Source organism: Roseibium sp. MMSF_3412 (assembly GCF_030733265.1).
GTDB lineage: Bacteria > Pseudomonadota > Alphaproteobacteria > Rhizobiales > Stappiaceae > Roseibium.
In genome coordinates this window covers 511,206-551,996 of record NZ_JASHJI010000003.1, presented here as the reverse complement: position 1 = coordinate 551,996, position 40,791 = coordinate 511,206, and the positions used below count along the sequence as shown (strand labels likewise).

General features: G+C 58.7%; 40 protein-coding genes and 1 pseudogene (1 of these 41 cut by a window edge). 20 read left to right on the top strand and 21 right to left on the bottom strand.

Translation table 11 applies throughout. The features are described 5' to 3' along the window. Positions 1–12: 12 nt before the first annotated feature. The 6 genes from RBB49_RS08890 to RBB49_RS08865 all read right to left on the bottom strand — a co-directional run bounded on the left by RBB49_RS08890 (position 13) and on the right by RBB49_RS08865 (position 5,453). Entirely contained in the window at positions 13–375 is a 363-nt protein-coding gene (locus RBB49_RS08890; protein ID WP_306142376.1) for an endonuclease domain-containing protein, read from the bottom strand. A gap of 13 nt (positions 376–388) precedes the next feature. Beyond that, positions 389–1,651, bottom strand: coding sequence for a hypothetical protein (locus RBB49_RS08885; RefSeq protein ID WP_306142375.1), 1,263 nt, complete (start codon positions 1,649–1,651; stop codon positions 389–391). A gap of 33 nt (positions 1,652–1,684) precedes the next feature. Continuing rightward, positions 1,685–2,926, bottom strand: a complete 1,242-nt coding sequence (locus RBB49_RS08880) for a folylpolyglutamate synthase/dihydrofolate synthase family protein (RefSeq protein WP_306142392.1) — start codon at positions 2,924–2,926, stop codon at positions 1,685–1,687. 227 nt (positions 2,927–3,153) lie between these two features. Beyond that, on the bottom strand, positions 3,154–4,128 hold the full coding sequence (gene accD / locus RBB49_RS08875; RefSeq protein WP_306142374.1) for an acetyl-CoA carboxylase, carboxyltransferase subunit beta: 975 nt from the start codon (positions 4,126–4,128) through the stop codon (positions 3,154–3,156). Positions 4,129–4,280: 152 nt separating this feature from the next. Then, positions 4,281–5,114 (bottom strand): tryptophan synthase subunit alpha, encoded by an 834-nt coding sequence (gene trpA / locus RBB49_RS08870; protein WP_306142373.1) that lies wholly within the window; start codon positions 5,112–5,114, stop codon positions 4,281–4,283. A 171-nt stretch (positions 5,115–5,285) separates the two neighbouring features. Continuing rightward, positions 5,286–5,453, bottom strand: a complete 168-nt coding sequence (locus RBB49_RS08865; protein WP_306142371.1) for a hypothetical protein — start codon at positions 5,451–5,453, stop codon at positions 5,286–5,288. A gap of 258 nt (positions 5,454–5,711) precedes the next feature. Here RBB49_RS08865 and RBB49_RS08860 point away from each other — a divergent pair, with 258 nt between their 5' ends. Next, positions 5,712–5,933, top strand: a complete 222-nt coding sequence (locus RBB49_RS08860; RefSeq protein WP_306142370.1) for a hypothetical protein — start codon at positions 5,712–5,714, stop codon at positions 5,931–5,933. Between the two features lie 49 nt (positions 5,934–5,982). On the opposite strand, the gene trpB is transcribed toward RBB49_RS08860, so the two are convergent. Both trpB and RBB49_RS08850 read right to left on the bottom strand, forming a co-directional pair. Beyond that, the gene (gene trpB / locus RBB49_RS08855; RefSeq protein ID WP_306142391.1) at positions 5,983–7,203 is read right to left on the bottom strand and encodes a tryptophan synthase subunit beta; all 1,221 of its coding nucleotides are present in this window, start codon (positions 7,201–7,203) and stop codon (positions 5,983–5,985) included. A gap of 27 nt (positions 7,204–7,230) precedes the next feature. Then, positions 7,231–7,875, bottom strand: coding sequence for a phosphoribosylanthranilate isomerase (locus tag RBB49_RS08850; RefSeq protein ID WP_306142368.1), 645 nt, complete (start codon positions 7,873–7,875; stop codon positions 7,231–7,233). Between the two features lie 148 nt (positions 7,876–8,023). Here RBB49_RS08850 and RBB49_RS08845 point away from each other — a divergent pair, with 148 nt between their 5' ends. After that, positions 8,024–8,800, top strand: a complete 777-nt coding sequence (locus RBB49_RS08845) for an alpha/beta fold hydrolase (protein WP_306142366.1) — start codon at positions 8,024–8,026, stop codon at positions 8,798–8,800. A 337-nt stretch (positions 8,801–9,137) separates the two neighbouring features. On the opposite strand, the pseudogene RBB49_RS08840 reads toward RBB49_RS08845, so the two are convergent. Then, positions 9,138–9,419, bottom strand: a pseudogene (locus tag RBB49_RS08840) (GIY-YIG nuclease family protein); the annotation flags it as partial. 161 nt (positions 9,420–9,580) lie between these two features. Next, positions 9,581–11,863, bottom strand: coding sequence for an NADP-dependent malic enzyme (locus tag RBB49_RS08835; RefSeq protein WP_306142365.1), 2,283 nt, complete (start codon positions 11,861–11,863; stop codon positions 9,581–9,583). 135 nt (positions 11,864–11,998) lie between these two features. On the opposite strand from RBB49_RS08835, the gene mutS reads away from it, so the two are divergent. Together mutS and RBB49_RS08825 are read left to right on the top strand one after the other, a co-directional pair. Beyond that, positions 11,999–14,719 (top strand): DNA mismatch repair protein MutS, encoded by a 2,721-nt coding sequence (mutS, locus tag RBB49_RS08830; RefSeq protein ID WP_306142364.1) that lies wholly within the window; start codon positions 11,999–12,001, stop codon positions 14,717–14,719. A gap of 126 nt (positions 14,720–14,845) precedes the next feature. Further along, entirely contained in the window at positions 14,846–15,991 is a 1,146-nt protein-coding gene (locus tag RBB49_RS08825; RefSeq protein ID WP_306142363.1) for an MFS transporter, read from the top strand. On the opposite strand, the gene RBB49_RS08820 is transcribed toward RBB49_RS08825, so the two are convergent. Further along, positions 15,988–16,509, bottom strand: a complete 522-nt coding sequence (locus RBB49_RS08820) for a DUF2244 domain-containing protein (protein ID WP_306142362.1) — start codon at positions 16,507–16,509, stop codon at positions 15,988–15,990. The genes RBB49_RS08825 and RBB49_RS08820 overlap by 4 nt on opposite strands. Before the next feature lie 22 nt (positions 16,510–16,531). Here RBB49_RS08820 and nth point away from each other — a divergent pair, with 22 nt between their 5' ends. Both nth and RBB49_RS08810 read left to right on the top strand, forming a co-directional pair. Next, positions 16,532–17,347: an endonuclease III gene (gene nth, locus RBB49_RS08815; protein ID WP_306142361.1), complete on the top strand. Its 816-nt coding sequence runs from the start codon at positions 16,532–16,534 to the stop codon at positions 17,345–17,347. Beyond that, complete coding sequence (locus RBB49_RS08810; protein ID WP_306142360.1) at positions 17,344–17,883, top strand: GNAT family N-acetyltransferase; 540 nt, start codon at positions 17,344–17,346, stop codon at positions 17,881–17,883. The genes nth and RBB49_RS08810 overlap by 4 nt, the downstream gene beginning before the upstream one ends. Positions 17,884–17,901: 18 nt before the next feature. On the opposite strand, the gene irrA is transcribed toward RBB49_RS08810, so the two are convergent. Next, positions 17,902–18,333: an iron response transcriptional regulator IrrA gene (irrA, locus tag RBB49_RS08805; protein ID WP_306142359.1), complete on the bottom strand. Its 432-nt coding sequence runs from the start codon at positions 18,331–18,333 to the stop codon at positions 17,902–17,904. A gap of 338 nt (positions 18,334–18,671) precedes the next feature. Between irrA and fabA the strand changes: the two genes are divergently transcribed. The 3 genes from fabA to fabI all read left to right on the top strand — a co-directional run bounded on the left by fabA (position 18,672) and on the right by fabI (position 21,352). Then, positions 18,672–19,178: a 3-hydroxyacyl-[acyl-carrier-protein] dehydratase FabA gene (gene fabA / locus RBB49_RS08800; protein ID WP_306142358.1), complete on the top strand. Its 507-nt coding sequence runs from the start codon at positions 18,672–18,674 to the stop codon at positions 19,176–19,178. 127 nt (positions 19,179–19,305) lie between these two features. Continuing rightward, positions 19,306–20,529, top strand: coding sequence for a beta-ketoacyl-ACP synthase I (fabB, locus tag RBB49_RS08795; RefSeq protein WP_306142357.1), 1,224 nt, complete (start codon positions 19,306–19,308; stop codon positions 20,527–20,529). A gap of 10 nt (positions 20,530–20,539) precedes the next feature. After that, positions 20,540–21,352 carry an enoyl-ACP reductase FabI gene (gene fabI / locus RBB49_RS08790; protein ID WP_306142356.1) on the top strand — a complete coding sequence of 271 codons (813 nt, stop codon included), beginning with the start codon at positions 20,540–20,542 and terminating at the stop codon, positions 21,350–21,352. Between the two features lie 519 nt (positions 21,353–21,871). On the opposite strand, the gene RBB49_RS08785 is transcribed toward fabI, so the two are convergent. Continuing rightward, positions 21,872–22,372 carry an SH3 domain-containing protein gene (locus tag RBB49_RS08785; RefSeq protein WP_306142355.1) on the bottom strand — a complete coding sequence of 167 codons (501 nt, stop codon included), beginning with the start codon at positions 22,370–22,372 and terminating at the stop codon, positions 21,872–21,874. A 287-nt stretch (positions 22,373–22,659) separates the two neighbouring features. Here RBB49_RS08785 and RBB49_RS08780 point away from each other — a divergent pair, with 287 nt between their 5' ends. Beyond that, positions 22,660–23,646 (top strand): D-glycerate dehydrogenase, encoded by a 987-nt coding sequence (locus RBB49_RS08780; protein ID WP_306142354.1) that lies wholly within the window; start codon positions 22,660–22,662, stop codon positions 23,644–23,646. 21 nt (positions 23,647–23,667) lie between these two features. Next, the gene (locus RBB49_RS08775) at positions 23,668–24,564 is read left to right on the top strand and encodes an aminoglycoside phosphotransferase family protein (protein WP_306142353.1); all 897 of its coding nucleotides are present in this window, start codon (positions 23,668–23,670) and stop codon (positions 24,562–24,564) included. Here the strand turns inward: RBB49_RS08775 and dnaQ are convergent. From dnaQ to RBB49_RS08750, 5 genes are all read right to left on the bottom strand, one after another. Next, complete coding sequence (gene dnaQ, locus RBB49_RS08770) at positions 24,561–25,274, bottom strand: DNA polymerase III subunit epsilon (protein WP_306142352.1); 714 nt, start codon at positions 25,272–25,274, stop codon at positions 24,561–24,563. The genes RBB49_RS08775 and dnaQ overlap by 4 nt on opposite strands. 78 nt (positions 25,275–25,352) lie before the next feature. Then, complete coding sequence (coaE, locus tag RBB49_RS08765; protein ID WP_306142351.1) at positions 25,353–25,949, bottom strand: dephospho-CoA kinase; 597 nt, start codon at positions 25,947–25,949, stop codon at positions 25,353–25,355. Then, entirely contained in the window at positions 25,946–26,794 is an 849-nt protein-coding gene (locus tag RBB49_RS08760) for a shikimate dehydrogenase (RefSeq protein ID WP_306142350.1), read from the bottom strand. Before RBB49_RS08760 ends, coaE begins: the two co-directional genes overlap by 4 nt. Further along, positions 26,791–27,384 (bottom strand): Maf family protein, encoded by a 594-nt coding sequence (locus tag RBB49_RS08755; protein ID WP_306142349.1) that lies wholly within the window; start codon positions 27,382–27,384, stop codon positions 26,791–26,793. Before RBB49_RS08755 ends, RBB49_RS08760 begins: the two co-directional genes overlap by 4 nt. A 23-nt stretch (positions 27,385–27,407) precedes the next feature. Then, positions 27,408–28,256, bottom strand: coding sequence for a pyruvate, water dikinase regulatory protein (locus RBB49_RS08750; protein WP_306142348.1), 849 nt, complete (start codon positions 28,254–28,256; stop codon positions 27,408–27,410). A gap of 426 nt (positions 28,257–28,682) precedes the next feature. Between RBB49_RS08750 and hemE the strand changes: the two genes are divergently transcribed. The 9 genes from hemE to RBB49_RS08705 all read left to right on the top strand — a co-directional run bounded on the left by hemE (position 28,683) and on the right by RBB49_RS08705 (position 38,814). Next, entirely contained in the window at positions 28,683–29,711 is a 1,029-nt protein-coding gene (gene hemE / locus RBB49_RS08745; RefSeq protein WP_306142347.1) for a uroporphyrinogen decarboxylase, read from the top strand. Between the two features lie 3 nt (positions 29,712–29,714). Then, entirely contained in the window at positions 29,715–30,143 is a 429-nt protein-coding gene (gene hemJ, locus RBB49_RS08740) for a protoporphyrinogen oxidase HemJ (RefSeq protein ID WP_306142346.1), read from the top strand. A gap of 283 nt (positions 30,144–30,426) precedes the next feature. Beyond that, positions 30,427–31,692 (top strand): transcription termination factor Rho, encoded by a 1,266-nt coding sequence (gene rho / locus RBB49_RS08735; RefSeq protein WP_306142345.1) that lies wholly within the window; start codon positions 30,427–30,429, stop codon positions 31,690–31,692. A gap of 114 nt (positions 31,693–31,806) precedes the next feature. Continuing rightward, positions 31,807–32,391, top strand: a complete 585-nt coding sequence (locus RBB49_RS08730) for a GNAT family N-acetyltransferase (RefSeq protein WP_306142344.1) — start codon at positions 31,807–31,809, stop codon at positions 32,389–32,391. Positions 32,392–32,772: 381 nt separating this feature from the next. Beyond that, positions 32,773–34,122, top strand: a complete 1,350-nt coding sequence (gene mnmE, locus RBB49_RS08725) for a tRNA uridine-5-carboxymethylaminomethyl(34) synthesis GTPase MnmE (RefSeq protein ID WP_306142343.1) — start codon at positions 32,773–32,775, stop codon at positions 34,120–34,122. Positions 34,123–34,420: 298 nt separating this feature from the next. Continuing rightward, positions 34,421–36,307 carry a tRNA uridine-5-carboxymethylaminomethyl(34) synthesis enzyme MnmG gene (gene mnmG, locus RBB49_RS08720; RefSeq protein ID WP_306142342.1) on the top strand — a complete coding sequence of 629 codons (1,887 nt, stop codon included), beginning with the start codon at positions 34,421–34,423 and terminating at the stop codon, positions 36,305–36,307. After that, entirely contained in the window at positions 36,307–36,963 is a 657-nt protein-coding gene (rsmG, locus tag RBB49_RS08715; RefSeq protein ID WP_306142341.1) for a 16S rRNA (guanine(527)-N(7))-methyltransferase RsmG, read from the top strand. The genes mnmG and rsmG overlap by 1 nt, the downstream gene beginning before the upstream one ends. A 19-nt stretch (positions 36,964–36,982) precedes the next feature. Next, complete coding sequence (locus RBB49_RS08710; RefSeq protein ID WP_306142340.1) at positions 36,983–37,807, top strand: ParA family protein; 825 nt, start codon at positions 36,983–36,985, stop codon at positions 37,805–37,807. 101 nt (positions 37,808–37,908) lie between these two features. Next, the gene (locus RBB49_RS08705; RefSeq protein ID WP_306142339.1) at positions 37,909–38,814 is read left to right on the top strand and encodes a ParB/RepB/Spo0J family partition protein; all 906 of its coding nucleotides are present in this window, start codon (positions 37,909–37,911) and stop codon (positions 38,812–38,814) included. A gap of 77 nt (positions 38,815–38,891) precedes the next feature. On the opposite strand, the gene holA is transcribed toward RBB49_RS08705, so the two are convergent. The 3 genes in view from holA to leuS are tightly spaced (at most 24 nt apart) and all read right to left on the bottom strand, a layout consistent with a single transcriptional unit that may run on beyond the window. Continuing rightward, positions 38,892–39,932 carry a DNA polymerase III subunit delta gene (holA, locus tag RBB49_RS08700; protein ID WP_306142338.1) on the bottom strand — a complete coding sequence of 347 codons (1,041 nt, stop codon included), beginning with the start codon at positions 39,930–39,932 and terminating at the stop codon, positions 38,892–38,894. 24 nt (positions 39,933–39,956) lie between these two features. Beyond that, on the bottom strand, positions 39,957–40,535 hold the full coding sequence (locus tag RBB49_RS08695) for a hypothetical protein (protein WP_306142337.1): 579 nt from the start codon (positions 40,533–40,535) through the stop codon (positions 39,957–39,959). Continuing rightward, positions 40,522–40,791, bottom strand: partial view of a leucine--tRNA ligase gene (gene leuS, locus RBB49_RS08690; RefSeq protein WP_306142335.1) — the end only. The gene runs 2,352 nt beyond the window's last position; only the last 270 of its 2,622 coding nucleotides appear in the window; the start codon falls outside the window, past its right edge; its stop codon occupies positions 40,522–40,524. Before leuS ends, RBB49_RS08695 begins: the two co-directional genes overlap by 14 nt.

Here is a 40,791-nt window from a genome sequence, read left to right as displayed (position 1 = left end):
TGGGGGTATCGATCAGTCCAATCCAAATCTTCGTCGAATATCCAGCACAACACCCTCGAGATTGTCAGCTACCTCTAGGGACGAGTACCGGACAACTTGAAAGCCCTGGGAGCGGAGCCAGTCGTCCCGCCGCTTGTCATGTGCGATCTGCTCGCCCAAGGCATGTACGTCGCCGTCAATCTCGATGATGGTTTTCTTTGAAAACGCAACAAAGTCGGCGATGTAAGCGCCAATCGGTGCCTGTCTTCGAAGACGTATACCCTCAGCTTTGAGTTCACGCAGCACGCGCCAAAGCGCCTTCTCGCCTTTCGTCTGATCACGCCTTAAGGCGCGTGCGAGTGTTCTTGTCTGCTCGCTGATCCGAGACGGTGCCATTTGGTCTCCCTGCCTAATGCACCGGCCCTTCGGGCATCGGATAGTTTCCGGTGATTTCCCAGCCGAAGGAGGCGATGCGTTCGGCGGCGACGGGGGTCAGGTCGCCGGTGATCAGGAAATCGACGCCCGTGGGCGGAAACGGCAGTCCGGCAAGGCCCTCGTGGATCGATGAGAAGGTCTGCGCAACCGTCTGGGTCCAGGCGACCATGTCGAGCGGCAATACCACGGCAGCGAGGCCGTCCTTTCGAATGGCGACGGGGATGCCGTTGACGGCCCTGATCTGGCCAAGACCGGAAATCACCCGGTTGTAGGTTTCCAGAAGCACGACCCGGCGGAGCTGGAAATAGGCGATGTCCCGGCTTTCGGCATCGGCCGCCTTGGCCGCGATCAGGTCAAGGTCCTTTACGGTCGGCATTGCCTGAAGCTGGTAGGCGATGATCGCCTTTTCGCTCGCGGTGTAAAACGGGTTGGCGGCGATGCGCGAGATGGTCTTTTCAGTGACGCCTGCGGTCCGGAAGGCTGCCGCCGTGCGGTCCGCAAGTTCCGCCGGAGTGCTGTCGACGATCAGGTTTCTGAAATTGTCGGCCTGACGCGCCGCAGACACGATCATTCCACCCGGCAACAGGGCCGTAATCGCGGTCACCGTCCAGCTTCCGGCCGTGGTGACGCTTGCCGTTTCGTTCAGTTTTTCCGACAGGGGCTTGTAAAACGTATAGGGGTCGACGCCGAGCTGAACGGCGAGTTCGCGCTCTGCCTGCGCCTGACCCGTTATGGCCTTTGCGATATCGGCGGGAGACCCGCCCTTGCCGGAGACGGCATCGCCGACACCCTTGGTCAGCCTGCCGAACATCCGCCCGACGCCCGACACGGTACTCTTTGCCGTGCCGACCGGATCGGTGACGGTGCTTTCGACGAAGTCGACGGGCTTCTTGGCCGCCTCCTTCAGGCCATCCAGGAAGCTGGCGTCGTTTTTCAGGCCTTCAAGTGCGATCAGAACCTTGATCTCCGCAAGCCGGAGCTTGAGGAGACCGTCACCCTCGATCTGCTCAACTCCCAGATCCGTCTGCAGCTGGTAGATCCGAAGGAACCCGTCGCTTCGCACAGGCGCCAGAACTGCATAACCCGGACCGTTTTCCTTGCCTTTCAGTACGACGGAAGGATCCTGCTCAGGCGGGGTTTCATATTGTTCTGAAAGGGAAAATGCCGGGGCTACGGAGAGCGCCGCGCCCAGCAGCAGGGCGGTGGCGGCGGTTGAAAGCCTGAAAAATGGTCGCATCGCACGGGTCTCCGTCACGGGACCGGCTATGCGTCAGTCCGGAACCGTTCCGTTCCGCGCCAAAGCTTCACCGGCCAGATAGAGCGAGCCGCAAATCAGAATCCTGGGGGACTCGCCGTCCTTTTCGGCACAAGCTGCCACATCTGCCAAGGCCGCGTCCAGTGACTGAAAAGGCGTCGCCTCCAACCCGGCGCACCGGGCAAGGTCGGCCAGCTCTTCCGGCGTTCTGGCCGTGGTGGTCGAGACGATCGGCACCGTGCCGACATGGCGCACCAAACCGTGGAAGGGACGGAAGAACCCGACAGGGTCCTTCGTTGTCAGCATTCCGGCCACAACATAGAGCGGGCGAGGAGACCTTTCTTCAAGTTCGCCCATGAATTCGGCGACGGATACACCGGCCCCCGGATTATGCCCGCCGTCAACCCAGACCTCGGCGCCATCGGGACACATCTGAAGCAGGTGTCCGTGTGTTATCGGCTGAAGGCGTCCCGGCCAGTTGACCGATTTCAGGCCGCGCTCGATCGTCTGCACATCCGGCAGCAACCCCGCTGCCTTCAATGTTGCGATCGCGACCCCGGCATTGGCAAACTGGTGGCTTCCGCCCAGAACCGGCACCGGCAGGTCGATCAACTCGTCATCATCCTGAAAAGCCATCCGGCCCTGGTCGGGATGAGCGGTGAAGTCCTGCCCCAGGATCTTGAGAGGCGCCTTGTTGCGTGCCGCCTGCCGGACGATTGCAGGAAACGCTTCTTCAGGCTGGGACGCGGAGACCACCGGAACTCCGCGCTTGATGATCCCGGCCTTTTCAAGGGCGATGTCGGCCAGATCGTTGCCGAGAAACTTTTCATGATCCATGGAAACCGGCGTGATGACGGTTGCCGCCGGCCGGTCGATCACGTTGGTCGCGTCCAGCCGCCCTCCAAGCCCGACTTCCAGAAGCAGGATGTCGGCGGGATGTTCGGCAAAGATCAGGAAGGCAGCTGCCGTCGTGATTTCAAAGAAGGTGATTTCACCGCCAGCATTGGCCTCCTCGCAACGATGCAGCGCGTCGTAAAGAACGGGATCGGAAACAAAGCCGCCATCCGTCCCGACCCGGATACGTTCGTTGAATGCAACAAGATGCGGCGACGTGTAGACATGGCAGCGCTTGCCGGACGCTTCCAGGATCGCGCGCATGGTCGCCGTCACCGACCCCTTGCCATTGGTCCCGGCAATATGAATGACGGGCGGCAGTCTCCGTTCCGGATTGCCGAGGGCGGCGAGCAGACGGTGCATGCGCCCAAGAGACAGGTCAATCTCCTTGGGGTGCAGGGCCAGAAGTCTGTCCAGGATTTTCGTAACTTGATCCAAGGCGCCCTCCGAAGGGTCCTCTGTCCGGTGTTTCGCTCTCAAACGGCTTTAGGAGATTGCCGGAAGCTTGACAAGCGGGCCGGGCAGATTTGTCCTTTTGTGCCGCTTACGCGACATTTTTGGGAAAGTTTCGCTCAGATTTCGTGGCCGTATCAGCTCTTTTGTTCAGCTTCACCTGCTTCGGTGTCGTCGGTCTCGGCCACTTCCTCGGGGGTTTCAGCCGCAGTTTCGTCAACCGTCTCCTCGACAACGGGCTCCTCGATCTTCGGCAGTTCCACCTCGCGTTTCAGCAAGATGCCGCAGATGCGGGAAATTGTTTCCTTCATCTCCTGACGCGGAACGACCATGTCGATCATGCCGTGATCGAGCAGATATTCAGCCGTCTGGAAGTCTTCCGGGAGCTTCTCGCGGACCGTCTGCTCGATCACCCGCCGTCCGGCAAAGCCGATCTGCGCACCCGGTTCGGCGATATGGACGTCGCCGAGCATGGCATAGGAGGCCGATACGCCGCCCGTGGTCGGGTTGGTCAGGACTACAATATAGGGAAGACCGGCTTCGCGCAGCATCTGCACCCCGACCGTCGTGCGCGGCATCTGCATGAGCGAGAGAATTCCCTCCTGCATGCGCGCACCGCCGGAGGCTGCGAACATGACGAACGGCGTCTTGTCCTCGACCGCCTTCATCATGCCGGCAAGAATGGCTTCGCCGGCGGCCATGCCCAGCGAACCGGCAATGAAGTCGAAATTCTGCACGGCGATGGTCATGTCCATGCCGTTGACCTTGCCCTGGGCAACAAGGATCGCCTCGTCTTCACCGGACTTCGACCGGGCTTCCTTCAGACGGTCCGTGTAGCGTTTCGAATCTCGGAACTTGTGCGGATCGGCATGTACGTCCGGCGTTTCGACATCGGAGTAGGCACCGTCGTCAAAAAATGCCTCAACGCGTTTGCGCGCCGGCATACGCATGTGGTGACCGGAATTCGGCACGACCCAGAGATTGGCTTCCAGGTCCCGGTGAAAAACCATTTCACCTGTTTCGGGATCCTTGATCCAGAGGTTTTCCGGGACTTCGCGCTTTTTCCAGAGATCGCGAATCTTGGGGCGTACGATTGAGTTGATCCAGTTCACGTCAGGCGCGTCCGTTTCCTAGAGTAATGACTAGATCAACGTCGTTGATCGGTTTCAAAGCGATGGAGCCTTTGTGTGCAGTCTTTTCGAATGCACGCTGCTCCTGGCGAAGATATGGGCCTCGCCGAAAATCCTTCAATTCAGCCGCTCGTTCAGGCCGTGCGCGCACGCGCACAGCCGGAAGCCAGATCAGCCACCACATCGGCAACTGCCTTCACTGTGGTGTCTGTCGCCTTGCCCGCCTCGTCCAAACTGTCGCGAATGGCGTTTACAAGGACCGAGCCAACGACCACGCCATCGGCGTCCTTGCCGATCACGGCTGCCTGGTCGGCGGTTTTTACGCCAAACCCGACCGCGACCGGAAGATCCGTGTGTTTCTTGATCCGGTTGACCGCGGCCGTGACCCGGCCCGTGTCGGCGATATTTGCACCGGTGATGCCTGTTACGGAGACGTAGTAGACGAAACCGGACGTGTTCGCCAGAACGGCCGGCAGGCGCTTGTCATCGGTGGTGGGGGTTGCCAGCCGGATAAAGTTGAGCCCGGCTTCGAGCGCCGGCAGGCAGAATTCATCATCGGCCTCGGCCGGAAGATCAACGATAATGAAGCCGTCGACACCGGCTTCCTTTGCCACGTGAACGAATTTCTTCGGGTCGCGCACATAAATGGGATTGAAGTATCCCATCAGGATGATGGGAGTTTCATTGTCCCGCTCACGGAACTTGCGCACCATGTCCAGTGTCTTGTCCATGGTCTGCCCGGCGGCGAGCGCACGCTGGTTGCCCAGCTGAATCGGGATGCCTTCGGCCATCGGATCGGAAAAGGGCATGCCGAGTTCGATAATGTCGGCACCGGCTTCGGGAAGCGCATTCAGGACCGCCTGGGATGTTTCCAGATCGGGATCACCTGCTGTTATGAAGGTTACCAGAGCCGGCCGGCCTGCTTCCGCACAAGCCTTGTAGCGGCGATCAATACGCGTTTCCGTCATGCAGTTTAACCCCTGCCGCACGTCGCGCGGCCCTGTTTCTCAAATTGAACTGAGTGCGATGTAGGGGAGCAGGCAAGCGGATGTCAATGAAGAACGTCTCAATGAGACGAGATGCCCGCCAGCGGCAGGCAACAGCGACGCGTGCCCGGCCGCAAGGCCAGGCGCATCGGTTCAGCGCTTGAAGTGCTTGTTGAAGGCGTAGCTGGAGATTTCCGTACGGTCCAGGCCAAGCTGTGCGAGTTCGCTGGTGTTCATCCGGTTCAGGCGTTCAAACTCGGTCGCGGCGCGATGAGCAGAGCGGATGTCACGGACAAAACCTGTCAGAAGATCGAATTTCATTTCGTGTTCCCTTCGTTCTGGCCGGACGGCGTCTGTCGCCGTCTCTGTCCGGCTTTCAACATAGGATTTGTTGCAATGCACACAACAGACAAGATTGCATTGCAGCACTGCCGCTTGCGAATGGCTGCGCCGTCAAAGAATGCTCATGTCTTGTCAAATTGCATAGCTGGCTTAGCTGATCTGCAGAAAATACGGCTTCAAATGTGCACAAAGTGCACTTACTGTCTGACGAAGAGGAAACAATACAAGGAGCCGCAAATGGCCCACTCCCTGTTCGAACCGGCCCCACCGCCCTTTCATGAAAAGATCTGGCGACGCGTCAGAGATCTCAACTTCGGCGCGCCCCTGCGCGATGTGCGGATTGCCGCAACCGCGAGCCGGACGGACCCGGAACTGCTCCGGAAGGCGGAACGCCTTGACGCACGCGGCCGGTTGGCGCTTCTGGAAAGTGTTCTGACTTCAAGGCCGATCGGAAAATAAAAAAGCCGCGTACCTTGCGGCACGCGGCCCGTTTTGTCCGGTCTTCCGGTTACATTTCGAAACCAAGCATCTGCCCGACTGCAAAGACATCCTTGTCGCCGCGGCCGCACAGGTTCATGACAAGGATCTGATCCTTGTCCATCTGCGGGGCAAGCTTGACGACCTGTGCAAGGGCATGTGCGGGTTCAAGGGCCGGGATGATGCCCTCAACACGTGTCAGCATCTGGAAGGCGTCGAGAGCCTCGGTATCCATGATCGGCACGTATTCCACGCGGCCGATTTCCTTCAGCCAGGAATGCTCCGGGCCGATGCCGGGATAATCGAGACCCGCGGAAATCGAGTGGCCCTCGAAAATCTGGCCGTCGTCATCCTGAAGCAGATAGGTCCTGTTGCCATGCAGCACGCCGGGCTTGCCGGCCGTGAGCGATGCGCAGTGCTCCTCGCCGACGAGGCCGCGCCCGCCCGCTTCAACGCCGTAGATCCTGACGTCCTTGTCATCGAGGAACGGATGGAACAGGCCGATGGCATTCGACCCGCCGCCAACAGCTGCCACGAGCGCGTCCGGCAGGCGGCCTTCGGCTTCCATCATCTGCTCACGCAGTTCCTTGCCGATCACCGACTGGAAATCGCGCACCATTTCCGGATAGGGATGCGGTCCGGCGGCTGTACCGATCAGGTAATAGGTATCCTCGACATTCGTCACCCAGTCGCGCAGAGCCTCGTTCATGGCGTCCTTGAGCGTGCCGGCCCCGGCGGTGACCGGAACGATCTCCGCGCCGAGCAGCTTCATGCGGAACACGTTCGGCTTCTGGCGCTCGACATCCGTTGCGCCCATATAGACCACACAGGGCAGACCAAAGCGTGCGCAGACCGTTGCCGTTGCAACGCCGTGCTGCCCCGCACCGGTTTCGGCGATGATGCGCGTCTTGCCCATGCGCTTGGCAAGCAGGATCTGGCCGAGGCAGTTGTTGATCTTGTGCGATCCGGTGTGGTTCAGCTCGTCGCGCTTGAAATAGATCTTCGCGCCGCCAAGCTCGTTCGTCAGCCGCTCGGCAAAATAAAGCGGCGACGGCCGGCCGGTATAGTGCTTGTTGAGCGTCTCGATCTCGGCATGGAACTCAGGATCGTTCTTGGCGTCCTTGTAGTGCTGTTCCAGATCGAGAATAAGCGGCATCAGGGTTTCGGCGACATAGCGACCACCGAAAATCCCGAAATGCCCACGATCGTCCGGACCGGTCCGGATGCTGTTCGCCATATCGTTCACGCGTATACTCCTTCATCCGGGCAATGCCGGAAATCATGCGCTTTTGGCCGCCGCCATGAAAGCGCGAATTAATTCGCTGTCCTTGACGCCCTTTTCCCGCTCGACACCGGAGGAGACATCAACGGCCGACACGCCGCTTTGCCGAATTGCATCAGCGACATTTGACGGGTCCAATCCCCCGGACAGGAGGAAAGGTTTTTTCAGGTCCAGATCCTTAAGCAGCGTCCAGTCATAGGAGACGCCATTGCCGCCGGGCAATTCCGACCCCTTGGGCGGCTTGGCATCGAAAAGGATCCAGTCCGCTACAATAGAGTAGTAATGCGCACGTTCCAGATCTTCACGCTCTGCAACGGACAGGGCCTTCATGACCCTTGCGCCCTGCATGACCTTGGCAGCCGCAAGGGCTTCCGGGGCTTCCGAGCCGTGAAACTGAAAGATATCCGGATTGACGAGTTCCCGGATCCGCGACAATCCGTCAGGGTCTATGTCCACGGTTACCGCAACAATCTCGGACTTTCCGCGCGCCATGTCAGCCAGTTTGCAAGCCTTGCTGAGCGACACGTGGCGCGGGCTCTTGGGAAAGAACATCAGGCCGACCATGTCGGCACCCGCCTCCAGCGCGGCTTCCATGGTCTCTTCAGTCGACAGGCCGCAGATTTTGACTTTCACATCAGACATGGGATCGAGGTATCGCCGCTGGGGAACAGTTTGTCAAAAGGGGATTTTACGCTTATTGCGTCGTCCGGAGCTCAAAAACAGCCAACTCAATCCCGGTGGTCCGGTTTCCCGCTTCGTATTCGCATTTCAGACCATGAAGGCAGATTGAATGCTTCACTATCGCCAGTCAAAACCAAACCAGCAGAAAACAATCGTCTTTCTGCATGCGGCCGGTTTCGACGGCCGTATCTGGAAACAGGCAGCAGAACAACTCGACGACTTCCATTGCGTCTGCCCCGACCTGCCCGGCCACGGCCAGTCAAAGGCGATACAGGTAACCGATTTTGACGCTGCAAGCGATGCGGTTGCGGAGCTTGTCGGCAGCCTCGGCGGCGATCCGGTCTGTCTCGCCGGTCTCTCCATGGGATCCTATATCGGCTTCCGCCTGCTTGCGCGGCACCCCCACCTGGTCGAAAGCGCCGTGTTCAGCGGTTTTCAGCATAAACCAATCGAGGTTTCCGGGGTCATGCGGGCGTTGATGCATGCCTCGTCCTTCATGATGAATTCCCGGAAGAACCGGGAAAAGATGGCGCGGTCGCTCGGCGTCAATGACCCCTCGCTCGTCAGCCAGAGAGGCGGCCGGCCCAACGCTTCGTCAAAGACCATGCGCAAGATCAGCTCGCTTGCCCTCGACTTTGATGTGTCGATCGGCCTTCAGGCCATTGAAACGCGTACACTCGTCCTCGCCGGCGAAACCGAACATCCAGCCATCCTGTCGTCGCTGCCGGCCCTTCAGTCCGGAATGCCGCAATGTACCGCGCGCATCGTCCCGGGCCTCGGCCATGGCTGGATTGCAACCGAACCGGACCTCTATGCCGAAACCCTGCGCGCCTGGTTTCTTCAAAAACCCCTTCCGGAGGGCCTCAAGGCGGTCACAGCGGATTGAGGTTTCGCTCGATCGAGCCGAGGCTGTTCCTTTTTCTTGTCATCCCTGCGCAGGCAGGGATCCAGTAGCGCCTTGTCCGGCTCTCCTTGTCCATCCCCGTCGACGCGGATTACCGGTTCCCGGTGAGAAGCGGGCGAACACCTCGACTCTCCGGTCCCGGCTCTGCGCTTCGCTTGGCCGGGATGACGATGGTGAGGTTGAACCGACTTCCGTCATCCCGGACGCAGCGCAGCGAGGATCCGGGATCGGAAAGCCTCAGAAACTCGAAATGGGCAAGGCCTTGCGGCATGTCACATGCGGCGTTCGCGATCAGGCCAAAACAGACGCGGTCCTGCCGGTTCAGCGCGAGATACAGATCATCCCATTCCGGATTCAATTTTTCGATCAATTCGAATTTCCAGCGACGGCGCCAACGCTTGATTTGTTTTTCTCTTTTTATCGCGGCGGCAATTTCAATGTGGTTTTCGTACCACACAAGCGTTTTTGTGCCGTACTTTTCTGAAAAGCCGTCAATGAGACCCTCGCGATGCTCATAAACTCTTCTGACCAAGTCTGTCGTGAGGCCGGTGTAAAGCGTTTCATAGGGTCGCGAAGCGAGGATATAGACCCAGGCTGTCACCTCAGTGATCCGTTGCCTTTCTTCTGTGATTCTCCGATCCCGGATCTCCTTTCAGTCGTCCGGGATGACGAAGCTGAAACCAACCTGACCATCGTCATCCCGGCCAAGCGAAGCGCAGAGCCGGGATCGGGGAGCCCTGATGCGCGAACCGTACAAAAGCCTCAAGACACGTTGTAGGCTGCGATGGCGGCCATGTTGACGATGTCGCTGTCCTTTGCGCCGATGGGCAGGATCTGGATGGACTTGTCGAAACCGGTCAGAAGCGGGCCGATGACAGTGGCGCCGCCCAGCTCCTGCAGCATCTTGGTGGAGATCGACGCGGAGTGGAAGGCGGGCATGACAAGAACATTGGCGGGTCCCGAAAGCCGGCAGAACGGATAGGCCGCCATGCGGTCCATATTCAGAGCCACATCTGCGGCCATGTCACCGTCATATTCGAAATCCACCCGGCGGCGATCCAGGATCTTGACCGCCTCGATGACTTTCTCGGACCGCTCGCCGCGCGGATGGCCGAAGGTGGAATAGGCCAGCATGGCAACGCGCGGCTCGTAGCCGAGCTTGCGCGCGACGTGAGCCGCCTCTTCGGCGATATCGGCCAGCTCTTCGGAATTGGGCATGTCGATGACAGCGGTGTCGGCGATCACGACATTGCGCCCGCGCACGAGGGCGAGCGACACGCCGATGACCCTGTGACCCGGTTTCGGATCGATGGTTGCCTTCACCGTGTCGAGCGCCACGGAATAATTCCGGGTCAGGCCGGTGACCATGGCGTCGGCGTCGCCCCGGGCGACCATGATCGCGCCCCAGTAGTTCCGGTCATTGTTGACCATGCGCTGGCAGTCACGCAGCAGGTATCCACGCCGTTGCAGGCGGCCGTAGAGATATTGCGCATAGTCGGCATTGCGGTCCGACAGGCGCGCGTTTTGAACGGAAATGCCGGGACGGTCGATATCGACGCCGGCCTGGTGCGCCATGCTGGCGATTTCATCCTCGCGGCCAATGAGGATCGCCTCGCCGAGGCCCTGCGCCGCGAAGGCCGCCGCCGCCCGGATCACCGGCTCTTCCTCACCTTCCGCAAAAACGACGCGTTTCGGCTGCTGCCGCACCTTGCTGAAGATCCGCTGCAACGTACCTGCGATCGGATCGCGCCGGGCCGAGAGCTGATGTTTGTAGGTTTCCATGTCCACGATCGGGCGCTTGGCAACGCCTGAATCCATTGCTGCCTGGGCAACCGCCGGCGGGATGGCATGGATCAATCGCGGATCGAACGGCACGGGAATGATGTATTCGGGCCCGAATTTCGGCCGGTTGCCGCGATAGGCGGCGGCGACTTCGTCGGGCACTTCCTCGCGGGCGAGCTGCGCAAGCGCCTGCGCGCAGGCAACCTTCATCTCGTCGTTGATCGTTGTTGCGTGAACGTCGAGCGCGCCGCGGAAAATGTAGGGAAATCCGAGAACGTTGTTGACCTGGTTCGGGTAGTCGGACCGGCCCGTCGCAACGATGGCATCGTCGCGGACGGCGGCGGCTTCTTCCGGCGTGATCTCCGGATCGGGATTTGCCATGGCAAAGATGATCGGGTTCGGCGCCATGACACGCAGCATGTCCGGCGTCAGAGCCCCCTTGACCGAAACCCCGAAGAAAACGTCCGCGCCCTTCATCGCGTCATAGAGCGAGCGGTCCGACGTCTCGATGGCATGGGCGGACTTCCACTGGTTCATGCCTTCGGCGCGGCCCTTGTAGATCACGCCCTTGGTGTCACACAGGGTGATGTTGTTGTGCGGAATACCCATCGCCTTGACCAGTTCGATGCAGGCGATGCCCGCTGCACCGGCGCCGTTGCAGACGACCTTTGTGGTTTTCATGTCCCGGCCGGTCAGGTGCAGCGCGTTGAACAGGCCCGCAGCAGCTATGATCGCCGTGCCGTGCTGGTCGTCATGAAAAACAGGAATGTCCATCAGTTCGCGCAGGCGCTGCTCGATGATGAAGCAATCGGGCGCCTTGATATCCTCCAGGTTGATCCCACCGAAGGAGGGGCCGAGATAGCGGACGGAATTGATGAATTCCTCCACATCCTGGGTCTCGACCTCCAGATCGATGGAGTCGACATCGGCGAACCGTTTGAAGAGAACCGACTTGCCCTCCATGACCGGCTTGGAGGCGAGCGCGCCAAGATTGCCCAGGCCCAGAATGGCCGAGCCGTTGGAAATCACGGCAACGAGATTTCCCTTCGTGGTGTAGTCGTAAGCCCGGCTCGGATCCTCCGCGATTGCCAGCACCGGCACGGCCACACCCGGCGAATAGGCGAGCGACAGGTCGCGCTGCGTCGCCATCGGTTTGGTCGGCGTGACCTCGAGTTTTCCCGGCCGGCCCTCCTGGTGAAATTGCAGGGCTTCCTGGTCGGTGAAACTGATGCTTGTTTTCGGCGAAGACTTATCGGTGGACATGGCGCGGGCGTTTCCTCTTCGTCGCTCTTCTTGATGAGGCGGGGTCCCGACCTTATCCCCTGGAAAATGAAGCCTCAAGCCAAGATGGCATACCCCTTTTGTGGAATGGCGGCCAAGGTTTGCTACGTATTTCACATGAGTGAACAGAGCGCGCAGAAAATCGCCCCGGCAGACCAGAAGGTCACGCCGATGATGGCCCAGTTTATGGAGATCAAGACCGCCAATCCGGACAGCCTGCTGTTCTACCGAATGGGCGACTTCTATGAACTGTTTTTCGACGACGCGGAGATTGCCTCGCAAGCCCTGGGGATCACGCTCACCAAACGTGGCAAGCACCAGGGCGCCGATATCCCGATGTGCGGCGTACCGGTCCATGCCGCCGACGATTACCTGCAAAAACTGATCGCCAAGGGGCACAGGGTTTCCGTCTGCGAACAGACCGAGGATCCGGCGGAAGCCAAGAAGCGTGGCTCAAAATCCGTGGTGCGCCGGGACGTGGTCCGGCTGGTGACGCCCGGAACACTCACCGAAGAACGCCTGCTGGACGCGGGCGCGAACAATTATCTCATGGCACTGACCCGTCTCAAAGGCGGTTCTCTCGGCAATGACGCTGTATTCGGCCTGGCCTGGATCGACATGTCGACGGGTTCGTTCCAGGTTGCGGAGACGGACCAGCAGCGCCTTGCCGCGGATCTGGCGCAGGTCTCACCGCGCGAGTTGATCCTTGCGGACACGCTTCTGCAGGAGAGCGAGCTTCGACTTCTGGCGGAACAATCGGGAAGCGCCCTGTCGCCGGTCCCGCGCGCCTTTTTCGACAGTTCCACGGCAACCGACCGGCTGGGTCACTATTTCGGTGTGAAAACGCTCGACGGCTACGGGACGTTCAGCCGGGCGGAACTCTCGGCCGCCGCCGGGATCCTCTCCTATATCGAACGCACGCAACTGGGCGAGCGCCCGCCGCTCGACCCGCCGGTGCGCGAGGCAGGGGCAGGCCGCATGCTGATCGACCCGGCGACGCGAGCCAATCTCGAGCTTGCCCGCACGCTGTCCGGCGAAAAGCAGGGATCCCTGCTTGCCACGATTGACAGGACGGTCACCGGAGGCGGGTCACGCCTGTTGGCCAGCCGGCTTGCCGGGCCGCTGGTCGATGTCGACGCCATCCAGAAACGGCACGATTCCGTTGCCTACTTCCTGGCCAACGAAATCATGCGGGAAGGATTGCGGCAGACGCTGAAGGGCGCGCCGGACATGGCTCGGGCGCTGTCCCGGATCGCGCTCAATCGCGGAGGCCCGCGCGACATCCTGAGTGTCGCACAGGGGCTTGCCGCCGCGCGCGCTGTTCTCGACCAGACCCGTATCGGAGACATTCCGGCCGAAATCGCCGAGGCCCGCGAAAGCCTCGAACACGCACCGCACGCCCTTGGCGACCAGCTGATTTCGGCAATCAAGGAGGAGCCGCCGCTCCTGAAGCGGGATGGCGGTTTTGTCGCCACCGGTTACAATTCCGATCTGGATGAACTGCGCGCGCTGCGCGACGAAAGCCGCAAAGTGATCGCCAGGCTGCAGGCGGATTACTCGGAGGAGCTCGGCCTCAGATCGCTGAAGATCAAGCACAACAACGTGCTTGGCTGGTTCATCGAAGCCCCGACCGCCCAGACGGAAAAGCTGACCGCCGATCCGGCACGCTTCATTCACCGGCAGACCATGGCAGGTGCCATGCGTTTCACCACCACCGAACTGGCGGATCTGGAATCGAAGATTGCCAGCGCCGGCGAGCGGGCGCTTGCCATCGAACTGGAGATTTTCGAGCAACTGGCGCAGGCAATCATCGATGCGGGCGGCGCGATCAAGGCTGCCGCGCAAGGTCTCGGCGTGCTGGACGTTTCCGCGGCACTGGCAAAGCTCGCCCAGGATGAAAACTATTCACGGCCGGTTGTCGACGACAGTCGCGCCTTCGACATCAAGGGCGGCCGCCACCCCGTCGTGGAACGCGCGCTGAGAACATCAGGCGGCGACAGCTTTGTCGCCAATGACGCCAATCTCGGACCTGATGCGTCGGAGGAAACCGGTCATATCTGGCTGATCACCGGCCCGAACATGGCCGGTAAATCGACATTTCTGCGCCAGAACGCCCTGATCGCCGTGCTCGCCCAGATGGGGTCTTTCGTGCCGGCGGCACAGGCCCAAATCGGCATTGTCGACCGGCTGTTCTCCCGCGTGGGCGCGGCTGACGATCTTGCCCGGGGCCGGTCAACCTTCATGGTTGAAATGGTCGAAACCGCTGCCATTCTCAATCAGGCAGGCGACCGGTCGCTGGTGATCCTGGATGAGATCGGACGCGGAACGGCGACTTTCGACGGGCTGTCGATCGCCTGGGCAACAATCGAACATCTGCATGAGGTCAACCGCTCACGGGCGCTGTTTGCAACCCACTATCACGAGCTGACCGCGCTTTCAGCCAAGCTCGACCGGCTTTCAAACGCGACCGTTTCCGTCAAGGAATGGAACGGCGAAGTCATCTTCCTGCACGAAATCGTGCCCGGCGCAGCCGACCGCTCCTACGGCATCCAGGTCGCCAAACTCGCCGGGCTGCCCGGAAAGGTGGTCGAACGGTCGAAGCAGGTGCTGAGCCAGCTGGAAGAACAGGATCGCCGGTCGCCTGCGGAAAGCCTGATTGACGAACTGCCGCTCTTTGCAAGCATCGCGGCGGCCCCGCCCAGCGCGCCTAACACATCCAGCGAACCCGACCCGGTGGTCACCGCGCTGGAGGAGATCGACCCGGACGACATGACACCGAGGGAAGCGCTTGATGCGCTCTACAGGCTGAAAACACTGCAAACGCGCATCGAGGAGTAACTGCTCTTTTTGCGTGACCCGGCCCAAAACCGCGTTTAGGCTAACCGGACCTGCCCGACCCTCCCACTTGCGGCGATTCCGACAATGTACTCCCTAGCGCAACTCCCCCGACAGGTGTTGCTGATCATGCTGTTGCAGTTCATCAAGAGCCTTGGCGCATCCGCGCTGATCCCCCTGATGAGCTTTTTCATCGTTGAAGGCCTCGGGTCCAGTCCGTGGCAGGTCGGGTTCTATACGGGTCTGGTGATGCCGCTCACCCTGATCGCAAACCGGTGGGCGGGAGAGCGGCTCGATCACGGCTTTCCGGTCAAACGGCTGCTTCTGATTTCGATAACGGCCTTCATCGTCGCAACGGCGCTGCTGACACGGGTGTCCGGCCTTATGATGCTGGTTTTGCTGATTGCTCCCCTGATGGGGCTCGCGAACATGGGATCGGGCACGATTTTCACCTATGCCCGTCTCTATGCGGAACGAAACGACCTCGACGTCGCGCGGATCAATTCCTGGCTTCGCATGATGGTGTCCCTTGCCTGGATGATCGGACCCGCAGCTTCCTTCACGCTCGTTTCTCTTGTGGGATTTGGCCCCACGTTCCTAAGCGCCTGCGTCGTCGGCCTCTGTTTCCTGGGTCTCACCTGGCGCACGGTACCCGCAGGTTTCAGATCCGAGCGCACGCAAAAGCGCGACGCCGGCAAGGAGCCCGTCAACTGGCGTTTGCTGATTGCGGGGCTCACCTGCCTCGGGTTCATCATCACGAACACGCTTTTTGTTTCCGCGATGCCGTTGTTTTTCGTGAAGGAAATCGGTCTGCCGGGCTCGACACCCGGCCTGTCCCTGTCGGTCAAGTGCGTTGTCGAGGTGTTCATGATCTTCTGGTCCGTCCGGCTGGCCGAACGCATCGGGATCCGTCAGGTTCTGATGATCGCAGCCATTCTGGCGCCGACCAGCATGATCCTGTTCGCGCAGGTTACCGAATTCTGGCACGTCATGGCCGCCTCCGTCATCGAAGGCACTTACTACGGACTGTTTGCCGGGGTCTCGATCAGTTTTGTGCAGAGCTTTGCACCCGACAGACCCGGACGCGCGACCGCGGTCTACATGAACAGCCTGTTTCTGGGAGGCATGATCGGCAGTATCTCGATGGGCATCATCGCCAGCGTCACGGATTTCAAGACCGTGCTCTATGTTGCCGCCGGATCTTCGGTGGTGGCCCTGCTGATATTGCTGGCAACGCTTCGGCTGAAGCCGGAAACAGCTCAGGAAACCGTCTAAACGCCGCCTGATTTGGCGACCGAAAGCGCATTGGCCATGGCGCCGGCGAATGTCGTCCTGTCATCCGGATTGAGGAAATTGCCAAGGTCGACGCTCTCACCCCTGCTCGTCAGCGTGATCCTGACGACGCCCTCGTCCTCGATCCGGTCGATTGAAAGCCGTACCCAGAAGGGATTGAACCGGAACTCCTGGTAGCGCTTGCCGGGCCCGACCTTTCGAATGATCAGCTCGTTGCGGGAGACAATCACTTCCTCATGGGTGCGCGCGGACTTGTAATTCATGCGGAAGGCAAACCAGAGCAACGCGATGTCCAGGCCGAAAAAGCCGAACACAGGCCAGGCGCCAATGCTCCAGAAGAGAACACCTGCGACAAAGCTGACCGCGCCGAAACACAGCATCAGGATCATGAACCCGTTCGGGCCCAGCGAGCGGTGAGGTGTCAGCACCGCCGTGAAAAAAGGCCGGTTCAGATCGTCAGCCCGGTCATTATCCTCGGAATTCGGATTGTTCTCGCTCATGAGGATTGATTATAGAGAGTTCATGACCCAAGCAAAGAGCCCCGCCGCCCGCAAATCCCAAAAACGGCCAGCAAAGGCAAAGCAAGCCAGGAAGAAAACGCCTTCCGTGGACAATCCCGGCAAGGTGCTGAAGCGCTCGCGCTACACCAAGGCCGAGACCTACGCGATTTTCCAGAGGTTCCACGCCGACAACCCCGAACCGGAGGGCGAACTCGACTACGTGAACGCCTACACGCTGCTGGTCGCCGTGGTCCTGTCGGCACAGGCAACCGATGTCGGGGTGAACCGCGCCACGAAAAATCTCTTTCAGATCGCCGATACGCCCGAGAAAATGCTGGCGCTTGGGGAAGACCGCGTGCGGGAGGAAATCAAGACGATCGGCCTCTACAAGAACAAGGCAAAAAACGTCATCCTGCTGTCCGAGCAACTGATCCGGGATCACGGCGGCACCGTGCCTGAAGACAGGGAAGCGCTTGAGACCCTTCCGGGTGTCGGGCGCAAGACCGCCAATGTGGTTCTCAATATCTATTTCGGTCATCCGACGATTGCCGTTGATACGCACCTCTTCCGTCTCGGCAACAGGGTCGGCATTGCGCCGGGCAAGACACCGCTCGATGTCGAAAAGGCCATGGAAAAAGCCGTTCCGAAGGAGTTTTCCCTGCATGCGCATCACTGGCTGATCCTTCACGGACGCTACATCTGCAAGGCACGCAAACCGGAATGCAGGCGCTGTGTCATCTATGACCTGTGCAGAAGCCCGGAAAAGGAACTGTTCGATGCAATCCCGGAAATTGCCGTGCGCACGAAGGCAATGGTCGAAAGAGGTGAGGTCGCTTGAGTTTGTCCAGCGGACCCGTTCCGGAAAGCAGCCGATTGTCTTTCCGGCCGCCAAAGGTGGAAGACGCGTCCTTCTACAATACCCTCATGAACGAACCGGACTATCACCGGTTTATCGCGGATCGAGGTATCCGTTCCGACGCAGACGCGGCCGCCTTCATTGAGACCAAGACCCTGGCGCATTTTGCAGAGCACAAGGTCGGTCTCTGGCTTGTCGAGCAGAAAGAAACCGGCGCTCCGATCGGCGCTTGCGGCCTGGTGGTCCGCGATGACCTTGACGTTCCGGATCTCGGTTACGCGTTTCTCGAGGAAGCGCGCGGCAAGGGCTATGCAAGGGAAGCCGCCAAGGCCGTTCTGGATTTCGTCAGGGAAAATATGGACCTGCCGATGATCTGCGCGATCACGCATACGGAAAACCATCGGTCGTCAAGCTTGCTGCTGAAGCTTGGTTTCACCGCGAAAGGCCAGCGATATCTCGCGGCCTACGACGATACGTCGGATTATTTCGAGTTTGATTTCAACAGAGACCGGGCATAGCCGGGAAGCGCCGTTCGGTCAGCGCTTTTCGCGCACCCTGACGACGACGTCCACGCGCACGATTTCCATGCCCTCGGGCGCTTCCGGAATCGCGCCGATGCCAACGCCTTCTCCCGGTATGTCGATCACCCTGTTCTCTCCTTCGATAAAGAAGTGGTGGTGATCGGAAACGTTCGTGTCGAAATAGGTCTTGTTGCCGTCGATGGCGACTTCGCGCAGAAGGCCGGCCTCGGTAAACTGGTGCAGCGTGTTGTAAACAGTTGCAAGGGAAACGGGAACGTCTGCGGCGACGGCTTCCTCGTGCAGAAGTTCCGCAGAGATGTGACGGTCACCCTTGGAGTAGAGCAATTCGGCAAGCGAAACACGTTGACGCGTCGGCCGCAAACCTGCGGTTCGCAGTATGTTGGTCACGTCCTTGCCATTCGGCTCCATTGCCGTGTGCGTCGTCATTCCAGTATGTTCCAAGACTAAGTTCCTGTTACTGAAGCCTTTTTTGAACTTGCCCTGTGCCAGGTCAGAGCTTGTTCCGTTGCGGCTTCGCCTATATCTGCCATTTCTTGTGCCTGAAATGCAAGTTTTAACCGCACGGCACCATAAATCATGATGGTTATATTTAAGCTGTACTTTTGCTCAAAACTTGCCTAATCGCCTTGAAATCCTCGAAATTTCACTCAAGTGACATCTTTCGAACACGGTTCCCCTGTGTTAGGAAGGCGCCGCAAACAGAACCAAAAACAAACCCGTTCCAGCATGGGAAAGTGGGTAGGAAGCAAGAAAACGGATCCTGAATGACCGAGCGCCGCTCCAGCTACGACTACGAAGATCTCCTCGCCTGCGGCCGCGGCGAGCTTTTCGGCCCGGGCAACGCCCAATTGCCGCTCCCGCCGATGCTGATGTTCGACCGTATCACGGACATCTCCGAAACGGGCGGTGAGTTCGACAAGGGATATGCGCGCGCCGAATTCGATATCAAGCCTGATCTCTGGTTCTTCCCGTGCCACTTCCAGGGCAACCCGGTCATGCCCGGATGTCTCGGACTTGACGCTCTCTGGCAGCTGACCGGTTTCGTGCTTGGCTGGCTTGGACTGGAAGGAAAGGGCATGGCGCTTTCCACGGGCGAGATCAAATTCAAGGGCATGGTCACACCGGATGTGAAGCTTGTCGAATATGGCATCGACTTCAAACGCATCATGAAGGGCCGCCTGGTTCTCGGAATTGCTGACGGTTGGCTTAAGGCCGACGGCGAACAGATCTACAAGGCAACGGATCTGCGCGTCGGCCTCGCAAAAACCTGAGGCTCAACTCATAAAATCCAAGCGACCGGCGTTTCTTTATCTTGGGAGCGCCGGTTTGTGCATTATGTAAGGCAATGAGCCGAACGGCGGACAGAGGCTCACGCACCGGAAAAATTAGGAGACCGCAATGAGACGCGTTGTCGTCACCGGTATCGGAATCGTTTCATCGATCGGATCGAATGCCCAGGAAGTGCTGGCCAGCCTTCGGGAAGGCAAATCCGGAATTCAATTCGCTCCGGACTACGCGGAGCACGGCTTCCGCAGTCAGGTTCACGGCATGCCGGATGTCGACATACCATCGCTGATCGACAAACGGCAGCTGCGTTTCATGGGTGACGGTGCCGCCTACAACTACATCTCGATGCAGCAGGCGATTGCCGACAGCGGCCTGGAAGACAGCGACGTCTCCAACACGCGCACCGGCCTGATCATGGGATCCGGCGGCCCTTCCACCAAGAACCTTTTCCAGGCGCACCAGATCGTTCTTGAAAAAGGAGCGCCGAAGCGCATGGGCCCGTTCATGGTCACGCGCGGAATGAGCTCGACCAACTCGGCCTGTCTGGCGACGCCGTTCAAGATCAAGGGCATCAACTATTCGATCACTTCCGCCTGCTCGACCTCGGCGCACTGCATCGGTGCGGCAACCGAGCAGATCCAGTTCGGCAAGCAGGATGTGATGTTCGCAGGCGGCGGCGAAGAACTCGACTGGACGCTGTCCTGCCTGTTCGACGCAATGGGCGCCATGTCCTCCAAGTATAACGACACGCCCCAAACGGCATCGCGTGCATACGATTCGACGCGCGACGGTTTCGTTATCGCGGGTGGCGGCGGCGTTGTTGTGCTTGAGGAGCTGGAGCACGCCAAGGCGCGCGGCGCGAAGATCTATGCGGAAGTCACAGGCTATGCGGCCAACTCCGACGGTTACGACATGGTGGCACCGTCCGGCGAGGGCGGTGAGCGCTGCATGCGTCTTGCCATCGAAACCCTCGGCGAGCGCAAGGTCGACTACATCAACACGCACGGCACGTCGACACCGGTCGGTGATATCGGCGAGATCGAAGCGATCCGGCGCGTGTTCGGCGACAATCAGCCACCGGCCTCCTCCACCAAGTCGCTGACCGGCCACAGCCTCGGCGCGACGGGTGTCCAGGAAGCGATCTACTGCCTGTTGATGCTTCAGAACGACTTCATGACTGCATCGGCCAACATCAACGAACTCGACCCGGCCCTCAGCAAGGACGAGATCGTGACGGAGCGGGTCGACAATGCCGGCCTGGACACTGTCCTTTCCAACAGCTTCGGCTTTGGCGGCACCAACGCCTCCCTCGCGCTGTCACGCTATCACGGCTGAGGAGATCCAAATGTCTGATCTGATGAAGGGCAAACGCGGCCTGATCATGGGCGTTGCCAACGACCACTCCATCGCGTGGGGTATTGCCAAGACCCTTTCCGAGCACGGCGCGGAACTCGCTTTCACCTACCAGGGCGAAGCATTCGGGCGGCGCACGAAACCTCTGGCCGAATCCGTCGGCAGCGACATTCTGCTGCCCTGCGACGTGGAAGACATCGATTCCGTCGATGCGGTCTTCAGCGCGCTCAAGGAACGCTGGGGCAGCATTGATTTCCTGGTTCATGCCATTGCTTTTTCTGACAAGTCGGAGCTGCGCGGCAAATATGCCGACACGACCCGGGAGAACTTTTCCCGGACGATGCTGATTTCCTGCTTTTCCTTCACGGAAATAGCCAAACGGGCGGCAGAGATCATGCCGGATGGCGGTTCGATCATCACGCTGACCTATGGCGGATCGACCAAGGTCATGCCGAACTACAATGTCATGGGTGTTGCCAAGGCGGCACTTGAATCCTCTGTCCGGTATCTTGCGGTCGACTACGGCGAACAGAATATCCGGGTGAATGCCATCTCCGCCGGACCGGTCCGGACGCTGGCGGGATCAGGCGTTTCGGACGCCAGGCTCATGTTCAATTTCCAGAAGCGGAATTCGCCGCTGTGCCGCACCGTCTCGCTCGACGAGATCGGCGGAACCGGGCTTTATCTCCTGTCGGACCTTTCCGGCGGCGTCACCGGCGAGGTCCACTTTGTCGACAGCGGCTACAACATCATGTCGATGCCGCGGCTGGATGAGCTGAAGGCACAAGAAGGCCAGACGGACTAGGGACTCACACCCTCCAACGCGACAAAGGCGGCCCATGGCCGCCTTTTTTTGGCAAGTTTTACGCAGCCTTGTAACCAATCCTGCAAGGTGAACCGCCTCCATCTTCATTCCAGGCAGGTGCGGCACCATCTGAGCGTCGATTCGGAAACCAGATGTATTTCGCACCGAAGGCGCGGTTGATCACTGTATCACGGGATTCGTGTTCGCTTTGCTCACGCAAATTCCTGGATTCCAGATCAGCGTTCGGCATCGCCTCACTTGTCTGGAATGACGGTGGGGAGAACGTCACCCCTTCCATCATCGTCTCGGCCAAGCATTTGCGCGAGCCGAGATTACGAGGGCGAGGCTGGCACAAGTCTAAAGATATCTGCCCAGCAAACTCTCCTTGCAACACAGCCTCATCCTGAGGAAGGCCGCAGGCCTGTCTCGAAGGATGGCCGTCCGGTGCAAATGCGCACAAGCAAATGGATCCCCGATCAAGTCGGGGATGACAACACGAGATTGGTGTGATGCTGTTGCTCAGTCTTCCAGGATTTCGTCGGGATAGACGCCGAAGAGGCGGGTCTGGTCGAGCCAGCCTTCATATTCGGTTCCGTTGACGCGGCACCAGCCGCCGGCGCATTCGGTGACCGAGGTCAGCACAAACGGCTCAAGTTCAGCGACAATATCGGCATCGGATTTGGAACGTGCGCGCAGCGGGGTGCGGTTGGTCTTTTCCCACGGCGTGACCAGGGCGGTGCGGCGGCCGGACAGAAGGGAGTGGAACACCCAGCCGACCTTGCCTTCCCAGTCGCGAATGCGGCGCCAGTTCTCGAATTCCTGGATGATCTCGACCGGAAGACCGGACTGAACGAAGGTCCAGGCAACGGCGTGTTCGCGCGAGGGGCCGACCCGTACGTTCACCCGATCGGATTTCAGGCTGACGAAACGCGGCACCGGCAGTCCGGAGGCCCCTGTTGTCGTTCCTTGCGACCATGCAGGCGTCGCGAACCAGCTGATCGCGCAGAGGATTGCTATCACACTCAGGATTTGGCGGCGGCCTGGAACCGAACAGGTCATATTATCCAGTTGTCCAACTTGTTCTTGATCTTTGAGTTGCGTCAAATCTGTAACGAAAAAACTGCGTAAAAACCACCTTGCCGTTTCAGGCAGGCGGGCAATGCGCCGCGAATGAAACCGATCTCTTGTTTCTGCCGAACCATCTGGTAAGGAGAAGGGTGCGTTTTCGTGCGCTCGCGCAACGCGCAGCATCAAGGTGAATCCATTGGGGTTAACAAACTCCCAATGAATCGCGAAAGGCAGTTGGTATGGCGAAAAAGAAGCCTGTCGTTGTTGTGACCCGGAAGCTTCCGGACGTGGTTGAAACCCGGATGCGTGAGCTTTTCGAAACGCGTCTCAATGAAAATGACAGGCCGTTCAGTCAGGCCGAACTGGTCGAAGCTGTCAGAACTGCGGATGTGCTTGTTCCGACCGTGACCGACCGGATCGATTCGTCGGTTCTGTCACAGGCAGGCGAGAACCTGAAGCTCATCGCCAATTTCGGCAACGGGGTCGACAATATCGATGTCGTGACCGCCAACAATCGCGGCATCAATGTCACCAACACGCCGGGTGTCCTGACCGAAGACACGGCCGACATGACCATGGCGCTGATGCTGTCCGTGCCGCGACGTCTTGCCACAGGAATAAGCGCGCTGGAAGCAGGCGACTGGGCCGGGTGGTCACCGACCTGGATGCTGGGCCACCGGATCTGGGGAAAGCGGCTCGGGATCATCGGCATGGGCCGGATCGGACAGGCCGTCGCACGCCGAGCCAAGGCATTCGGCATGTCGATCCATTATCACAACCGCCGCAAGGTTGCCGACGACATCGAAGAAGAGCTGGAGGCGACCTATTGGGAAAGCCTCGACCAGATGCTGGCGCGCATGGATGTGGTTTCCATCCACTGCCCGCACACACCGGCAACATTCCACCTGCTGTCGGCCCGCCGCCTGAAGCTTCTGAAAAAGGACGCATACGTGGTCAACACCGCGCGCGGTGAGGTGATCGACGAAAACGCCCTGATCCGCATGCTCGAAGCCGGCGAGCTGGCCGGTGCCGGCCTTGACGTTTTCGAACACGAACCGGCGGTCAATCCGAAACTCGTCAAACTCGAGAATGTCGTTCTGCTGCCGCATATGGGATCGGCGACGATCGAAGGCCGTATCGAAATGGGCGAGAAGGTGATCATCAACATCAAGACCTTCATGGACGGCCATCGTCCGCCGGACCGCGTGCTGCCGTCGATGCTGTAGTCCGGACCTGCGAGCCGCTTTTTGAGCAACTCCCCATCCGGTCTTCCTTTCCAGATACCCGAGAAACTGTTGTGGCTCGGGACAAGGCAGGCTGGCAGAGACTGGCTGAACCGCCTTCCTGATCTTTTCGAAGCGGCCCGGTCGAGATTCGATCTTCGATCAGTCGGGCAACCATTCGCGGGCGGGTATGTCTCCCTTGTCATGCCGGCGCAGCGCGGTGGGGAAGACGTCGTCCTGAAACTGCAATTCGTTCATCGGGAAGCCCGGCACGAGGCCGATGCGCTGCGTCTCTGGAACGGAGAAGGTGCCTGCCGGCTTCTCGATCATGACCCTGATCTTGGTGCCCTGCTGCTGGAACGCTGCCGGCCGGGCCATTATCTCGCCGACGCCGTGAACATAGATCAACTCGCTGTTCTCGCGGACCTCCTGCGGAAGCTTCTTGTGCCGGCACACGCACCGTTCACGCCGCTCAACGAGGAAGCGGCCGGCTGGATTGGCTCTATCGAACAGGATTGGCGCGACGCCGGGTCGCCTTGTGAAAAACGCCTTGTGGATGCTGCCGTCGCCGCCGTCGGCGACCTTCGAACCGAAGAAACGGGTTCTGTTCTCCTGCATCAGGATCTTCACGGCCACAATGTGCTATCGGCGGGACGCGAAGCTTGGCTGGCGATCGATCCGAAACCCCTTTCCGGCGATCCGGCCTTCGCACTCAGTCCGATCGTTCGCAGTTTCGAGTTCGGTCATACAAAAGAGGCCTCGCTCCACCGCCTCGACCGCCTGTCGGAAGAACTGGAACTGGACCGGGAGCGCGCGCGCCTCTGGACGATTGCCCAGACCATGGCATGGGCTTTCGACAGCGGCTATTCTGAAAGGCATTTCCAGACGTGCCGCTGGCTTCTAGGCGGTACTTTGGGCTAATCGCTGTATTTTCCCCAAAGAGCACTTTCGCCCATACCTTCGACAAAGGCCTTGTGCGCCGCGTATTCCTCGCCCGTCAATCGGGACGCGAGCGGTGCCGGCCGCTTCCGTGCATTGAAGGAGCCAAGCTCTCCCGAGATCACGGCGTTTCCGGACGCAACCGAAACCTCCTCCTCCGGCATAAGTCCAAGGGCCGTTTGGCGTCCCCCGATCAGTTCGAGATAGACTTCGGCGAGAATTTCCGCGTCAAGCAATGCGCCGTGCTTTACGCGCTTGGAATTGTCGATGCCGTAGCGCGAGCACAACGCATCAAGCGAATTCGGGCCCGACGGGTGTTTGCGGCGCGCGATTTCCAGCGTGTCCAGCACCTGGGTGTTCGGAATGATCCGCCGGCCCGCGCGCTCCAGTTCCGTATTAATGAAGCCCATGTCGAAGGCGGCATTGTGGATGACCAGCGTCGCATCGCCGACAAATTCCAGAAACGCGTCCGCAACCGCGGCAAAAAGCGGTTTGTCGGACAGGAACTCCTCGGAAAGCCCGTGAACGCGGAAGGCCTCTTCCGGCATGTCCCGCTCCGGATTGATATAGACGTGATAGGAATTTCCGGTCGGAATGTGATTGATCAGCTCGACACCGCCGATCTCCACCAGGCGGTCGCCGCCGCGCGGGTTCAGACCGGTTGTTTCCGTATCGAAGGATATTTCGCGCATCGTTCGCCTTTCACTGTCTCGCCCAGTGTGCCGTGTCTGACGGACGACGCAAGCGGGCCGGCCGGTTTTCCCCGGGCATCAGCCGTTGGGATGGTTTTTCCGGACCGCATCCAGGATTTCGTCGACCCTTTTTTCCGCTGCTTCCATCCCCAAACCGGTGTCGATCAGGAAATCCGCCTTCTCGCGCTTGACCGCATCGGGCACCTGTTTTGCCAGGATCGCCTGAAACCGCTCTTCGCTCATGCCGTCCCGCGACAGAACACGCTCGCGTTGAACGGCGGGGTCCGCCGTCACAACGACAACAACGTCGACACGGTCATCCCCGCCTGTTTCAAACAGAAGCGGGATGTCCATCAGAACGACCGACCGGCCATCCAGCCGGGCGAGATCGAGAAAGGTCTGTTCTTCCTCGCGCACCAGCGGATGGACAATTTCCTCCAGCCGTTTCATCGCTTCCGGATTGCCGAGAACCTGTCTGGAAAGGAGCGTGCGATCAACCCTTCCGTCCACGATCGTTCCGGGGAAAGCGTCGCCGATCAACGGCACGGCACGGCCCTCGTAAAGCGCATGGACGCAGGCATCGGCGTCATGAACGGGTACGCCTCTGTCGGCGAACATCCGGGCCGTCGTCGACTTGCCCATGCCGATCGATCCGGTCAATCCGATCCTGATCACGCGATCACCCCGAGATCCTTGAGCGCAAGCGTCCTGAGTTCATCGGTGACCACGGGCCGTTCACCGAACCAGCGCTCGAATGCCGGAACGGCCTGGTGCAGCAACATGCCGATGCCATCGACGGTCGGATTTCCCCTGGCCGCCGCCAGTTTCAGAAGGTCGGTCTCAAGCGGAGAATAGACGATGTCGTTCACGAGTGTATGGGCCGGCAGGTTCGACAGGTCGATTTCAAGCGGTGGCTTACCGGTCATACCGAGCGATGTGGTGTTTACCAGAACGTCTGCCACTGCAAGCGTTGTCCCCAGGTTATCCCAATCATGGGCAACTGTTCCGGCTCCAAATTCATCGGAGATTTTCTCGGCTTTTTCCCTGGTTCGATTGACGATATGCACTGTTGTGTAATTCCTGGAAATCAAGGCCCAGACAATGGCGCGGGCCGCACCGCCGGCACCCAGAACGACAGCAGTGCCGGAGTTTTCATCCCAGTTTGGTGCTAGCTGGTCGAGGTTGCCGAGAAAGCCAAGACCATCCGTGTTGGCACCGCACAGTCTGCCGTTTTCATCCAGCCAAAGCGTATTCGCCGCGCCCATTGCGCTGGCGGCCTCGTCAAGCCAGTCGCATGCTTTCGCCGCGATTTCCTTGAATGGAACCGTGACGTTGGCTCCGATCAGTCCGGCATCCCTGAAGTTCCCGTAAAAGCGTTCTGCATCTTCCGGTGGGACATCCAAACGTCCGTATTCCCCTTCGAGGCCATGCTTCTTCAGCCAATAGCCATGAATGAGCGGCGATCTTGAATGCGAAACGGGATGCCCGGTTATGGCTGCCTTCCTGAGAACTCCGCTCATGTCTCGATAACTCCAAGCGTGCGCAGTTCCGCCAAAAGCGGCAGCATCGGTAAACCCAGGATCGTGAAGTAATCCCCGTCGATCTTTTCAAAAAGCTGAACGCCCAGGCCTTCCAGCTGGTAGGCGCCGACGCTTGAAAGAACGCTGTCGCCGGCATTCGCAAGATAGTGGCCGACATAGGCGGGGGAGAGATCACGCATTTTCAGCCGGGCTGTCGAGACGTTTCGCCAGATCGCCTCGCCTCCGCGTGAAATGACAACGGACGAATGGAGTTCATGCACCTTGCCGGAAAATGCCAGAAGCTGCCGGCGCGCGGCTTCCATGTCTTCGGGCTTGGTTCGCCGCTCGCCTTCGAAAGCAAGGATCTGGTCCGCACCAACCACGAGATCCGAAGGCCTGCGGCCGCTGACGTCGTTGGCCTTTGCTTCGGCCAGAACGCTTGCGAGATCCTCCGGAGGAAAATGCGCCCTGAGAAGCGGTTCTTCAACGGCCCTCTCGTCGACATCCGACGGGTCTGTTTCAAATTGCAGACCCGCATTTTTCATCAATTCAGCGCGGATCTTGCTGCCGCTGGCGAGTACAAGTGCCATATTGTTTCTTTCATGTCAGGGCATCAGATGGAGCTAGTGTGGTCCGTTTCCGACTTGAAGTTCTTGAACAGTGTCATGATTTCAGCCGCCGTCTCCTCGACCGACCGCCGGGTGACGTCGATCAGCGGCCAGGCATTTTCCGAACACAGGCGGCGTGTCATGTTGATCTCCTGCGAGATCTCCTTGCGGTCAACATAAGTGTCGTTGTAACCATCTGAATTCAATGAAAGTACCCGGTTTCTGCGTATCTGCTGGATGCGTTCAACCGATGCGATCAGACCAACGATCATCGGCCCTTTCAACGATTTGACATGGTCCGGCAACGGGATGCCTGGAACCAGTGGCACATTGGCTGCCTTGATTCCCCGGTTGGCGAGATAGATGCAGGTTGGTGTCTTCGACGTCCTGGAAATCCCGATGAGAACAATGTCGGCGGATTCAAGGTCGTCCCAGACCTGACCATCGTCATGCATCATCGTGTAGTTGAGGGCTTCCATGCGGCGGAAATACTCCGCGTCGAGTTCGTGCTGTCCGCCGACGCGGTGCGTCTGTGTGACATTCAGGTAAGACTGGAAGACCGCAAAGACGGGGTCGAGAATGTTGACGAAAGGCAAACCGAGATCCCTGCATTTCTGTTCGAGACGTTTTGCGATTTCGTCATCGACGAGCGTGTAGAGCACGATGCCGGGTGCGTTCTCGATTTCCGAAATAACCCTGTCCAGCTGTTTGGAAGATCGAACCAGCGGATAGACATGCTCAATTTCCTGTACGTTCTCATATTGCACGGTCGCTGCGCGCGCCACGGTCATCAGGGTTTCGCCGGTTGAGTCGGACACGAGATGCAGATGAAAGTAGTGTCGCGACTTGTTCACGGTATCATCCCCAGGGCTGTTGACGAATTGGGAGTCGTCTTGGTCTTTGAGCGGGATGTACGAAGTTTATGCCCGCTCATCAATATTTGTTAACAAAGCTCTAACGCGCGCAAACTGTATCCGAAACGATTGTGCATGGGTGTGGATTCACAATTCATCTGTGACATTTCGACAGACTATCCACTTGCGCCCAATTTGTTAACGAAAGGTAAACATGCCGCCAAGTACCTGTAAATAAATTATGAATCCGGTTATCGACTCTTGGGGAGCAATTTGACTTCCGTTCTTCCGAAAATTTTCCCGCACGGAAATTTGTGCAGACGCATTGTGGATAGAAATTGATCCCGGTAATCCACTCACAATAAGAAAAAACAGATTCAAATATAGAATCTTGTTTGATTTGAAATGTGGGAAAGGTGGAGCCTTATGAAGTCTCAAGACAGAGCCGTGATGCGGGTTCTCTCAGGAGAAAAGATCTGGCCGCCGCCCATATGGATGATGCGCCAGGCAGGACGCTATCTTCCCGAGTACCGGGAGGTCAGGTCCAAGGCACGTAACTTTCTGGATTTCTGCTATTCCCCGGATCTTGCAACAGAGGTCACTCTCCAGCCGATCCGGCGATATGGTTTTGATGCAAGCATTCTGTTTTCCGATATCTTCGTCGTCCCCGACGCGATCGGGTATCCGGTTCGTTTTGAAGAAGGACGTGGTCCCGTCCTGGAACCGCTTTCGTCCGATCTCATAGATCGTCTCGAACAGGAACGGGCCGAGGATCATCTCAAACCGGTCATAGAGACGGTCGGCCGCCTTCGGGCCGAGCTTCCCCCGGAAACAACCCTATTGGGCTTCTGTGGGGCTCCCTGGACGGTTGCCTGCTATTCGGTGGCCGGTCACACGACACAGGATCAGGTGGCTGCGCGTGTCGGCGCCTACCGCGACCCGGAGCTGATGCAGCGCTTCGTCGATCAACTGGTCACGGCCTCGATCCGTTATCTGGTCCGGCAACTGGATGCGGGCGCGGATGCCGTCCAGATTTTCGACACCTGGGCGGGGGTTCTGGATGATGCGGGTTTCAAACGCTGGTCAATCGAACCGACGAAGCGGATTGTCGAAGGGGTTCGCGCTCAGCGGCCGCAGGCGAAGATCATCGGGTTTCCGAAAGCGTCATCGGCGCGGGTGATGGCCTTTGTCGAAGGGACGGGCGTTGACGCCGTCGGGTTCGACTGGACAGCTCCGGACCGGCTGGCGCTGGAAATTCAGCGCAAGCTGCCGATCCAGGGAAATCTCGATCCGATGCGTCTCGTCGCCGGCGGTCCTGCCCTGGAGGAAGGTGTTGCGCATATTCTGCAAACCTTCGACAAGGGTCCGCTGATTTTCAATCTCGGCCACGGCGTGACCCCGGATGCGGATCCGGAAAATGTTGCGAAGATGGTAGAACAGGTTCGGAAGGGTTGAGGCATGGATCTGTTCTTATGGGTCAAGTCGCTCCACGTTATCTCGATAATCGCCTGGATGGCGGGCATGCTCTATCTGCCGCGGCTCTTTGTCTATCACGCGGAAACGGAAGTCGGTTCTGAACAATCCGAAACGTTCAAGGTCATGGAACGGCGGCTCCTCAAGGCGATTATCAATCCGTCGATGATCGCTGCCTGGATCTTCGGGCTCTGGGCCGCTTATGAACTCTCCGCATGGCAGGATGGCTGGTTCCATGCAAAGTTTACGCTCGTTCTGATCATGTCGGGTGTTCACGGATATCTCAGCCGCTGCGTCAAGGCATTTGCAGCTGACAAGAACACGAGGACGGCGCGGTTCTACCGGATCCTGAACGAGGTCCCGACGGTTCTGATGATTGCCATCGTGATACTGGTCATCGTCAAACCCTTTTAAGACGATGACCAGGGCAACTGGCCGATTGAAGCTGCCTAATTTTTGGGTGAGGGGCTATTTGCCGAGCCTGAAAAATCGGCAGATTTCCGGGCTTGCGATTCAGTAGAAAACGCTTTATCTTCGCGCCACTTCAAATCGGCGCTTGCAGTTTCAAACGGTAACGCTTCGCCGAACAATCTGGACACATCCAAACGTCTTTCAGATATCTTCTGGCCGACCCATCATCTCCGGCACAGAACGACCTTCCAAATAACATCCCTATAACAACACAGACCCCAACTCGATGCGGGAAATGAAACTCAAAGATCTAAAAGAAAAAACACCGACCGAGCTGCTGCAATTTGCCGAAGAGCTTGAAGTCGAAAACGCCAGCACCATGCGCAAGCAGGAGCTGATGTTCGCCATTTTGAAAAATCTGGCTGCCCAGGATGTCGAGATCATCGGCGAAGGTGTCGTTGAAGTCCTTCAGGACGGCTTCGGCTTTTTGCGATCTCCCGATGCGAACTACCTGCCGGGCCCGGATGACATTTATGTTTCACCCTCTCAGATAAGACGCTTCTCGCTGCGTACAGGCGACACCGTCGAGGGTCAGATCCGAAGCCCGAAGGAAGGCGAACGTTATTTCGCTCTTCTCAAGGTCAACACGATCAATTTCGAAGATCCGGAAAAGGCCCGGCACAAGGTTCATTTCGACAACCTGACACCGCTTTACCCGGACGAACGTTTCCGGATGGAAATCGAAGACCCGACGATCAAGGATCTGTCTTCGCGGGTTATCGATCTGGTTGCGCCCCTCGGCAAAGGCCAGCGTGCGCTGATCACCGCTCCGCCAAGGACCGGTAAAACCGTTTTTCTCCAGAACATCGCCAAGTCGATCACGACCAACCACCCGGAATGCTATCTGATCGTTCTCCTTATCGATGAACGGCCGGAAGAAGTTACGGACATGCAGCGGACAGTGAACGGCGAAGTGGTCTCGTCCACATTCGACGAGCCGGCATCGCGTCACGTGCAGGTAGCGGAAATGGTCATCGAGAAGGCAAAGCGCCTGACAGAACATGGCCGTGACGTGGTGATCCTGCTCGACTCGATCACGCGTCTCGGCCGGGCCTACAACACCGTGGTTCCATCCTCGGGTAAGGTGCTGACCGGCGGTGTCGATGCGAATGCCCTGCAGCGGCCGAAGCGGTTCTTTGGTGCGGCGCGTAACATCGAAGAGGGCGGATCGCTCACAATCATCGCCACGGCGCTTATCGATACCGGTAGCCGCATGGACGAAGTCATCTTCGAAGAATTCAAGGGAACCGGCAACTCCGAGATCATCCTTGATCGCAAGATTTCCGACAAGCGGGTTTACCCGTCCATCGATATTCAGCGCTCCGGTACACGCAAGGAAGAACTGCTCGTGCCGCATGAACGTCTCAAGAAGACCTTCGTTCTGCGCCGCATTCTCAACCCGATGGGAACCGTGGATGCGATCGAGTTCCTGCTCGACAAGCTGAAGCAGACGAAGTCGAACGACGAATTCTTCGACAGCATGAATACCTGATCCAGGTGGATCGGTGTTTGTCCAGAAGGCGCGAACCTCAAGGTTTGCGCCTTTACTTTTTGTTAACACTTTCAAACCTGTCTCGCGGACCTCTTTTGAATCGGAACCGAACTGATGGCCGGCAACCACCTTATGGAAACAAAGCGTCTCTACCTGCGCACTTGGCAGGATGGCGACCTGGACCCGTTTGCGGAGATGTGCGCGGATCCGGAGGTGATGCGCTATTTCCCGGATGTCATGACGCGGGACAAGTCCGAACTGCTCATTTCCAGGTGTATCGAAAAACAGGAAACCGACGGGTTCTCCATGGCACCTGTGGAGACCAAGGCGACGGGTGAGTTCCTCGGCTTCGTCGGATTGAATACACCGACCTATGCGGCACCGCTCCCCTTCGAACCATGTGTCGAAATCGGATGGCGTTTGAAGCGATCGTCCTGGGGGAAGGGGTATGCCAGCGAGGCCGCACGTGCATGGCTTCGATTCGGTTTTGAAACCATCGGGCTTGAAGAAATTGTCGCGTTCACGATCCCTGCGAATGAACCCTCTCAAAAGGTCATGCGGCGGCTTGGCATGCGCCGCGATCCCGACGGCGATTTCCTGCATCCCTCCTTGCCGAAGGACCACCCTGTTGCTCCCCATGTTTTGTACCGGCTGGCCAAAAAGGACTGGATGGAAAGCTCCGCACACGGCGATCGCTAGATTCACGTGAAACACCTTCACCTATGGAGGGAGGCGGGAAAATATTTCACGTGAATCCGATTACCCTTTCGATTCGGGACCGAACCGACACATTGGGAGAGGTTGCCAGGTTTGTTCGGGCCCCAATGCGGGTTTTGAAAAGCTGTATTGATTCACGTGAAACACCATCATTCAGCGTTTCACGTGAATCAGCCTACCCGGGATAGTCCTGATTCGCCTGCGGAACAGTTGCCACGATCCCCACGCTTCAGTCGTGATGCGGGTCGCTTGCCGGTTGCAAGCAAACCTCTTTCCGTCTGAATGGCGGTTTGTTAAAGAGGCGCACCCGATCGGTTATCTCTTCTGGATACGCCCTGACGACAGTTGGTTGGAAAGAATTTCATGGCATCGACAATCTTCGCACTTTCCAGCGGCGCAACGCCTTCAGGCGTGGCGGTTATCCGTGTTTCGGGCCCACGGACTAAGGCAATCGTCAAAGAAATCTGCGGCAATGTGCCGTCCGGGCGCAAGGCCGTCCTGTCCAGGTTGAAGGACCCGGAAAGCGGAGATCTCGTGGACGAGGGGTTGGTTCTGTTCTTCGAAGGACCGCGAAGCTTTACCGGTGAAGACGTCGCCGAACTGCATTGCCACGGCGGCAGGGCGGTGGTCGGAAAGCTCCTTGAAATTCTCGGGCGATTTGAAAATGCACGTCCTGCAGAGCCAGGCGAATTCACGAGACGTGCGTTTGACCACGGCCGCATGGACCTCACGGCGGTCGAGGGGTTGGCCGATCTGATCGCCGCTGAGACGGAAATCCAGCGGAAGCAGGCTGTCCGGCAGATGGGTGGCGCTTTGGGGAAGCTCTATGAAGATTGGCGAAAGCGCCTCATTCACATGCGGGCGATGATCGAAGCCGACTTCGATTTCGCGGATGAAGAAGACGTGCCGGGAAGTGTTGCGGACGAAGTGTGGTCCGAAGCGGCGACACTGCATGCAGAGATATCCGCGCATCTGCAGAAGTCCAGAAGCGGAGAGCGGCTGCGCTCCGGTCTCCAGGTGGTTCTTATGGGAGCGCCAAACGCCGGCAAGTCCAGCTTGCTCAATGCGATTGCGGGACGCGATGTGGCAATTGTCACCGAAGAGGCCGGAACCACGCGGGATGTCATTGAAGTTCATCTGGATCTGAACGGATATCCGCTCACGCTTATCGATACGGCAGGTATCCGCGAAACCGAAGGCCGTATCGAAAGGGAGGGAATTCGTCGGGCGAAGGCGCGGGCGCGGGAGGCTGACCTCATCCTGTGGGCGGTGGAACCGGGTGGCGTCTCGATCGACGATCCTGAAGCAGGCCTGTCAGTTGACTTGCGGGCGCAGGTTCTGCATTGGGTCGTTCATACAAAGGCCGATCTTGAGACTCCTCCGAAACAAGACTCTTCCGGAACAATCAAGGAAATCTCTTGTTCTGATCAAAACGAAGCGGGAACACGATCCCTGTTCGACGCGCTTACACATTTTGCAGAAGAAACAATTTCCATTGGAGAAGCGCCGCTGGCGACGCGCGAACGGCATCGGACTTACCTGTCCGAGTGCCTGAAAGGTCTGGCGTCAGGCGTTGCTGCCACGCATTTGCCATCCGAGTTGAGGGCCGAGGACCTGCGCAGGGCGGCCGACGCTCTTGGGCGCATCACTGGCCGCATTGACGTTGAGGACCTTCTGGACGTGATTTTTCGAGACTTTTGTATCGGCAAGTGATGTTTCACGTGAATCAAGGGAATCCAAGGGTTGGTTCTGTTCCGGAACATGTTTCACGTGAATCATCTCAAGACACGTTAGCCGGGTCTGTGACAGGCTGATTCAGCCGGATTCCGATCGAAGTGACATGGCTTCGATTTCGGCTTTGACCCGCAATGCCTCCCGCTTTATAAGATCGGCTAAGACTGGCCGTCACGAACGGCCGAAACAGGCCGGACGCGATGCTGGCGATTGACTCCTTAAAATGTTGGAATGTCACCGGGTGCCTTTGAGAAGGACCTGTGTGCATGGTGAAACGATGAGCGACCAGGACCTGATCTTCGACGTTATTGTTATTGGTGGTGGCCACGCTGGATGCGAGGCCGCATCTGCGTCGGCACGCGCCGGCGCCCGAACCGCGCTCGTCACGCACAAGTTCGATACGATTGGTGTCATGTCGTGCAATCCTGCCATCGGCGGACTGGGGAAGGGGCACCTGGTTCGTGAGATTGATGCGCTGGACGGATTGATGGGCCGGGTCGCCGACCAGGGCGGTATCCAGTTCAGAATGCTCAACCGGCGCAAGGGGCCGGCTGTGCGGGGGCCCCGCGCGCAAGCGGACCGGAAACTGTACCGGGAAGCGATGCAGCGGGAAATATCCGCGGTTGACGGGCTGACCATCATGGAAGGGGAAGCCGACCGGATACGCTTCCGGAACGTTGACGGGAACAGGGGTGTTTCCGGATTGGTTCTCGCCGACGGACGCATGCTGGAATGCGATGCGATCGTGTTGACCAGCGGCACGTTTCTGCGCGGATTGATTCATATCGGTGACAGGAAAATTCCTGCGGGCCGTTCCGGTGAAGCGCCAGCCATGGGGCTTTCGGTCTCGCTGGAGGAAATCGGATTTGATCTCGGACGGCTGAAGACCGGAACGCCGGCGCGGCTGGATGGCCGGACCATTCATTGGGAAAAGCTGGACGAGCAACCCGGTGACGACGAACCGGTCCCGTTCTCAACGCTTACGGATCGGATCGAGACGCCGCAGATCGCTTGCCATATCACCCGGACGACACCTGAAACCCACAAGATCATCCAGGACAATCTGTCCCGCTCGGCGATGTATTCAGGCGAGATCAAGGGCCGCGGGCCGCGCTATTGTCCGTCTATCGAAGACAAGATCGTTCGTTTCGGGGAAAGGGACGGACACCAGGTTTTCCTGGAGCCGGAAGGTCTTGATGATCATACGGTCTATCCGAACGGGATTTCGACCTCGCTTCCGGAAGATGTTCAGCTTGCCTTCCTGAAGACGATACCGGGCCTTGAAGACGTTGCGGTCATCCAGCCCGGTTATGCGATTGAGTACGATCACGTGGATCCCCGGGAACTGCGTCCGACCCTTGAAGCGAAACGGTGCGGGGGTCTTTATCTTGCAGGTCAGATCAACGGGACGACCGGTTATGAAGAGGCCGGCGCGCAAGGCCTGATCGCCGGTCTCAATGCCGCGTTCGCTTCGAGCGGGAAAGACTCTTTCGTCGTGGATCGGTCCCAGGGCTATATCGGCGTCATGATCGATGATCTCGTAACGAGAGGGATCACCGAGCCCTATCGCATGTTCACGTCAAGGGCTGAATACCGGTTGTCGCTTCGTGCCGACAATGCCGATCAGAGGCTGACACCGCTCGGCATTGAGCGTGGCATCGTTTCAGAGACGCGTCGCAAGGCCTTTGCAGACAAGATGGAGCAGATCGGATCTGCACGGGATCTGTTGAAGGCACTCGCCGTGACACCTTCTGAGGCTCAGAAAAAGGGGCTTCCTGTGAATCAGGACGGTGTTCGCCGTTCGGCGTTCGATCTGCTGTCCTATCCGAACGTGACCTATGAGATGCTCACGAAGGTCTGGCCGGAGCTGGAAGCGATCGATCCTTCTGTTGCCGAACAGGTCGCGACGGACGCTCTTTATGCGGTTTATCTGGACAGGCAGATGGCAGACATTGACGCGCTCAAGCGCGATGAAGCCTTGAAAATCCCTGATAGTTTCGACTACGAAGCGATCGTCGGCCTGTCCAATGAAGTCAAGCAGAAGCTTGTTGATCTGCGCCCTGCGACGCTTGGCCAGGCATCACGCATGGATGGGATAACACCCGCGGCGCTGACGCTTATTTTGTCGCATCTCAAGCGGCAGAGTCAGCGCGGTGCGGCCTGATGGCCCGTTCCTTCGTGTTGAAAGACACTGGAAAGGTTGTTCATAAGTTTGGGGATGTTTCACGTGAAACGTTGGATCGGCTCCAGGTATTTGTCGATCTTGTCCTCAAGTGGCAACCGGCGCAGAACCTGATTGCGCCCTCGACAATCCCCGACATCTGGACGCGGCATGTCGTCGACAGCCTTCAGACGCACTGGACTTATCCAGAGGCCGACACGTGGGTCGATATCGGCAGCGGCGGCGGGTTTCCGGGCATCGTGACCGCTGTTCTCCTTGCCGACCGGCCGGATGCCCATGTTCATCTGATCGAAAGCAATCAACGCAAGGCGGCGTTTCTGCGAACCGCCTTGCGTGAAACCGGGTCGAAAGGGACGGTTCATCCGGGGCGGATCGAATCGGTTGCGAAAGAGTGGGTGCACGGGCCTGTCGACGCCGTTTCCGCCCGTGCGCTGGCGTCCCTGGACCTGCTTTTCGGTCTTGCGCAGCCCTTTACAGGCACTGGTGCGAAAGCTGTTTTCCACAAAGGTCAGGATTTTCAAAGAGAAGTTGACGAAGCCGCTGACTCTTGGAACTTCGATCTGGTAGAAAAGAAAAGTGTTGTAGATCCCACGAGCCGGATGCTTCTTTTCTCAGATATATCAGCCCGGTCCGACTAGCCAAGGAAGGTGGGTGGCAATGAGCATGCTTCCCGAGACACCGCGCGTTCTTGCGCTTGCGAACCAGAAAGGCGGGGTTGGTAAGACCACCACCGCGATCAATCTTGGGACCGCGCTGGCCGCCATTGGCGAAAAGGTTCTTGTCATTGACCTCGATCCTCAGGGCAACGCGTCGACCGGCCTCGGTATCGAGCACCGTGACCGCGGACTTTCGACCTATGAAATTCTCAGCGGCGATTGTTCCATGGCCGAGGCGGTCCGCGAAACGGCGGTGCAGCGGCTTTGGGTTGCGCCGTCGACCATGGATCTGCTCGGGCTCGAGCTGGAAATTGCCTCGACCAGCGATCGTGCGTTTCGCCTGCGCAATGCGATCGAGAACCTGACGCACTCGCGCCTGTTTCAGGAAGTCGGGTTCACCTATGTTTTGATCGACTGCCCGCCATCGCTTAACCTTCTGACGATCAATGCCCTGTCGGCATCGCACTCCATTCTGGTTCCGCTCCAGTGCGAGTTTTTCGCGCTTGAGGGTCTCAGCCAGCTGTTGAGCACAGTGGAGCAGGTAAAGGGTGCATTGAATGCCGAATTGAGCATACACGGCATTGTTCTGACCATGTATGACAGCCGGAACAACCTCTCCAGCCAGGTCGTTGCAGATGTGCGCGAAACCATGGGGGATGCGGTCTATGAAACGATCATCCCGAGAAATGTGAGGGTCTCCGAAGCACCGTCCTACGGGAAACCGGCGCTGCTCTACGATCTGAAGTGCGCGGGCAGCCAGGCCTATCTTCGCCTTGCATCGGAGATCATTCAGCGTGAACGGCAATTGCGGCGTGTTGCGGCTTAACATCCGATTGGATTCGGATCCGAACCGAGCGGCTCGTCGCGGCAGATCACTCTTGCGATAGCAATATAAACTATTGAAATATAAGAAGAAAAAGGTGGATCATGGCTGAGAAAGACGGCAAGAACAAGCGTTTGGGCCGAGGGCTGGCTGCCTTGATCGGAGATTCGGCACCGGAGGCGACGGCTCCGGCCGAAAAGGTCATCAGGGACAGCAGAAAAGTCCCGATCGAACACCTGGAACCCAATCCGCGCAATCCGCGCAAGACCTTTACCGAAAAGGATCTTGCCGACCTTGCCGAGTCGCTCAAGGCGAAGGGCATCGTTCAGCCGATCCTCGTGCGTCCGGCTGCCGGGAAGGTCAACCGGTTTGAAATCATTGCCGGAGAGCGGCGCTGGCGGGCGGCGCAGCGCGCGGGTCTTCACGAAGCGCCGATCATCATCCGCGATGTGACCGACCAGGAAGCGCTGGAACTTGCAATCATCGAGAACGTTCAGCGGGCGGATCTCAATCCGATCGAAGAAGCGATGGGTTATGATCAGCTCACTGCGGAGTTCAAGTACAGCCAGGGGGAATTGGCAAAGGTCATCGGCAAGAGCCGGAGCCATGTTGCCAACACGATGCGGCTGCTGAAGCTGCCGAATTCGGTCAAGGATTACCTGGCAGAGGGTCTGCTGACGGCCGGCCACGCGCGCGCCCTGATTACCGTTGACGATCCTGCCGCGCTCGCGGAACTCATTGTCGAGAAGGGCCTGACCGTCCGCGATGCGGAGAAGATCTCCCAGGATCCGGATGCGCTTGCAAAACTCAAGGGCGGCAAGGCACCTGCGGAGAAACCGCAAAAGGATGCGGACACGAAGGCACTGGAAAAGCGGCTGACAGATACGCTCGGGCTGAAAGTGGTGGTCGGCCACAAGCCGGGCAAGGAATCGGGCGATCTGAAAATCAAGTACACATCACTGGAGCAGCTCGATGAGTTGTGCAGGAAACTCGGTGTCGAGACGCGTTAAATAACTGATTTTTCAGTTAAACTGACTTTACTCAGATCAAACTTGCCATAAGCTTGCGGAGCTGGTGGCCCCTTTTGTCAGCGCCGCTGTCCGCGGGCGCGTGCGACCCTGCCAAGCGTGAGCAGCGCTTCTGACAGCACGGGCACGCCGAGCGGATCGTTGAGGCGCGAGATTTTGGTCGCCTCGGCGAGAATTTGCATTGCGCGTTCCAGGTCGGACACCGACCAGATCTGGAGCTGCCGGGACATTCCGGGTTTGCGGCTGAAGAAAACGGGCGGACGCTGTGCGTCCACAACTGCCTGAACGCTCTTGCCTTTATCGATATCGATTCGCATCCGATGCAAATTCTGGAAGTGTTTCAGGGCCTGGTTGGCGATGATCGAGGCTTTCGATCCGGCGTCGGAAAGCCGCTGGAGCCCGTGGTCCAGGGTGGCAATGTCGCCGGTGCCGGCAGCATCGATGAGCTCGGACATCTCGAACTCGGATGCATCGCCGATGATGGCTTCTATGTCTTCGCTTTCGATACGCCCCTTGCCGAGCGCAAACAGGCAGAGCTTCTTGAGTTCACCCCGGCTTGCCATCCGGTCGCCGCCGAGCAGGCCATGCAGCAAGGCGCGTGCTTCGCGTGTGATGGTGAGGCCGGCGTCGCGTGTTTCCTCGTCGATGAGCTGGTCGATCCCGCGATTGCTGTCAGCGTAGCAGGGAAGGGCGAAGGCCCGGGTGCTGGGTTCAATAAGCTTTCTGAGGCCGGCACCCTTCTTGATGTCACCGGCTTCCAGAATGACAAATGTCTGCAGGTCATCGAGCTTAAGGACAGGTTCGACAGCGGGCACAAGGTTCTTGCCGCTTGCATCCTTGACCCAGACGATCCGGCGGCCGCCGAAAAGCGGTATCGTCAGAACCTCATCGATCAACCGGTTTGGATCGCCGGAGATCTCTGCCGCGTCGATTTTCACGAGGTTGAAAGGGTCGCTGTCACCCTCAGACGCCTTCGCGGCAAGGCGGGTCGCCCGTTCCGAGACAAGTCCCGTGTCAGGACCGAAAACAAGCACGATTGCGCCCCCGTCCGGCGGGTTGGCAACAAATCGATCCGTTTCGGCTGCTTTCAGGACTGTCACTGCCGCGGACCCTCAGCGGGAAACTCAGGATTGACTGGCGAAATAGCCGGCGAGGCGCGTGGCAATGTCATCGGCGACCGCCTTGGCAACCCGTTCCTGTGCATCCCGGAGCGCGCGCTGATTGGCAAAGCGCTGGTCGGAGAAGTCATAGGATGCCGAGCGGAAGGTCCGGCCGGTTGTCAGGGTTTCGCCCGTTTCGATGTCGCTCATCACATAGGTGGAATTCATTGTGATGGTGAAGGCCGAGGGAACGTCTGCGAACTGTTCGATCGCGACCGCAGCGGTGTTGACGTCGGCAAGGACCTCCAGGCGAAACTTCTTCGGAGCTGAACCGGCGCCGCGCTCCAGCCGGAACGTGAGTTCGTTGTACAGGATCCGCGTTGCGTCTTTCTGTGCAAACTGGGATGAAATCGATTCCAGATCGATTGCGGCCAGATCTGCAGCGACGGTGGAGGATTGCGCGCCAAAATCGCCTGTCGTGCTGGTGCCGTAGAGCGGGCGGATCTGGCACCCGCTCAAGGCGATTGCGGCCGCAACGGCGCCGAAAAGAGCGACCCGCCGAAGGAGAAACTCTCCCCTGAAGATGCTGCTAAACAACGACATTCACAATCCTTTGCGGCACCACGATAAGTTTCTTCGGCGGATTTCCGTTCAGTGCCTTGCGCACGAAGTCCAGAGCCAAGGTAGCTGCTTCGACCTCCTCTTTGGAAGCCTCTTTTGCAATTTCCAGCTCTCCGCGCCGTTTTCCATTGATCTGAATAGGGTAAGTAACTGAATCTTCCGCTAACAGAGCCGGGTCGGCCTCGGGCCATTTGGCTTCCGAGATCAGGTTGTCATGGCCGAGCGCGGACCAGCATTC

Excerpts from the sequence above, each read along its gene's own strand:
- RBB49_RS08890 (WP_306142376.1), bottom strand. The coding sequence starts at position 375 with ATGGCACCGTCTCGGATCAGCGAGCAGACAAGAACACTCGCACGCGCC.
- RBB49_RS08885 (WP_306142375.1), bottom strand. The coding sequence starts at position 1,651 with ATGCGACCATTTTTCAGGCTTTCAACCGCCGCCACCGCCCTGCTGCTG.
- RBB49_RS08880 (WP_306142392.1), bottom strand. The coding sequence starts at position 2,926 with ATGCACCGTCTGCTCGCCGCCCTCGGCAATCCGGAACGGAGACTGCCG.
- trpA (WP_306142373.1), bottom strand. The coding sequence starts at position 5,114 with ATGACGGAAACGCGTATTGATCGCCGCTACAAGGCTTGTGCGGAAGCA.
- RBB49_RS08865 (WP_306142371.1), bottom strand. The coding sequence starts at position 5,453 with ATGAAATTCGATCTTCTGACAGGTTTTGTCCGTGACATCCGCTCTGCT.
- RBB49_RS08860 (WP_306142370.1), top strand. The coding sequence starts at position 5,712 with ATGGCCCACTCCCTGTTCGAACCGGCCCCACCGCCCTTTCATGAAAAG.
- RBB49_RS08850 (WP_306142368.1), bottom strand. The coding sequence starts at position 7,875 with ATGTCTGATGTGAAAGTCAAAATCTGCGGCCTGTCGACTGAAGAGACC.
- RBB49_RS08845 (WP_306142366.1), top strand. The coding sequence starts at position 8,024 with ATGCTTCACTATCGCCAGTCAAAACCAAACCAGCAGAAAACAATCGTC.
- RBB49_RS08835 (WP_306142365.1), bottom strand. The coding sequence starts at position 11,863 with ATGTCCACCGATAAGTCTTCGCCGAAAACAAGCATCAGTTTCACCGAC.
- mutS (WP_306142364.1), top strand. The coding sequence starts at position 11,999 with ATGAGTGAACAGAGCGCGCAGAAAATCGCCCCGGCAGACCAGAAGGTC.
- RBB49_RS08825 (WP_306142363.1), top strand. The coding sequence starts at position 14,846 with ATGCTGTTGCAGTTCATCAAGAGCCTTGGCGCATCCGCGCTGATCCCC.
- RBB49_RS08820 (WP_306142362.1), bottom strand. The coding sequence starts at position 16,509 with ATGAGCGAGAACAATCCGAATTCCGAGGATAATGACCGGGCTGACGAT.
- nth (WP_306142361.1), top strand. The coding sequence starts at position 16,532 with ATGACCCAAGCAAAGAGCCCCGCCGCCCGCAAATCCCAAAAACGGCCA.
- irrA (WP_306142359.1), bottom strand. The coding sequence starts at position 18,333 with ATGACGACGCACACGGCAATGGAGCCGAATGGCAAGGACGTGACCAAC.
- fabA (WP_306142358.1), top strand. The coding sequence starts at position 18,672 with ATGACCGAGCGCCGCTCCAGCTACGACTACGAAGATCTCCTCGCCTGC.
- fabB (WP_306142357.1), top strand. The coding sequence starts at position 19,306 with ATGAGACGCGTTGTCGTCACCGGTATCGGAATCGTTTCATCGATCGGA.
- fabI (WP_306142356.1), top strand. The coding sequence starts at position 20,540 with ATGTCTGATCTGATGAAGGGCAAACGCGGCCTGATCATGGGCGTTGCC.
- RBB49_RS08780 (WP_306142354.1), top strand. The coding sequence starts at position 22,660 with ATGGCGAAAAAGAAGCCTGTCGTTGTTGTGACCCGGAAGCTTCCGGAC.
- dnaQ (WP_306142352.1), bottom strand. The coding sequence starts at position 25,274 with ATGCGCGAAATATCCTTCGATACGGAAACAACCGGTCTGAACCCGCGC.
- RBB49_RS08760 (WP_306142350.1), bottom strand. The coding sequence starts at position 26,794 with ATGAGCGGAGTTCTCAGGAAGGCAGCCATAACCGGGCATCCCGTTTCG.
- RBB49_RS08755 (WP_306142349.1), bottom strand. The coding sequence starts at position 27,384 with ATGGCACTTGTACTCGCCAGCGGCAGCAAGATCCGCGCTGAATTGATG.
- hemE (WP_306142347.1), top strand. The coding sequence starts at position 28,683 with ATGAAGTCTCAAGACAGAGCCGTGATGCGGGTTCTCTCAGGAGAAAAG.
- hemJ (WP_306142346.1), top strand. The coding sequence starts at position 29,715 with ATGGATCTGTTCTTATGGGTCAAGTCGCTCCACGTTATCTCGATAATC.
- rho (WP_306142345.1), top strand. The coding sequence starts at position 30,427 with ATGCGGGAAATGAAACTCAAAGATCTAAAAGAAAAAACACCGACCGAG.
- RBB49_RS08730 (WP_306142344.1), top strand. The coding sequence starts at position 31,807 with ATGGCCGGCAACCACCTTATGGAAACAAAGCGTCTCTACCTGCGCACT.
- mnmE (WP_306142343.1), top strand. The coding sequence starts at position 32,773 with ATGGCATCGACAATCTTCGCACTTTCCAGCGGCGCAACGCCTTCAGGC.
- mnmG (WP_306142342.1), top strand. The coding sequence starts at position 34,421 with ATGAGCGACCAGGACCTGATCTTCGACGTTATTGTTATTGGTGGTGGC.
- rsmG (WP_306142341.1), top strand. The coding sequence starts at position 36,307 with ATGGCCCGTTCCTTCGTGTTGAAAGACACTGGAAAGGTTGTTCATAAG.
- RBB49_RS08710 (WP_306142340.1), top strand. The coding sequence starts at position 36,983 with ATGAGCATGCTTCCCGAGACACCGCGCGTTCTTGCGCTTGCGAACCAG.
- RBB49_RS08705 (WP_306142339.1), top strand. The coding sequence starts at position 37,909 with ATGGCTGAGAAAGACGGCAAGAACAAGCGTTTGGGCCGAGGGCTGGCT.
- RBB49_RS08695 (WP_306142337.1), bottom strand. The coding sequence starts at position 40,535 with ATGTCGTTGTTTAGCAGCATCTTCAGGGGAGAGTTTCTCCTTCGGCGG.